38 protein-coding genes are annotated in these 49,119 nt (G+C 39.8%); 11 read left to right on the top strand and 27 right to left on the bottom strand.

Translation table 11 applies throughout. The features are described 5' to 3' along the window. Positions 1–564: 564 nt before the first annotated feature. The 5 genes from BGP15_RS10885 to spt are packed head-to-tail and all read right to left on the bottom strand — an operon-like array spanning position 565 to position 4,989. Complete coding sequence (locus BGP15_RS10885; RefSeq protein ID WP_046672726.1) at positions 565–963, bottom strand: GtrA family protein; 399 nt, start codon at positions 961–963, stop codon at positions 565–567. 2 nt (positions 964–965) lie between these two features. Beyond that, a complete protein-coding gene (locus BGP15_RS10880; protein ID WP_070561220.1) occupies positions 966–1,658 on the bottom strand; it encodes a CDP-alcohol phosphatidyltransferase family protein in 693 nt (230 codons plus the stop codon). 9 nt (positions 1,659–1,667) lie between these two features. Beyond that, positions 1,668–2,660, bottom strand: a complete 993-nt coding sequence (locus tag BGP15_RS10875) for an NAD-dependent epimerase/dehydratase family protein (protein ID WP_070561221.1) — start codon at positions 2,658–2,660, stop codon at positions 1,668–1,670. Continuing rightward, positions 2,657–3,778 carry a GNAT family N-acetyltransferase gene (locus BGP15_RS10870; protein ID WP_286769505.1) on the bottom strand — a complete coding sequence of 374 codons (1,122 nt, stop codon included), beginning with the start codon at positions 3,776–3,778 and terminating at the stop codon, positions 2,657–2,659. The genes BGP15_RS10875 and BGP15_RS10870 overlap by 4 nt, the downstream gene beginning before the upstream one ends. 11 nt (positions 3,779–3,789) lie before the next feature. Then, positions 3,790–4,989, bottom strand: a complete 1,200-nt coding sequence (spt, locus tag BGP15_RS10865) for a serine palmitoyltransferase (protein WP_046672730.1) — start codon at positions 4,987–4,989, stop codon at positions 3,790–3,792. Positions 4,990–5,400: 411 nt separating this feature from the next. Here spt and smpB point away from each other — a divergent pair, with 411 nt between their 5' ends. Further along, on the top strand, positions 5,401–5,856 hold the full coding sequence (gene smpB, locus BGP15_RS10860) for an SsrA-binding protein SmpB (protein ID WP_046672731.1): 456 nt from the start codon (positions 5,401–5,403) through the stop codon (positions 5,854–5,856). Between the two features lies 1 nt (position 5,857). Here the strand turns inward: smpB and BGP15_RS10855 are convergent, their stop codons facing one another. Further along, positions 5,858–6,760 carry an AraC family transcriptional regulator gene (locus tag BGP15_RS10855; protein ID WP_046672732.1) on the bottom strand — a complete coding sequence of 301 codons (903 nt, stop codon included), beginning with the start codon at positions 6,758–6,760 and terminating at the stop codon, positions 5,858–5,860. A 175-nt stretch (positions 6,761–6,935) separates the two neighbouring features. Here BGP15_RS10855 and BGP15_RS10850 point away from each other — a divergent pair, with 175 nt between their 5' ends. Both BGP15_RS10850 and BGP15_RS10845 read left to right on the top strand, forming a co-directional pair. Then, a complete protein-coding gene (locus BGP15_RS10850; protein ID WP_070561223.1) occupies positions 6,936–8,438 on the top strand; it encodes an aldehyde dehydrogenase family protein in 1,503 nt (500 codons plus the stop codon). A gap of 120 nt (positions 8,439–8,558) precedes the next feature. Continuing rightward, the gene (locus BGP15_RS10845) at positions 8,559–8,933 is read left to right on the top strand and encodes a DUF779 domain-containing protein (protein WP_286769504.1); all 375 of its coding nucleotides are present in this window, start codon (positions 8,559–8,561) and stop codon (positions 8,931–8,933) included. A 90-nt stretch (positions 8,934–9,023) separates the two neighbouring features. Here BGP15_RS10845 and BGP15_RS10840 read toward each other — a convergent pair whose 3' ends face one another. The 5 genes from BGP15_RS10840 to BGP15_RS10820 all read right to left on the bottom strand — a co-directional run bounded on the left by BGP15_RS10840 (position 9,024) and on the right by BGP15_RS10820 (position 15,454). Continuing rightward, a complete protein-coding gene (locus BGP15_RS10840; RefSeq protein WP_070561224.1) occupies positions 9,024–9,425 on the bottom strand; it encodes an acyl-CoA thioesterase in 402 nt (133 codons plus the stop codon). A 68-nt stretch (positions 9,426–9,493) separates the two neighbouring features. Continuing rightward, positions 9,494–11,317: a MutS-related protein gene (locus BGP15_RS10835; protein ID WP_286769503.1), complete on the bottom strand. Its 1,824-nt coding sequence runs from the start codon at positions 11,315–11,317 to the stop codon at positions 9,494–9,496. A gap of 131 nt (positions 11,318–11,448) precedes the next feature. Then, positions 11,449–12,105, bottom strand: a complete 657-nt coding sequence (locus tag BGP15_RS10830) for a protein-L-isoaspartate(D-aspartate) O-methyltransferase (RefSeq protein WP_046672736.1) — start codon at positions 12,103–12,105, stop codon at positions 11,449–11,451. Between the two features lie 235 nt (positions 12,106–12,340). Next, positions 12,341–14,824, bottom strand: coding sequence for a replication restart helicase PriA (gene priA, locus BGP15_RS10825; RefSeq protein WP_286769502.1), 2,484 nt, complete (start codon positions 14,822–14,824; stop codon positions 12,341–12,343). Between the two features lie 240 nt (positions 14,825–15,064). Further along, positions 15,065–15,454 carry a DUF423 domain-containing protein gene (locus BGP15_RS10820; protein ID WP_046672738.1) on the bottom strand — a complete coding sequence of 130 codons (390 nt, stop codon included), beginning with the start codon at positions 15,452–15,454 and terminating at the stop codon, positions 15,065–15,067. Positions 15,455–15,866: 412 nt separating this feature from the next. Between BGP15_RS10820 and BGP15_RS10815 the strand changes: the two genes are divergently transcribed. The 3 genes from BGP15_RS10815 (at position 15,867) to BGP15_RS10805 (ending at position 20,681) form a co-directional block, all read left to right on the top strand. Beyond that, positions 15,867–18,506 (top strand): hypothetical protein, encoded by a 2,640-nt coding sequence (locus BGP15_RS10815; RefSeq protein ID WP_286769501.1) that lies wholly within the window; start codon positions 15,867–15,869, stop codon positions 18,504–18,506. A 118-nt stretch (positions 18,507–18,624) separates the two neighbouring features. Further along, entirely contained in the window at positions 18,625–19,635 is a 1,011-nt protein-coding gene (locus BGP15_RS10810; protein WP_286769500.1) for a DHH family phosphoesterase, read from the top strand. Positions 19,636–19,658: 23 nt separating this feature from the next. Beyond that, entirely contained in the window at positions 19,659–20,681 is a 1,023-nt protein-coding gene (locus BGP15_RS10805; RefSeq protein WP_046672741.1) for an FKBP-type peptidyl-prolyl cis-trans isomerase, read from the top strand. A 79-nt stretch (positions 20,682–20,760) separates the two neighbouring features. Here BGP15_RS10805 and BGP15_RS10800 read toward each other — a convergent pair whose 3' ends face one another. The 3 genes from BGP15_RS10800 to BGP15_RS10790 are packed head-to-tail and all read right to left on the bottom strand — an operon-like array spanning position 20,761 to position 24,297. Then, the gene (locus BGP15_RS10800) at positions 20,761–21,933 is read right to left on the bottom strand and encodes an ABC transporter permease (RefSeq protein ID WP_201640105.1); all 1,173 of its coding nucleotides are present in this window, start codon (positions 21,931–21,933) and stop codon (positions 20,761–20,763) included. 11 nt (positions 21,934–21,944) lie between these two features. Then, positions 21,945–22,901 (bottom strand): HlyD family secretion protein, encoded by a 957-nt coding sequence (locus BGP15_RS10795; protein ID WP_286769499.1) that lies wholly within the window; start codon positions 22,899–22,901, stop codon positions 21,945–21,947. A 1-nt stretch (position 22,902) separates the two neighbouring features. Further along, complete coding sequence (locus tag BGP15_RS10790; protein ID WP_231585215.1) at positions 22,903–24,297, bottom strand: TolC family protein; 1,395 nt, start codon at positions 24,295–24,297, stop codon at positions 22,903–22,905. Between the two features lie 363 nt (positions 24,298–24,660). Here BGP15_RS10790 and BGP15_RS10785 point away from each other — a divergent pair, with 363 nt between their 5' ends. Both BGP15_RS10785 and BGP15_RS10780 read left to right on the top strand, forming a co-directional pair. After that, entirely contained in the window at positions 24,661–25,428 is a 768-nt protein-coding gene (locus tag BGP15_RS10785; protein WP_286769498.1) for a TatD family hydrolase, read from the top strand. 12 nt (positions 25,429–25,440) lie between these two features. Further along, entirely contained in the window at positions 25,441–26,460 is a 1,020-nt protein-coding gene (locus tag BGP15_RS10780; protein WP_046672745.1) for an asparaginase, read from the top strand. Positions 26,461–26,573: 113 nt separating this feature from the next. Here BGP15_RS10780 and BGP15_RS10775 read toward each other — a convergent pair whose 3' ends face one another. The 11 genes from BGP15_RS10775 to BGP15_RS10725 all read right to left on the bottom strand — a co-directional run bounded on the left by BGP15_RS10775 (position 26,574) and on the right by BGP15_RS10725 (position 42,980). Beyond that, positions 26,574–27,878 carry a bifunctional folylpolyglutamate synthase/dihydrofolate synthase gene (locus tag BGP15_RS10775; protein ID WP_286769497.1) on the bottom strand — a complete coding sequence of 435 codons (1,305 nt, stop codon included), beginning with the start codon at positions 27,876–27,878 and terminating at the stop codon, positions 26,574–26,576. An 11-nt stretch (positions 27,879–27,889) separates the two neighbouring features. Further along, positions 27,890–28,717: an energy transducer TonB gene (locus BGP15_RS10770; protein WP_046672747.1), complete on the bottom strand. Its 828-nt coding sequence runs from the start codon at positions 28,715–28,717 to the stop codon at positions 27,890–27,892. Positions 28,718–28,775: 58 nt separating this feature from the next. Then, positions 28,776–29,186, bottom strand: coding sequence for an ExbD/TolR family protein (locus tag BGP15_RS10765; RefSeq protein ID WP_286769496.1), 411 nt, complete (start codon positions 29,184–29,186; stop codon positions 28,776–28,778). Further along, a complete protein-coding gene (locus BGP15_RS10760; RefSeq protein WP_046672749.1) occupies positions 29,186–29,893 on the bottom strand; it encodes a MotA/TolQ/ExbB proton channel family protein in 708 nt (235 codons plus the stop codon). The genes BGP15_RS10765 and BGP15_RS10760 overlap by 1 nt, the downstream gene beginning before the upstream one ends. A gap of 25 nt (positions 29,894–29,918) precedes the next feature. Further along, positions 29,919–31,358, bottom strand: coding sequence for an HU domain-containing protein (locus BGP15_RS10755; protein WP_286769495.1), 1,440 nt, complete (start codon positions 31,356–31,358; stop codon positions 29,919–29,921). A 41-nt stretch (positions 31,359–31,399) separates the two neighbouring features. Further along, positions 31,400–33,142 carry a TonB-dependent receptor gene (locus tag BGP15_RS10750; protein ID WP_286769494.1) on the bottom strand — a complete coding sequence of 581 codons (1,743 nt, stop codon included), beginning with the start codon at positions 33,140–33,142 and terminating at the stop codon, positions 31,400–31,402. A 6-nt stretch (positions 33,143–33,148) separates the two neighbouring features. Continuing rightward, complete coding sequence (locus tag BGP15_RS10745; protein WP_115046620.1) at positions 33,149–36,187, bottom strand: tetratricopeptide repeat protein; 3,039 nt, start codon at positions 36,185–36,187, stop codon at positions 33,149–33,151. Positions 36,188–36,568: 381 nt separating this feature from the next. Then, the gene (locus tag BGP15_RS10740) at positions 36,569–37,507 is read right to left on the bottom strand and encodes an aspartate carbamoyltransferase catalytic subunit (RefSeq protein ID WP_046672752.1); all 939 of its coding nucleotides are present in this window, start codon (positions 37,505–37,507) and stop codon (positions 36,569–36,571) included. 96 nt (positions 37,508–37,603) lie between these two features. Beyond that, a complete protein-coding gene (gene pyrR, locus BGP15_RS10735) occupies positions 37,604–38,170 on the bottom strand; it encodes a bifunctional pyr operon transcriptional regulator/uracil phosphoribosyltransferase PyrR (RefSeq protein ID WP_115046618.1) in 567 nt (188 codons plus the stop codon). Between the two features lie 245 nt (positions 38,171–38,415). After that, on the bottom strand, positions 38,416–39,816 hold the full coding sequence (locus BGP15_RS10730; protein WP_353681984.1) for an APC family permease: 1,401 nt from the start codon (positions 39,814–39,816) through the stop codon (positions 38,416–38,418). Positions 39,817–39,965: 149 nt separating this feature from the next. Next, entirely contained in the window at positions 39,966–42,980 is a 3,015-nt protein-coding gene (locus BGP15_RS10725; RefSeq protein ID WP_286769493.1) for a glycosyltransferase family 117 protein, read from the bottom strand. A gap of 810 nt (positions 42,981–43,790) precedes the next feature. Here BGP15_RS10725 and BGP15_RS10720 point away from each other — a divergent pair. From BGP15_RS10720 to pth, 3 genes are all read left to right on the top strand, one after another. Next, positions 43,791–44,747: a ribose-phosphate pyrophosphokinase gene (locus BGP15_RS10720; RefSeq protein WP_046672755.1), complete on the top strand. Its 957-nt coding sequence runs from the start codon at positions 43,791–43,793 to the stop codon at positions 44,745–44,747. A gap of 379 nt (positions 44,748–45,126) precedes the next feature. After that, complete coding sequence (locus BGP15_RS10715) at positions 45,127–45,723, top strand: 50S ribosomal protein L25/general stress protein Ctc (protein WP_286769492.1); 597 nt, start codon at positions 45,127–45,129, stop codon at positions 45,721–45,723. Positions 45,724–45,804: 81 nt separating this feature from the next. Continuing rightward, entirely contained in the window at positions 45,805–46,368 is a 564-nt protein-coding gene (gene pth / locus BGP15_RS10710) for an aminoacyl-tRNA hydrolase (protein WP_286769491.1), read from the top strand. 110 nt (positions 46,369–46,478) lie between these two features. Here the strand turns inward: pth and BGP15_RS10705 are convergent, their stop codons facing one another. Continuing rightward, positions 46,479–48,752: a M56 family metallopeptidase gene (locus BGP15_RS10705; RefSeq protein ID WP_286769490.1), complete on the bottom strand. Its 2,274-nt coding sequence runs from the start codon at positions 48,750–48,752 to the stop codon at positions 46,479–46,481. Positions 48,753–48,756: 4 nt separating this feature from the next. Next, on the bottom strand, positions 48,757–49,119 hold the full coding sequence (locus BGP15_RS10700) for a BlaI/MecI/CopY family transcriptional regulator (protein ID WP_075994224.1): 363 nt from the start codon (positions 49,117–49,119) through the stop codon (positions 48,757–48,759).

Raw genomic sequence — 49,119 nt, 5'->3', positions numbered from 1 at the left:
GAGAAACGGCATCGTGAATAGTAAAGGTGGTATTGTTAGGCCTGAAAGATGCACAGAGCATGCTTCGCTCTGCTTTTGCCCAATTGAAGACGGCGTGCCGGTTATTGATAAGGCCAGAACAATGGCAGAACACAGGCTGCCGGAATACCTTCTTCTGTAGCTATACTTTTCTACCTGTTTACTTAGGTTTAGTTTAGGGTTTAGTTAGGGTTTGTTTAGGTATAGTATAGGTTCTGGCTAACCAAAAGCTAACTTTATACTAGGTAAAATCTAGAGTAAACAAAAGCGAAATAAACACGACAGCTATACAATGAGCAATATATTGCAGCTCGTCATGCAACCTAGCGTCAAAGTTGAATTACCCTTACAGATCGGTCACTAACAGCAACTTGCAGGATTAGCGCAACTATAGGCTGTTAAAAAGCTCTTTTAACCTAAACCAACAGCTCGACTAACATCCTATCAAAACAAATCTTGGTAACATAAGAGCACGAGAAATCGAAAGAAACAGAAAAAGAAATGGAACTGAAAACAGCTAAAGCTGATTCGTAAAAAATAAGGAAATTACGATTTCTCTTCAGCTTTAAAAACCCAAAAACGCTGAAGCGTATAGTTGAAACCCAAAGAAACAAGCAACTCAACAACTAGTTTCGAAAACAAAAAGTTTACATGATATACATCGACCAGAAAATGAATTCCCGTAGACTTCAATGTAATACTACCACAGACGACGATCACAAATTTCCATAACTGACTACCCACGGACTTTTGCGTACTACCGAAGGACCAGTATCGATTGATCAAAAAATTAACAACAGCACCAAGGCTACCACTAATTGCATTGGAAAAAGGAGCACTGATATGAAGTAGCTTATAGCAAGCAGAGTATACTCCAAAATCAAACAATCCGCCTAAAAAGGCGGAGAGTTGAGCTTTTAAAAAAGTAATAACTTTTGAAGACATCGCTAAATAGCCTCCTCCTGTTGTTTTTTCAGTTTATCCGCTTTATCTTTTTCATCGCCTAATTTAAGAAGTAGGCGTGTATCATTTGTATTAATTATAAAAAGTGCGATACAAATTAACAGTACACACCAATTAATAGACCCAGGCATTAAAACTTCAAATAACATAACCAATGAAATAATCACCCGGATTTCAGTAGGCCCCAAAATTCCGGCGTCTATCGTATACTTATCGGTAATTCTATACCTGAGCTGAGAAATAATCATTGCCCAGCCATACAATGCGACCAATGTAAATCCCAGATACTTAAAATCACCCACGGTATACAGCACATACCCCAATCCTATAAAAACCGTACTAATCCAATCCATTACAATATCCAACGCGAAACCGTACCAGCGACGGGATTTATTACGGTAGAATGCGATACGACCATCTAATGAATCACCAAACCACTGCACAAAGAAACCAGGGATCCCTAGAAGCAAATAGCGAATATCAACATATTCAGCCAAGATAAAACTCCCCAATATCATTAAGGAGCCTAAAAATCCAATTGCCGTAAGTCCATCCGAGGTAATCCAATTTGGAATTCGAGGTACGAGGTACGAAATAAGTTTTTGTTCGGGTTCACTTAAGATATTTGTTCTCTTTCTATCCTGAAAAAGTTTTTTATTTATTTTTAACTCACTCATTATCTGCGATTATAGCCATTTATTTTCTTTATACCAAGCCAATGCCTCCATTAAGCCTTTCTTCAAATCATATTTAGGTTGGTATTGTAGCTGACGTTGAGCCGCCGAGATATCACAGCCCCAGTTTTCAGCTGTAAGTTCATTCAGTCGCTCCGGATATAGCACAGGTATTGCTTTAGATTTTTTATACAATCGTTCAAAAATAACCGCGATAGTCTTCACGACACCAAAAGGAATATGCATACGAATCATTTTCTTTTGGCTAAACTCTTTGAAAAATCTAGCCAACTCATAACGGCCATACACCTGCCCATCACTGAGGTTATACACCTGCTTTCCTCCTTGATCAAAACGACAGGCATGAATGATCGCCTGCACCAGGTCAGCAACATAAATAAAGCTAAGCTTTTGAGGAGAGCGGCCAACATAGGCATCCAGGCCGCCATTCATTGTTTTAAAAACAATAAAAATATCTTTTTCACGAGGGCCGTATACTGCAGTGGGGCGCAAAATCGTTAGTGGCTGATCTCTAAAATCATCCAAGGCGAGCTCCGCTTTCCGTTTACTACGACCATAGGCCGTAACAGGGCGATAGGGATTGCTCTCATCGATAAGGTTAGCATCGTAGCTAACAGGACCGATTGCCGCAAGACTACTAACGAAAACAAATCTTTTGATGGGAGTTTTTAAATAAAAACAAGCAGATGCCAAGTTTTTTGTATAACCAACGTTGACCTTTTCGAGATCTTCTTCGTGCTTGGCACGAGTCATTGCCGCAGCATGAACAACATAGGTATAGTTTTCCGCTTCCAGTAATTCGCTGATAGACTCTTCATCAGAGAAATCCGGATAAACAAATTTATCTACAACGGAGCGAATTTCTGAAACATCACTTGACTTCCTCACCGCGGCATGAACTTCCATCCCCGCCTCTTTCGCTGCTCTTGTCAAATGATAGCCTACAAAACCACTCGCTCCGGTGATTAATACTTTTTCTATCATAATGATTTTTGATACAAACGATAACGTTTGTACAATTCTCCATTCATTTGTTCTATAGCGTGGTTCATCATGTAATTATGCTCCAACATCCACGAACATTCGGCCCCTTTGATATTAGAATCTTTTGATTCTTTTATAATTCGGCCATACAGACATGCTTCAATACCAAGTTTACGGTAGTCTTCCAATACCCCTAACATGAGTACACGAAGCAAGTTGATTTTTTTCTTTCCAAATAACAATTTAAAAATACCCGTAGGAAGTAGACGTCCTCGCTTCACTTTGATAAGGATTTGATTGATATCAGGTATCCCTAGACCAAAGCCAACAAGCTCACCATCTTTCTCCGCAACGATAGCAAAACGTGGATCGAGAATCATTTTTAGATCTTTGGCCGTATAATTAAATTCGTCCTCTGTCATCGGAACAAAACCCGAATTTTTATCCCATGCTCTATTATAAATGTCACGAACTTTTGCTGCTTCGTTTTTAAAATCCTTCACATTAAATTGACGCAATGTAATGCCAGATCTTTTCAAACGCTCTTCCAACCTATCTAAAAGCAATACAGAACGTTTATCCGCAGACTTTTCCATGACCAAATAAGCTCTCAAATCCACTTTATGTCCATAACCTGAATTGGTAATCAAGTCAATGTAATAAGGTGAATTGTAGGGCATCATGGCTACTGGGGGCTTATCAAAACCGTCAACCAACAAACCAACGGTATCATTGGTTGATAAATTGATCGGCCCAACGATCGTATCCCCTCCTTTAGCTTTAACCCATTTTTCTGCAGTCTCAAATAACGCGTTTGCGACTTCTTGATCATCTATACAATCGAAAAAACCCCACTGCCCTTCATTCACACGATTGAAAGCATTATGGTTATTGTTCCAGATGGCACATATACGACCGACAATCTTATCGTTACGATAAGCTAGAAAAGGTTGTGCTTGGGAATGTTTATAAAAGGGATGCTTGTCAGGGGAAAGCAAATCGTTTTGTTCAAGAAATAAGGCAGGTACATAATTAGGATTTCCCTCATAGAGACTATGAGGGAAATCTATAAACAGCCGTCTTTGTTTCTTTGTTTCAACGGGTATAATCTGAATCATACGATTAGATTTTATATTAATGTTTCAACTTCAGCTTGTTTGAATACTTTAACCATCTTCTCAATAGCCTCGTCGATTTGGTCATAAGTATGTGTCGCCATCAATGAAAAACGAATCAAAGACTCTTCCGCAGGAACTGCTGGAGAAACAACTGGATTAACAAATACCCCATCATCTTGGAGCATTTTAGTTACCCAGAACGTTTTTTCATTGCTACGAATAAAGATTGGCAAAATAGGACTTTCCGTAGCACCTAGATCAAACCCATGATCCAGTAATTGTGCTTTGGCATAATCTGTGTTTTTCCATAATTTTTCAATATGCTCAGGCTCATTTTGAATAATTTCCAAAGCTTTCAATGTTGAAGCAACCGAAGCTGGAGTCATTGAAGCACTGAACATCACAGAGCGGGCATTATGTTTTAAGAAATCGATCACATCTGCATCACCTGCGACAAATCCACCTAAAGATGCTAACGATTTACTAAATGTACCCATAATCAAGTCTACATCATCATTAAGCCCAAAATGAGAAGCTGTACCAGCTCCTTTGTGCCCAATAACACCTAAACTGTGTGCATCGTCGACCATTACTGCAGCATCAAACTCATTGGCAATCGACGTAAGTTCAGGCAAATTAACAATATCCCCCTCCATACTAAAGATACCATCCGTACAAATTAACTTCGCACTATCCTCAGGTAGGCGTGATAACTTAGCACGTAAGTCCTCCATATTATTGTGTCCGTATTTGATTACTTTGGAAAAAGACAAACGGCTACCATCAATAATTGATGCGTGGTCACGCTCATCCAACAAAATATAATCATTACGTCCCATTAGACATGACAAAGGCCCTAGATTTGATTGGAATCCTGTACTAAACAGAATAGCGGCTTCTTTACCTACATAAGCAGATAATTTTTCTTCCAGTTCCACGTGAATATCCAACGTACCGTTTAAGAAACGAGATCCAGCACATCCAGTACCATACTTTTCCAAAGCATCTTGCGCTGCTTTTATAATACGTGTATCAGTCGTTAACCCTAAATAAGAGTTAGAACCAAACATCAACACACGTCTACCATCGATTTTTACTTCGGTATCTTGTTTTGATTGAATAGGTCTAAAATAGGCATATAAGCCCTTAGCTTTCAACTCCTCAACAATCTTAAATTGCGATATTTTCTCGCCTAACTTTCCTTTACTCATGCGATAAAAAGGTATTTCTAAAACTATTTCTAACTTTTAGATGTTATTGTAACAAACAAAATTATCGAATTGGACTTTTATATAAAAAACTCGGTCTCCGACTAAAAATCTGCTATATCCACAATGTAAGTTGAAATGCTACGTTGTATATATTCACAATAATTCCAAAAAACGTTGCAAACATACGAAAACATAATCTGACTTTCACTTAAATTTAGTCATATTTTTAACACATCGCCCAAAACAGTTAATTTTATTTTAATACTCCGCTAACATCCGCCCCACACAATTCTACTTTAAAATAAGACAATTTTAATAATTATATTTGCGAACTTTAAATTATCCTATAATTAGTTACATTTAGGTTCATTGCAATAGCAATGGTATAGACTTACTAATATACAACAATATATGGCTTTATCTTCAGATATCAATATAAAAAATAAAAAAGCTTCTTTTGAATACCACTTACTGGACAAGTACATTGCAGGAATTCGATTATTGGGTACAGAAATAAAATCCATACGCGAAGGAAAGGCAAATATTAACGATAGTTTCTGTAGTTTTTTTGAGGACGGATTATACATCCGTAACATGCACATTGCCGAATATTCCATGGGATCTTTCTATAACCATGAAGCAAAACGCGACCGTCAACTGCTATTGACAAAAAGAGAATTAAAAAAACTGAAAGAGAAAGGGGAAGAACGTGGTTTTACCATTGTACCCCTACGCATCTTTATCAGTGCCCGGGGGTTTGCCAAAGTTGAAATTGCCTTGGCACAGGGTAAAAAAGATTTTGACAAACGAGAAAACATCAAAGAAAGAGATGTTAAACGTGAGCTTGATCGCGTGATGAAATTTTAGGTTAACGCGCCAGGACAAATGCGCCTGGCGTCATGCCTACCCTGCTTTTAAAAAGCCGAACAAAGTAGTTGACATCATTAAATCCTGCCCCATAGCACGACTCCTTTACATTACGGGTGAGTAAAAGCATCTTTTTTGCCTTCTCGATACGCTGTTGGATCACATACTCCATTGGACTAAGTCCAAGTTCACGGTTAAACATCCGCGTAAGGCTCGCTTTGCTCATGTGAGCAGTCCGCTCCAATAGACCAATTGAAATTTTCTCGGTAATATGTTTCTGAATAAATTCCTGCACGTGTAACAGTACTTTGTTGGGCGACTTCCCAATTTTTAATGCCATCATCGACTGTGACTGAAGTAGCCGAATCGTAAGCTCTTTAAAGGTCAGATCTGCAAGCACATCTTTCAACGGATTTTCACTAATAATGATCTGAAACAACTTGTTCACCAGATCGGCAAGCTCAGTCGAATTGTACAGGTGAAAAAACTCCGGATCAAGCCGCCATTGATTGACATGTTCTTTTGGATAAAACTCATTTAGATAATCTAAGACTGCTGCTATCTTCTCTCTATGAATTGTTAAAGCGGTACACTGCGTGGGCTGGTCGAGGGTCGCTTCTGGAAAATCAATATGCATAGCCACCGATGCAGGTAACACCATCATCTGACCGGGCAGATAGTCAAAAGCCTTTACATTCTCCAAATGCATGATTTTTTTACCCTGGATCATATTAATCATAACCAAATCATCAAAACATAAAGGTACATGCTGCGATATCCGATATGTTTCGTAGATATTAAGCTCCAAGCTATCTAACGTAAATGCGCGTCGGTTCTCCACTAATGTGCTGAGCTCCCCCTTCCGCGAAAATGGCAATGTATGAATCAGCGTCCTATTTTCCATAGTGCAACAATTAAATATAATTGGCAGTCAATCAAATATAATAAATAAAATAAACTATGAGCGAAAGTTATGTGCCACAATTGTGCTATGTTTTGGATCAATTCTGCTACACCATTGAATAATTGCTGGCTAACTTTGATAAGAAGGGATTAAAAATAATTAATAAATAAACCATATGAGCGCAATCAAAAGACCATCGTTCAAAGAACGATATGACAACTACATTGGTGGTAAATTTGTCGCACCAATTCAAGGAAAATACTTCGATAATATTTCGCCGGTAGATGGAAAAGTGTTTACTCAAGTTGCCCATTCAACAAAAGAAGATCTGGATCTCGCTGTCGACACCGCCGCTAAAGCTTTTGAAACTTGGGGACAAACCTCGGCTACAGAACGAAGTATTATCCTCAATAAAATTGCTGACCGCATTGAAGCTAATTTAGAATATATCGCCGCCGTTGAAACGATAGACAACGGAAAAGCGGTACGTGAAACATTAAATGCCGATATCCCATTGGCAATCGACCATTTCAGGTATTTTGCTGGTGTAATCCGCGCTGAAGAGGGGTCCATAAGCGAATTGGACAGCAATACAGTGTCACTGATTGTACACGAACCAATCGGAGTTGTTGCACAGATTATTCCATGGAATTTCCCGATTCTAATGGCCGTATGGAAACTAGCTCCGGCCCTTGCCGCAGGGAACACCGTCGTATTAAAACCTGCTGAAAGTACACCCACATCCATTCTTGTCCTTATGGAGATTATCGGTGATCTGATTCCTGCCGGAGTAGTCAATATCGTTAACGGTTTCGGCGCAGAACTTGGTCGTTCTTTGGTCACAAACCCAAAGGTTTCCAAAGCAGCATTCACTGGTTCCACAGCAACTGGACGTTTGGTTATGCAATATGCGACTGAAAATATCATTCCGGTAACCCTAGAATTGGGTGGGAAATCGCCCAATATTTTCTTTAGTTCGGTTATGGATGCAGACGATGCATTTTTGGACAAAGCAGTGGAAGGAGCCGTATTATTCGCACTCAATCAGGGCGAAATTTGTACCTGTCCTTCTCGTTTACTGATCCAGGAGGACATTTATGAAAAATTTATCGCTAAAGTAGTCGATCGGGTTAATCAGATCAAAGTGGGCGATCCATTAGACCCAACAACAATGATGGGTGCTCAGGCATCGAAGATCCAAAAGGACAAAATTATGTCCTATATTAAACTTGGCAAAGAAGAAGGGGCCGAAGTATTGACCGGCGGTGATGAAAACAATGTCGGTGCTGGTTTTGAAGAAGGCTACTACATCAAACCTACCCTATTCAAAGGCGATAATAGCATGCGTATTTTCCAGGAAGAAATCTTCGGTCCCGTGCTTGCAGTCACCACGTTCAAGGATGAACAAGAAGCAATTGCTATCGCCAACGACACCATGTATGGTCTCGGAGCAGGTGTATGGACCCGAGATGCACATCAGCTTTATCAGATCCCGCGTGCCATACAAGCAGGACGTGTTTGGGTAAATCAGTATCACTCCTACCCAGCGGGTGCCCCATTTGGCGGATACAAACAATCAGGAATTGGACGGGAAAACCATAAAATGATGCTTGCCCATTACAGACAGGCTAAAAATATGTTGATTTCCTACAGTAAAGAAAAACTTGGTTTCTTTTAACTGAAGCGTACCGGGTATTCTTTTCGAACAGCTAGATACCCGAGTTTAGGGGGAGCAAATGCTGCCCCTTCAGCTGAATTTCCTATTCGTCAACGCTAAAACACATAAACGAATTTCACCATGATCAATAGACTAGACATCACTGAAAAAGCCAGGGAGCTCATTCATGAACTTGAAGCGAAGCATGGTAAATTAATGTTTTATCAGGCCGGAGGTTGCTGCGAGGGTACACAGCCACAGTGTTTTGAGGAAGGAGGTTATTTTCCTAGGAAAAATGACGCCATGATCGGATTAGCCGAAGGATATGAGTTTTGGGTGGATCGGGATCTCTTTGAATATTGGAAACATGCGCATTTCACACTCGATGTGCTGGATGGATTTGGTCCGGGGGGATTCTCATTGGAAACCCCACTGGGTAAAACTTTCAAAGTTCATTATCGTTTATTTACAGCCGAAGAACTTAACGACCTCAGCCCAATCAAGAGAAACGAATGACAAAAAGGGTCGCATTGCAATCTGCGACCCTTTTCCATGTTATAATTTTAAAAAATCTCTCTCGAGTTTCCGCATTCGGAAGCTAAAATTTTATTCAATATCCAAGCCTTCAAGGACTGGAATTGGCTGTCTGTTTTCATCAAGGGCAACAAATGTAAAAACACCCTCAATGGCCAATTCTCTTCCTTCCTTGTACATATGTTCCAAAAATATGTCGACCTTCACCTTCAAGCTGGTCCGGCCTACATTTTGAACCCGCGCGACCGCTTCAATAATACTTCCGGAAGGAATTGCCTTATTGAAGTCAATACGGTCTGTCGATACAGTCACCAACGTTTTGCGGCAAAATCGTGTCGCAGCCATAAACGATACTTCGTCCATAATGGACATCGCCTTGCCGCCGAACAAAGTATCGTGATGATTTGTCAAAAACGGAAACACGGTCGTGCAAACATGTGTTTCTGATAAATCAATACGTTCTTGTAAAGTCATTTATTGTTTTATTTAGTGGATTTAAGAGGAGACAAATGTAAACCAATCTAGCTCCAGTTCCGTCATTTTTATTCCATATTTTCGTCAATATCCACGCCTATACCTTTCAATAAAAGCGACGCATTGAATATCTTACATTCCCCTATCTTCAGCTTATAATCAAACAGCATCTGCCCCGCATCAACACGAATGTCAAAATGATAATTTTTGATATCTCCCGGGAATTCCTCTTGTAAACTGGACAGTTGTAAGTCGTGTGTAGCCACCATACCCTTACCGTCCAATCGAACCAGTTTCTTTATGATTGCACGGGAGCCAAGATATTTGTCGACTGAATTTGTTCCACGAAGCATCTCATCGATTAGAAAAAAGCTATCGCTATGTACTGAAACTGTATCCAATATAAATTTCATCCGATTCAGTTCTGCTTTAAATGTCGACGTACTTTCATTCAGGTTATCCTTGATGCGCATATAGGATATTAGTTTGTAAATCGGGAGCTGAAAAGAAGTCGCTGCAACCGCAGCTCCGGCATAAGCCAAAATTGCATTAATACCTACTGTCCGCAGAAATGTACTCTTTCCAGCCATGTTTGAACCTGTTACCAAAGCAACACGATGATCTATACTACTGTAATCATTGGCGACGACCTGACTGCTTGGGATCAGTGGATGATATAACCCTTGCGCGTCAATCTTATTTTCCAGCGGATTATCCAAAATTACTGGATAACTATAAGACGAATGGTTTCTCTTCCAAATAGCAAGACTAGTGACAGCCTCCACCTTAGCCAAGGTATCGAATGAATTCAGAATCTCGTTTTCGTATTTATTCTTCCAATCAACAATAGCCAATACTTGTCTAAAGTCCCAAAGGAGAAATAGGTTTAGAAATAGCCCAACAAAGACATTATTCCGTGCGTCCAAGTTGTTAATAAGACCAGCTAATTTTTTAAAGGCAAAGGAAATGGATGCTGTTCCCTGGTTTTGTTTTAGCTCTCCGGCGATCTCCTGCATAGCAATAGACTTCCATGCGTGGTCTTCGATCGATTGAATCGCATCTGCATATGATCCCAGCACGCCACCAATTTTGTCTATTCGCGACGAGAACATACTCACACTTCCTGCTTTGGCCAATGCCCAAAGAATATGAAATAGTCCTATCAAGGTTGCCACTCCAGCCAATTTTGGCACGAAAAAGCTGCCCGCTAAAACGACCAAAAATAAAACAGGGCCTGCTTTGATATAAAATCGCATAAAAGCATTTCCGAATTGAAAATTTCGGTCTTGAAAGTAATTTGTCAAAAATGCCTTGATATCCAATTTATGGTTCAGATTGGCCAAGAGCTTTGCCTGAAAATCCCATATCCATTCGGATTCATTTTCGAGTTCCTGTGATGCTTCTTGATTGCGTTGAATTTGATTGCTTTGGAGAGGCGCATCAAGCCAAGAAGCCAAAAGATCAATCCCCTGTTTGGTCGTTGCCCGATTTATCTGCGCGAATAAGGAGTATGTGCCAAAGATATCCATATCGGAGCTATAAGGATGAGCTCCGTTTTCGAAATGCTCACCATGGTCATACATGTTTAGTTTCCCTTCTGCTAGGGCCTGTTCATTTGCCAAAACTTTCAAATAAGCTTCAAAATAGTTCTTCTGAAGCTCTAACTGGCTCTGCTTCCGCACCAGATAGGCAAATAGGAACAATAGTCCAAAAAAGCAGAAAAAAACCAGCGGAAGGCTTTCCAGTTGAAAGGTATAAAATAACAACGCTCCGCCACCGAGTATCACAAATAGCCGCGACAAGCTGAGCGTGTTGACTTGTTTATTTAATTTGACCACAGTTGAAGCGGTTTCGCGATGCTTCTGGTCATATTGTATTGCAGTTGGCGTCATAAGGTGAATATTTATTCTTTCACGTTCATTTCAATTTAATCATGGCTATTTTGCATCTGCTCAAGAAACAAGGGCTCGATTGTCACTCGCAGACCTTGGGGGAGGCCATCGGAACTGGTTGAATGGATCTCCTACCAAGCTTGATCACCCACCAAAGGCACAAAACGAAACGTATCCAATTCGATACGGTCAAAATCATTTTCACCTACCCGAATGATCGTCATCATCTTTTGCGATTTTTCGTCTCCTACAGGGATCACAAAAATTCCGCCCATTTTCAACTGCTTCAACATAACCTCTGGCACGAAAGGCGCACCTGCAGTGACAATAATTTTGTCATAAGGGGCGTGCTCTTCGATTCCCTTGGAGCCATCACCTAAAAAGAAATTTGGTTTATAGCCCATGTAGGGCAACACTTGAATGGTTCGTTGATATAGGTTTTCCTGACGTTCGATAGTATACACCTCTGCGCCAAGTTCCAACAAGATACAGGTTTGGTACCCCGATCCCGTACCAATTTCCAGTACTTTATCTCCTTTTTTCACGTGGAGCAGTTCAGATTGATAGGCGACGGTATACGGCTGCGAAATTGTTTGTCCGTCACCTATTGGAAAAGCAATATCCCGATAGGCCTGATTCCAGAATGTTTCATCAAAAAAATAGTGACGTGGTACCTTGCCAATGGCATCTAATACTTTCTGGTCCGCAATGCCCCGGCTTTTTAGATGTTCAACCAATTTCTTACGAGCACCTTTCTCCCGATAATTATCAATAAACTTGTACGCCATGATGTTTCAAATTTACCTTTTAAAAGGCACATTAAACAGAATTAATCACAAATAATTCAATACCAACACTGTACGTATTTTCAAGTTAATTTGCTTTATTTTCCGAATCATCTTTCCCTTAGGCTCAACCTCCGTTGACCTCTTGAATTTGGCCGCGAAGAAAACGATAAGCGCATGTGATTTAAGTTTACCAAGAACGCTCGTTTTTACAAGTTAATGCGGGCAATAGCTGTCACTAATAGGGATCTACATCGACCTGAACGCGCACACCAGCATTGGTTTTATCGATTTCAAAATCGAGGAGCACCGAACGGATCAATTCCTTGACCTTTGCAATACTAATATTTGTTCGCTCAATCTTCAAGGTAATGGTCTGGATAAAATTATTCCGCACACGAGAAACTAAAGGCGGCTCCGGTCCCAATACCCTTGCACCCAACTGTTGCCGCAGCGCCGAGGCAAAACGATTGGCCGAATCATAGCATTTCTGAAAATCCGTATGTTTAATATCAATCCGAATAAGACGGTAGAAAGGAGGATAAAGATAGTTTTTACGTTCTGTAATTTCAGTCATAAACATCCCTTCATAATCGTTATTGACCACCTGTTCTAACACCCGATGATTCGTGGTGTAGCTCTGGATGATAACTTTTCCGCCGGCTTCACGTCGACCTGCGCGTCCTGCTACCTGGGAAAATAACGAAAATGATCGTTCATACGAACGGAAATCCGGAAAGTTAATGATCGTATCTGCATTGACAACACCAATAAGGCTTACTCTTCCGAAATCGAGCCCCTTAGCGACCATTTGTGTCCCTATAAGAACATCAAATTCATGCTCATCAAAAGCCGTGATAATTTTGTCGAAACCATATTTGCCTTTTGTGGAATCCAGATCCAAGCGACCGATGCGGATTTCGGGCATCAGGATTTCAAGTTCTTCCTCTACCCGTTCTGTACCGAAGCCTTTACTTTCGATATGGGGCATTCCACAGGCTGGACAAACACGAAGTGGAGGCTCCACATGACCACAGTAATGGCAATGCATCATATTAGAGCTCTTGTGATAGGTTAAGCTGACATCACAATTGACACATTTTGCAACAAATCCACAGGTATTACACTGGATCATTGTCGTGTGCCCACGTCTATTTTGAAATAATATAACCTGCTCTTTATTTTTTACAGCTTCTTCAATTGCCTTTAACAAGATACCCGAAAAATAGGAAAACATATTTTCCTTTCTTCCTTCTTCGGGAATATTCACCAACTCAATACTTGGCAATTGGGCATTGCCATAACGCTCAAGCAGCTGCACAAAGCCATACTTCTTAGCTTTGGCATTGTAATAACTTTCCAAAGAAGGCGTCGCGGATCCCAATAGTACTTTGGTCTGATGTAGAAATCCGAGGTAAATGGCCGTATCGCGGGCATGGTAACGTGGGGCTGGATCAAACTGCTTATAGGAGCTTTCGTGCTCTTCATCAACGATGATGATCCCTAAATCCTGAAATGGCAGAAAGACGGAAGAACGAGCCCCAATCACAACCTGAAATTCATTCTTCATGACTTTATGCCACACCTCGGCACGTTCATTATCATTAAACTTAGAGTGGTACACCCCCAGTTTATCGCCGAAATGCAACTTTAAGCGCGCTGTAATCTGCGCTGTCAGCGCAATCTCAGGCAGTAGATAGAGAGCTGATTTTCCCGCAGCGATTGCTTGTTCAATAAGCCGTATATAAATTTGTGTTTTTCCCGAAGCAGTCACACCATGCAACAGTGTAACGTCCTTCTCCTCAAACGACGCTTGTATTTCGGTATAAGCCCTTTGCTGATTTTCATTAAATTGAAAATTGGCATCCAGTTCGATATCTTCCCCCTGAAACCGGGATACAACCTTTTCCTTTATTTCAAAAACACCTTTGTCAATCAAAGCCGTAATTGCACCGTTACCACAGCCTGAGGCCTCCGTCAACATGGGTCGCGTAATTTCCTCCGTTTTTTTGACCAGCTGCATAAATGCCAATACCGCATCTTGTTGTTTTGGTGCACGATTTAAGCTGTCCAACAATTCTCTTTTTGCATCTTCATTTCGAAAGTCGGGCGCAAAACGCAAAAATGCTTTGGTCTTGGGTTTATATCGTTCTGTAATCTCTTCAGAAATCAAAACAATTCCTTTGTCAAATAATTGTTTTAATATAGGGAAGACTGTTTTTTGTCCCAGCAATTTCACAATATCATTGACTTTTAGTTCTCCCGCCACCTCCAAAGCTTCGATGATGAGATACTCCTTATCTGATAGTGTGGAACGGTCAAATTCTTCCCCAATCGATGAAACGACTTTGGTCTCACTGGCCAGCTTCAATGCCGAGGGCAGCGCAGCCTGCATGACTTCGCCCAAACTACACATGTAATAATCGGCTAGCCAGTCCCACAGTTTAAACTGAGCTAAATTGACAATGGGTTTTTCATCAATGATGTCCAAAATATACTTTGCTTCATAGTGCTTTGGTGCTTCCTGGCTAATGGACTTGACAACCGCAGAATAGATCTTATTCCGTCCAAATTGCACGATGACACGTACACCAACCTGCACACGATCGTTCCAGTCAACCGGAATACGATACGTATATGTTCTTGCTAATGCTAGTGGTAGGACCACATCAACAAACAGCGTATCTCTTTCACTAAAAATCGTAGATTGTGGATTGGACATAAATTCAAATTATGGTATAAAAGTACAAAAAAACCTTCAGGAATAGCGGTCAAACGACTCCGGCAATGCATAAAACCGTCTACAATCATACGGCGCCAACGCGACATCGGAGTGTGAAAGCCAAGCGATCACTGGTCAATCCATTGTAACCTAAAAAAGCCTTCCTGAATTTATTCAAGAAGGCTCTGTTATGATTAAATACGAATATGATTTCGTATCGACATAGGCAATTAAATAGGATTACGATTTATTTTTTAGCGCTGCTATAAATAGCGCAACCCAGCCAACGATCAAAGACAATCCTCCCAAAGGCGTGATAGGTCCTAAAATAGACGGATTGCCAAAGCCGGTTATTTCTCGCACACTTAAGACATACAACGATCCTGAGAAAAAAAGTATACCAATGAGGAAAGCAATAAATGATACTTTAATCGAGTACGTCTTTGCTCGCGAAAAAGTAGATAAAAATAACAGGGCGAAGGTATGATAGAAATGATACTGGTTTGCAGTTTTCCAAGTTTCAATATGATATGTACTTACCTTTCCTTCTAGACCATGAGCGCCAAAGGCACCTAATATTACAGCTAATGCTCCCAACAACGAAGCGGCTAAAATGATTTTCTTATTCATTATGTTAAAGTGAATGCTGAAAATGAGTTTCTAGCGATAAATGTATTAAAAACAGAGCAAAATAAGGAATTTTTTGTTAAATTTCTATTACAAAGGCGCATTATAGCAACGATTTTCTATCTCTTCCCATATATTTTTATTAGGTTTGTTTTACGTATGAATCATCATGAGCATCGTGCAGCTCACCAAGATCTTGAACGAGGTTCAAGATTTGTATATCCTTGATAAACATCTGCCGCATGATAACTTCATCACCATTTAAAAAACAAGTTTAGTGTACTTATCTGCTGAAAAGAAAATGAGTACCTCATAAATAGTTGTTCTGCTAAAAACTGCATTTTTAATCGTATCGACCAGCGGGTTAGTGACGATTTATTCGAGTTCTTATCAGGCATTGAAAAAAATAAAAAGGATGAAAAAAACAATCATCATCACTGTTATATTATTCATCGCGGTCATCGCGGCCACGATCTATCTTTTTGGAGACTTCAATAAAAACAATAAACAAGATTCTAAAGCTTTACAATATCTTCCTGAAAATACATTAGCCATTGCCTCCTTTGCCAATGATCAGACTGTAGATACGATCTTTAACGACTATGAGCTCTTTAAAGCCATTATTGGCCAACGCAATTTCAGTAATTTGGAACGTCTTAAAGACGAATTATTACGTAGCGAACAGGTAGCACCTCTTGTAGCGGGGCAGCAAATATTACTGTCCTTTCACCAGGAAAAAGATCAAATTACTCCGCTATATAGCGTCCAGGTTGGTCAAAGCATTGATAATAACGCGCTGGCAACATTGCTTGGAAACGTCGGTAAAAACTACAAGATACAACCCTTTGACACCTTAGGCCAACGATTTTATGGGCTTAATCAAGGTACTAAGGATAGTACACTTTATTGTGCCTATTCCCACGAAATCATTTTCGCCAGCTACTCTAAGCAGGTGCTTTCCCAGATCTTTGATAAACAGGTTAAGAAAATAAGTACCAAACAAATCGAGTTCTTCGTAAACCATAATAATAAAAACACACCACTTAGTCTCTATTTTTTCAATGAGCAACTGTCGCAAATTGCTCGAATATTAATGAAATCCAAATTTGGTACCTATCTCAACCTGATCGATTCGCTGAAGGGCCAAACGTCCTGGAACATGAATTTCAAAAAGGATGCTTTTATCTTTAAGGGTGAAACAGATCTCACGGCGAGCAAAAATAGCTACTTACAGTTATTTGCCACGCAGACGGCTCAAGTGCAAGCTCTGGGGAACTATCTCCCTAAAAATGCAGCATCTTATATAGACTTTAGTATCTCTGATCCCCATAGTTTTCGCAGCGGATTAAAAGCATTGTTAGTACAACAAAAAGAAGATGCTCGATTGACGAAAAGTATAAAAAACTTTGAAGAAGACAGCAAAGTATCATTTGACAGTATCATTGCGCCAATTTTCAACGATGAATTTGCACTCGCGGAACTGGACAATCAGGATGCGATTGGTTTGATTAGCATTTCGGATTCCACACAATTTGCCGATAATCTTAAGAAATTCAGTACTGCTGTAGGGGATTCGATCTATCAATTTAAATATTCGAATCTTTTACATGCATTATTTGGAGAACCTTTCAAGAGCTTTACCCGACCCTATTTCACCATTGTAGACAATATCATGGTTGTTGCTAGCCGAACAGGCATCTTGCGAGATTATCGTGAATCTTTCCGGGAAAAGCAATTTCTTTCGGGTACTGCAATTTTCAAAAATCATGCAGCATTGCAGAATAGCCGCAGTAACGTAACGTTCTATTTAGAACCTAAGGCTGGTAAAAGCAATATTCTGGATAACTTAAAAGCTGATTTCGCAAAGAACTTTAAAGATGAGGATGAATATGGCTTTCAAAATTTCTATTCATGGTCCTATCAGCTAAGTGGCAACCAAGGCACATTTTCGTCCAGTTTATATGCACTCTTTAAGAGTGATACGAGACTGGGGGGCAAACCAGAATGGACAGCTCAACTGGAGAACCGAATTATCAATAAACCTTGGATTTTAGATCAAGATGGGAAGAATAAGTTTATCCTGATTCAAGAACAAGATCACACGGTACATGCATTTTCGCCGGATGGAAAAGAGCTTTGGCAGAACCTCTTCCAAGGTGAAATTTTGGGCGAGCCAATTCAGTTACAGGATCTCAGTATTATCGCCGTTACAAAAAACCGCTTATATCGTTTTATGCCAGATGGTAAAAACCGAACCGGTTTTTCAGTTGAATTGCCATACTCGGCAACTTATGGGGCTACAATTGCCACCTTCAATAAAGAGCAACGTATTTACATTCCCGCAACAGACCGCATTCTTGCCTATACACTCGACGGCAAAAAAGTGGAGGGCTTTGAAAATAATAGCGTGGACGGGCGAATTTTATTCGATTTAAAAACAACCAGTTTAGGGCAGACCAATTATATTATTGCCGGTACAAGCACTGCTTCCGTCTATTTCTTTGATCAAAATGGTAAGGTCATCCATAAAAAAACATTGGATACCGATGGGGAAAGTGTTAAAAATCCAATTGGTTTAGTTGCAGCGTCGGATGAAAAGAACTCCTTCATCTACTTGGCAAACAATAAAGGTAGTGTCTTCAAAATTCCTTTCGAGGGCGAAACCAAAAAAATAAAACTGGGTGACTGGGGCAAAGATGCGTTCTTTAATTTTGAAGATATTAGCGGTGGTGCTGACAGAGACTTTGTTATTCTAGCCAACAACAAACTGAATGCCTACAGTGCAAGAGACTCTTCTTCCTACTTTGAATATAAATTCATCGAAGAGGCCAGTAACAGACCGTTGTTTTTTAAACGAATAGGTAAATCTGATATCATTGGCGTAGGAACCGACAATCGCATGATCTATGTCTTCGGATCTGATGGCCTGGTTCAGGAAGGATTCCCTGTAGAAGGTTTTTCAAAATTCTATTATGGACCGATTAACTATGGCGACAATGCCAATTATCTAATCTGCATGAAGCGGGATTTCAAGATCTATGTATATAAGTTTTAAAAACCTGAAAATCAATTTTTTAAAATCAACACCAAATGCTCTAAGATGCTAAAAGATCTTTATAAAAAATTTGTCTAATCTAATTTTTTTATAGTAGGTTTGCAGACTTAATATGACTATGCTGAAATCGGAAGAATTAAAAGAGTTATTGGCTGAACCAAAACGTATTGTAATTACAACGCACTACAAACCAGATGGGGACGCTTTGGGTTCATCTTTAGGATTGTACTTTTGGTTGACCTCGAAAGGACACCAGGTAAATCTCATTGTACCATCAGACTTTCCTGCTTTTTTGGATTGGCTACCTGGCTTGGAAAATGTACAAATTTATACACAGGGTATTGACCTGCACAATCAACAGATTGACGCAGCTGAATTAATTTTCTGCTTGGATTTCAATGGTCTTGCCCGTATTCACGAAATGGGTGAACCTATTCGTCAAGCGAAGGGAATCAAATGTATGATTGATCATCATTTGGATCCGGAAGGATTTGAAGACTACGCTTTTTGGGATTCATCTGCAGCGGCGACCGCACAATTGATCTATCGCTTCTTGATCCATGAGATGCAAGATCCAGACCATATCAGTGCAGACATGGCGACATGCCTATATACCGGTATTATGACCGATACGGGCTCTTTCCGCTTCCGTTCGACTACTGCTGAAATTCACCGCATCATTGCATCACTCATTGATTGCGGCGCACAAAACTGGGCTATTCACGAAGAGATTTATAATAGTTCGTCTGAAAGCCGCCTGAAATTCTTAGGATTCTGTCTACTGAATCGTCTAGAGGTTATCCACGAATATAACACCGCCATTATCCATGTAACCAAAGCGGATCTCACGCAGTTTGAAGTTATCACCGGCGATACCGAAGGACTGGTCAATTATGCACTTTCAATTAAAGGAATTCGATTGGCTGCTTTAATTATTGACAGAAATGAACAAATTAAACTATCTTTGCGTTCGATTGGAGAAGTTCCTTGCAATGAGATCTGTAAATTATATTTCAATGGGGGTGGGCATCTTAACGCTTCAGGCGGTAATTCGAAAGAAAGCCTCGAAGCAGTGATTGCTAAATTCAAATCGGTTTTACCAAATTATAAAGAAATATTAACAAAATAAGATATCGTAACATACATTAGAAAATGAAGAAAGCAATTCTATTTTTCGCGGCTGCCGGTCTTTTGATGACGTCATGCCAAAAATTCAAAAAGGCTGAAGGTGGTCTTGAGTATAAAATCGTAGATGATAATGCAAAAGAAAAAGCAGTATCAGGCGATTTATTAGCACTTGACATGGTTGTGAAAACGGACAGAGATTCTACAATGCAAAGTACATATGACATGGGAGTCCCTCAAATCGTTCAATTATATCCAGATAGTATCATCGCAAAAAATCCAGGTGACCCTACTGGTTTATTCAAATACGTAGGTGAAGGCGATAGCTTGGTATTCAAAATCAACTTGGATTCTATGGCTGCTAAAACACACCAACCAAAACCAGAGTTTGCAGATAAATTCATTGTTTATTCGATCAAAGTCAAAAAACACTTCAAAAAAGGAAAATTGACAGACCAACAATTGGGCGAACAAGTTCAGAAATATTTTGAAGAAGAATTGAACAAACACAAAGCTGCTGAACCAGCTAAACTTGAAAAATATATCAAGGATAAAAACTTGAAAACAACAAAAACAGCTTCAGGTCTTCAATACGTAATCACGAAACCTGGAACAGGAACAAATGCAAAAGTAGGTGATTCTATTCATGTGAACTATGTAGGTTCATTAACTACAGGAAAAGTATTTGATACAAATCTTCCAGATGTAGCTAAAAAAGAGAAAGTTTTCAACCCTCAACGTCCTTATGAGGCATTAAAGTTCCAATTAGGTGTTGATGGTGTGATCCCAGGATGGACTGAAGCTTTCCAATTGTTTAACAAAGGTACAAAAGCAACTTTAGTCATTCCTTCATCTTTGGCTTATGGCGATCGCCCTTCAGGTGTTATCCCTCCATATGCTCCTTTAGTATTTGAAGTAGAAGTATTGGATATTAAACCTGGAAAAGTTCCTGCTCCTACAGCAACAACTCCAGGCATGGTAGCGCCTACTGGAACTACTGCTCCAGCGGCAACAGCTCCTGCAACGAAAGCTCCAGCAGCAAAAAAATAATTTGACTGTAAATTTCAGTTAACAAAAAAGCGGTTTCACCAAAATGAAACCGCTTTTTTGTTATTCCTGTTTTTATTGGTTATGCGTTAACCTTCTTATCTTCTTTTTTGATCTTCCGTATTTTGAGCCACAGTATTACTACGGCCAATATAAAACTGATGATCATAATGATGGTTAATGCGATCAGGGCCTTATCGGTATGGTAATTTTCAGCATGCTGAATAAACATTAACCTAAAAATTCGTAGATAATGGGTTGATGGGATTACATTTGCTATTGCCTGTACCCATCCTGGCATTAGACTCGACGGCCAGGTAAAGCCACTCAAGATAAATGCTGGCGTTGCAATGACCATAAGGACTTCTGTCGATTTCAATTGCGAAGGTAGGACAATGCTGACGAGTACACCGATAAAACATACGGCGAGCAGAAAGACGAAAGTACACAGGACAAAGCGCCCAAACTCGGCCTGTAAAGGCATACGGTAATACTGACCAAAACCCCAATATAAAACCAGAATACCAATAGACATCAAAACATAAGGTAATATCTTAACAAGAATAAGCCCAATTGGATTACCGATTTTACGTACAAGCTCTGGAAATGTATTACCTTCAAATTCGGAGGAAAAAGACAAAGCCAAGCCTAAGAGCAAGACCTGCTGCAGCACGGTAATAAGCACTCCCGGCAGCATAAAATACAGGTAATTTCCACTTCGGATATTTTGCTTAACAAAAGTTGTCTTAAAAGGTTCGTACTGCTGTGCAGCAATCTTTGCGGGAACACCACGTTTCATTTGAGCCTGAATCTGTATGCCCGCTTTCAACGTCGAGGCACAAACATTAACAGCCATCATGGCTGTATTGGAGGTCAACGTATTGGCACCATCTACGAAAACAGTCATTTCGGGCAAACGTCCCTGTTGTACTCCAGATGCAAAACCCTTAGGAATATGCACAATCGTTGTTGCCTCATATTGCATGGCAATATCTTTTGAATCAAATAAGGACGGTAATACACGGGCAACGTCAATACTCTCATTATCGGAAAGCATATCAATAAATGAACTGCTTAAGGGGCTATTATCCTCATCAACCACAATGATCGGCATCTGCGTTACCTTACCTTGTTGATAGACGTGCCCCACCAAAACACCGTACAATACAGGTGCCCCCAGAAAAAGCATCAATAGCACTTTATTATTGAAGAAGAGCTTAAACTCTCGTTGGATCAATTCTAAAAATTTTTTCACAGTCAAGCTCTTTAATTCGCATGGAGAACCACAAGCGTTTTTGTTAACAAATCTTTGCTACCGGCAGCATCTTCAGGGATAACCTTCAATTCAAATACAGCCTGTTGCGGATCGAAATCAGGATAAGCTGAGGCGATGCTTGCATACGAATTTAAGGCTTTAATACTAATCACCTTCGCTTTAACCTTTTTATGATTCAAATAAGGAATTTCTACTTCCACGGCCCCTCCTTTTTGAAGTTTTCCCATTTTATTTTCGGGCAATGTGAATCTAAAATAGGTCGATCGATCGAGGAAACCATTTATAATGGGATAACCAGCCATCGCCAATTCACCGACTTTCAGATTAATCGTCTCCACACTCATGTCCTGTGGAGCAATGACATATTTCTCCTGCGCAGCAACATTGACTTCAGAGATCGCTCCAAGTGCACGTTCTTTTTGCCCCAAGGCCATAATCTGCTGTTCCTGTCTAGCCCCACCCCTTGCTTCAGCTAATTCAGCCTGTGCTGCAAGATATTGATTTTTGGCTCCCTGATATTTGGCGTAGGTCTCGTCGTACTTTTGTTGTGGAATAAGACTGTCCTGCAGAAGGGCATCCAAGCGACCTATAGATTTTTTCGCAAATTCATATTGTTCCTTAAGTCCATCAACCTTCGCTTGCAATTGCACGAGTTGTCCTTTCGTAGCGCCCCGGACTGCCATGTTATATTGTGCATCAGCAGACTGTAGTGCCCCTTTTGCCTGCTCTTCTTTAGCATCCACTTCGGGAATACTCAAAATAGCCAAGGTATCACCCGCATGCACAAAGTCACCTTCTTCAACCAGAAGCTTCGCAATTTTTCCCGGGACCTTTGTCACAACCGTCACTTGCTCACGCTCCACCTTACCTTCAATAGGCTTCTCCTTCACTTGATTTGTACAAGAAACAAAAATAAACAACGATAATATCCCATATAAATTCTTCATGTTACTCATGTATAGTTTGTAATAATTTTCCTGATGTATGTAGTAATTCGACCGCAGCAGTACGTTGCTGCAATACATTGTTAAAATAACCCAAATTAACTTTGTACCAATCGTTTTCAGCAGCCAATAACTCCGTAACATCTATTAAGCCGGCTTGATACTGTTTAACAGCCATAGAAAGGTTATTTTCGGCAACTTTCAACTGCTGTTCTCCCACTTTCAACTTTTGGTTGCCAGTCGTATAGGTGACTGTATTCTTGCTCAATAATAGATTTAACTTTTCCTGCGTATCTTCCCGCTTGGTTGTATTGATATGTTGATCGAGTTTGACTTGCTTAATCTTATTGTGATGTTCCCCGCCGGTATAGAGATCCCATTTAACCCCTACGCCGACCATGACATTGGGACTTCCCTTGATGGAATTAAGTGGCAAATTGACTGTACCAAACAGGGGTTGGTCTTTCACCGTGAGTTTAGAATTGAAAACATTCAGATAGTTTGCAGATCCAAAGGCAAAGACAGCAGGAAGAGCTCCCCCCTTCTCTTTTTTATACAGATATTCATACGCTTTTGAAGAAGCATCTAGCGCTTTCAATTCGGATCTTTGTTCGACATCACGTGGTAGCTCTGACAAAAATATAGGTTTAAGTCCATAATGAATTCCACCAACCTCCTGAAAAGACACGCCAGTTTCTTGTTCGATCTTTTGGCACAACAAATCCCGATTGCCAGAAAGTTCTACCTTTTTCTCTTCCAATTCCAGTAATGCCAATTTCAATTTATCTCGATCATAAGGTATTGCAAGTCCATTTTGAATCGCTTTATTCACCTTTTCCTGCTCTTTCTTTAATCGCTTTTCAGAATCTACAATTAATTTATCCACCTCATCCAACAACATTAACTGATCAAAAGATGCTATAATATCCTTTGAGAGTGTCTCTCGACTGGCCGATTCTAAATATTGTTGTGCCGCAGCTTTCTCCTGCAAGGCTTTTATTCCATTCGGAATCTGTAATCCGGAAAAGATAATCTGCTTTACAGACACTCCCGCATAAGCAGCTTGCCCATGCATACTAAATCCTGTTGCTCCTTCAAACAGGCCTAGGTTCAACAAAGGAATATTAACTGTAGGAATATCAATACTCCCATTGCTATGTACATAACCGTATAGCCCGAGTGCGGAGACGTGCGGCAACCGATTTGCTTTAACACCATCAGCTTCCAGACGTGCTTTATCGACTTCGTAAGCCTTCAATTTCAATTCTTTATTTGTCTGAAAGGCTTTTTGAATAATGTCTTTTACCGATGGGTCAATCAATGATTGCGCATGTAGTTTGTTTATAAACATAACCGACGCCAAAGTCAACAAACCCAGGCATAACCTCTTATTCATCATATGATTCATTTATTCTTATAAAAATAGGACAACAACCGCCTCTTTTATCTGTTTAACAGTAAATCTTACGGTATGTTTGACTTCTGACTCTTTTTATTACGACCTATCTTTCCAAGGGGCAATAATAATCGTTACTACTGTCCTCATGGCATGAAGGGGCGGTCCTCCTCCTAATGGCGTTTTCCAAGATACGAAAAAGGAATTCATCTCAATCGAAGGAATCCTGTATTAATTTTCATTTTTGCTAATTAATAAGTTATCTTTGGAGATCGAATTGAAATTTTGGTAATTAAGTCTACCACTTTATTCGATAATAATAAAAACAAGTTTTTACCCTAACCCACTGCTTCCACGCAGAAAACTATGTTGCTTACAGATACACATACACACATTTATTACCATGCAGGAACCGAAAAACTGCAAGAACATCTACAACGTTGCTTTGATAATGGCATACAACGCCTTTTTTTGCCGAATGTGAATAGCGCTTCCATAAAACCTGTATTTGATACCGTAGCAGCTTATCCAGAACATTGTTTTCCCATGCTTGGATTACATCCCTGCGACGTAAAGGAAAACTATGTGGAAGAGTTAGAAACCATCCGAAAGAGCTTGGAAACACACAAAGTCCATGCCATAGGTGAGATCGGGCTGGATCTTTATTGGGATAAAAGCACGCTTGAAATTCAAAAAGACGCCTTTCGAACTCAGGTTCAATGGGCTAAAGAATTAAATCTACCAATCGATATCCATTGCCGGGAAGCCTTTACTGAATTGTTCGAATTATTGGAAGAACTCCACGGCGACAGACTGTTTGGCGTTCTGCACTGCTTTACGGGCAGCCTGGAGCAGGCCCATCAGGCGATCGATTTAGGGTTCGCCCTTGGTATTGGCGGGGTCGTTACCTTTAAAAAAGCGGGCTTAGATCAAGTGGTTAAAGAAATCGACTTGAAGCATATCGTTCTTGAGACCGATGCACCCTATCTGGCACCTGTCCCTTTCCGCGGTAAAGAAAATGAGAGCAGCTATTTGGTTTACGTCGCTCAAAAAGTAGCCGATCTGCATCAGATTTCCGTCGAGAAGGTAGCCGAAATCACAACAGAAAATTCAAAACGTATATTTGGTATATAATTTCAAAACTCAATGCATAATATCTTTATTATCTACACAGGTGGGACCATTGGAATGGTTAAAGATGAAACAGGAACATTCGTTCCTTTCGACTTTGAATTGATCAAACGTAATCTCCCTGATTTAAGTCGCTTAGACTATAAGCTGACCGTGCACTCTTTCGAACCTATTATCGATTCATCAAACATGAAGCCTGAAATATGGATTGAAATGGCACAAATTATTAAGGATAACTATGCGAATTACGACGGTTTTGTTATTCTGCATGGTTCCGATACAATGGCTTTTACGGCCTCCGTACTGAGCTTTATGTTGGAAGGACTCCAAAAACCGGTCATTTTATCCGGCTCTCAGCTACCTATCGGTGAGATCCGAACGGACGCCAGGGAAAATATGATGACAGCGTTGGAAATCGCTTCGGCGAAGCAGGATGGCATCTCCATTATCCAAGAGGTATGTATTCTTTTCGACAATAAATTATTCCGCGGCAATCGCTCATTTAAATATAATTCGGCCAAATTTGAGGCCTTTAGATCGCCAAACTATCCTGTATTGGTCGAAGCTGGTATTCACCTCAAATACAATACAGATGCTTTATTAAATAATATTGATAAAGAATTTATCCTACATACCAAACTGGACAACAGGGTAGCTGTATTAAAATTATTTCCGGGAATCTCTGCGCAAACTATCAAAGCAGTCCTGGATTCCGATGTCCGCTCCATAGTTATGGAAACATTTGGATCGGGCAATACAACCACCGACACCTGGTTTCTGGATCTATTGAAGGAAGCCATTGAACAAGGTAAAAATATCCTCAACATTTCACAATGTAAAGTAGGGTCTGTTGAATTAGGTCGTTATGAGACTTCACAAGGACTTAAATCTATCGGCGTGCTCAATGGCTACGACCTTACATTTGAAGCGGCAGTAACTAAATTGATGTATCTTCAAGGTGAGTTAGAAGATCAAAAAGAAGTCGCCTATTGGATTGAAAAGGATATTCGTGGTGAATTGACAATCAATGACTAATGACCAACGGTACAAAAGTATAAAAAGGGAGCTGCACGTCATGCAGCTCCCTTTTTATGATCAATTTCTATGAATTCCTCCCGCAGATTTATTTTCGAGAAAAGGTGATATTCCTATTCGTGCGTCAAACTAGCCAGCACTTCCGCAACAACAAAATTGCTTCCGCCAACAAAAATTAGGTTACCTTGCTGATACGCCTCTTTTGCTGCATCAAACGCGGCTTCCACGGATGGATAATCGAGTCCAACTAGACCAAATTCCAAAGCTTCTTTTCGCAACACATCCGCTGGCATTGCACGCGGCATATCCGGAGCGGAGAAATAATAGATTGCATCCTTCGGCAGATAAGGCAACATATGGGATAAATCCTTATCACGCATTGCCCCTATCACAAAGTGCAATTTATCATAAACCGTTGTCGCCAAATTTTTGAGCACTTCATGAATTCCGTCCTCGTTATGCCCTGTATCGCAGATGATAAATGGATCCTTAGACAATTGTTGCCACCGCCCTTGAATTCCTGTACTTGTTTGCACGTTTTTCAGCGCGCGATGAATATGTTGATCACTGATCTCAAAGCCCAGTTGACGTAACTCATCCACAGCTAATAACACGCCGGCAAGATTTTTCACCTGATAAGAGCCTTTAAGATCGAGCTGATATGTTGCTTGATGACCGTTAGGATCAATAGCCTGTACTGTTAAATAATCTTGGTCGACTGCCAGCATCTTGGTCTCATACTTGTCAGAAGCGAATTGTATCGGCGCATGCTCCATCGCTGCTTTATCCACAAACACAGCAGCCGTTTCTTCGGCATATTCCGAAATAACGACAGGTGTATCTCTTTTGATAATTCCCGCCTTCTCCGCAGCAATTTCTGCCAGTGTATTACCGAGAAGATTCATGTGATCAAAACCGATATTGGTAATTACGGACAGCAAAGGCTGAATAATATTGGTGCTATCCAAACGCCCGCCAAGGCCGACTTCAATGACAGCGATATCAACCTTATTCTTCTCGAAATAATCAAAAGCCATGGCTACAGTAATTTCGAAAAAGGATGGACTGACTTCTTCTATAAGCTCGCGATGGGTATTGACAAAATCGACAACAAATTCTTGCTCACATAACTGTCCATTGACACGAATACGTTCTCTGAAATCCAGTAAATGTGGTGAAGTATAGAGACCGGTCTTATAGCCTGCTTCGGCCAAAATAGCGGCCAACATATGGGAGGTAGATCCCTTTCCGTTTGTGCCAGCAATATGTAAAGTTTTGAATTTTCGCTGTGGGTCGTCCAACGCAGCGCAAAGTTTGATGGTATTGTCAAGGTCTTTTTTGAAGGCAGAGGCGCCATCCCTTGTAAACATAGGCAATCGAGTATACAGATACTCAATTGCCTCATTATAAGCATTCATGTGAATGATTTTTATCTTAATCTAAAATTGAACACAATCCGTCCCGTCTGTGAGTCGGGAGCATTCGGCAATTGGTTTAGCCTAGCGCCACGTACAGCACGCTCACATTTCTCCAATAACGATGGATCGGTGATCGTCGTTCCTTTTACACCAGCACGCGCATAGGTGATAACTCCTTGCTTATTGACTCTAAACTCCACAGCAACCTTTCCTGCTTGCTGTCCATTGTCGTCGATACTTGGCCGTTGCGTAAAACTTCGGTTTTCAATAGACAACATCATGTTACCGTTTCCAGATCCTCCTTCGCCATAATTACTTGCTAAAGGATCACCTAGTTTGGAACCCTGATTTCCAGGTGTTGTTCCTGTACCATCACCAGCTCCTTTACCATTGTTTTTATTTCCTTTAAAAAGTGCTTTAGCGTTTGCCTGCGGAGCCACTTCCTTCACTTCTTTGGTGGTTTCAGGCGCCTTTGATACTACCTTTTTTTCGGTTTTTGTTACCGCAGGAGCATCTTCCAGATCTTGCGTAGCGACTGCCTTCTCCGCAACTTGCTGCGTTGGAGTTGGGGTAGGTGTTTCGACAGGATCGATACGGTCTGGGCGCTCATTATTCGCATTGGGATCTACAGAAGGTTCCTCAACGCTCATATAGTCATCCCCCATACCTTCGGGTGATGTCCCATAATTAACGATCATTCCCCCCATTCCATATTCATCCGGAGCCTGTGCCTTAAAAACAACAAAAAAACCAATCAAGAGCAACGATGCCATGACTAGAGTCGATATCCCCAGCGCTTTGGGGAAATTATTTTCTTCATGTTGAAGATGATATCTCATCGCATTAATCTCCTATATTAACATATGAACAATAAACTCTCAAAAAGTTTAATTATTCTTACTTATCTTTTTTGGGTTCTGTTGCCAATACCACTTTAATCTTCAATCGATTAGCTACATCCATAACAGAAATAACATTTTGAATAGGAACCGTATTATCGACATAGAGCATAATTGTCACTTCCTCGCCTGCAGCCATTTGGGATTGAATTGCAGCCTCCAATCCTTCAATTGGAACGGGGTTTTTATCAATAAAATAGCCCAAATCTTTTGTAATCGATACCGTGACGGTCTTTTTAGCAACAGATTGTTCTCCCGCACTTGACTTTGGCAACAATAGCTTCACCACTTGCGGATTAGAAACTGCAGAAGCCAACAGGAAGAATAACATCAGGAAAAACATGATATCATTCAGCGCTGAAGTATGTACTTCCGCAGATGGTTTATTTTTTCTACTTCGTAAGTTCATTATCTTCCGGGTTCATCCAATAAATCAATAAATTCTACTGCATCCGTTTCCATCCGTAAAATCAATCGTTCCACCATCATATTCAGGATATGGTAGCCCAAATAAGCTAAGATACCCACCGCAAGACCTGATGCAGACGATACCATTTTTACATATAGTCCCCCAGATACAGAAGCAATATCAATACCACCAGCTAATTCCACGTCGTGGAAAATCTTAATTACTCCAAAGATCGTACCTACGAAACCAAGCATAGGGGCAATACCAGCAATAATACCCAAAATATTGATGTTCTTTTCTAACTTGGCAACTTCCAATTTACCCACGTTTTCGATCGCTCCTTCAATATCTTTGATCGGTCTGCCGACACGCAATAAGCCTTTTTGCAACATGCGTCCCAAAGCTGAGTTACTTGAACGAACTACAGCTAACGCTGAATCCAAGTTCCCCGACAACACATTTGCCTTTACTTGCGACATTAAGCTGTTGTCATATTTTGCAGCACGACGAATCGTCAAATAACGCTCAAAAAAGATAACCAATCCAATAAAGAACAACAGTAAGATTGGAACCATAATCCATCCCCCTTTGATCATCATATCGATCAAACTCATGTTTTCTGTAGGCGCAGCAGCAGGTAATGGTTGTTGTGCAGCTTGATTAAACGAATCCACAGCAGCCCGTGCTGTATCTTGTACTAATGACATAATTATTAATAGTTTTATATAGTTTCTATAATGTTTCTACCCATGCACCTTCAATCTTTTTCTCAACAGATTTCTTAGCGAGGTCTGCCTCGGATTTTGTCATGTAGGTATTTAAGATAATTTTCTTTCTATTTCTTTTAAATTTTCCCTCTACTGCGCGTGCCGTTTTGTAGCCCATTTCGCGAAGACGCTTAGCTTCCTGCTCGGCTTGTGCCATTGTCTTTGCAGAACCTATTACCAATTGATATTTGGGCTGCGCTACAGGAATGGACTCTTTAATCACAGGATTTGCTTCCAGAACCGGAGGTTTTGCTGCAGCATTGGTCACTGGTACAGCTGCTGTCTTTTTAACAGAATCGGCTACATTACGCTTAGCCAATGAATCGACTTGCTTTAAACTATCGGCTTGCGTATTGGACAAGGTATCAGCAGGCATGATCGGCTTTTGTTGAACAAGGGTATCTGCCGTCTTTACGACAGGTTTGGTCGACCCGAATAACGAATCCTTTAATGCAGGATTGGTGTAAACGACCGCAACAGCAACCATTGCCAGCACAATAATTCCAGTCATCCAATACCAGATCGCATTTGAATTACGCGGCTCTTCCTCATAGATATTTGGTGCATATGCCGAATTGGCGTTAGCCGACGCAATAGCACCGATTTCTTTTTTTGAAGCGATTTCTTCCTCTAGAGTAACCGATTGATTACTACCAGCTATCAAAGCTGCCTCCACAGGTTCAAGCTCCTCCGTTTCCTCTTTTGTTAATGGAGATTCTTCGGTTTCATCATCATTAAGATCATTTGCCAATTCAGTTTCCTGTACAGTCTCATTCAATACAGGATCCTTTACAACGGCCGGCTCGTGTGCTGTTTCAGTTTCCTCTTCAACCTCGATCGTTTCGTCTTGATCATCTGCCGTATCCGAAATAGACTCCCCGACAGGCTCTATGTTATGATCAGCTTCCACTACAGGATCTTCTTCAACAACAGGGGCATCTTCAACAGCTAAGTTCGTAAGTTCTTCTTCTTTCGCTTCTTCCAAAGAAGAAACGACTGTTTCAATCTCTGGTGCAACAAGATTTGTAACGGGCTGGAAATCGAATCCAGATAGATCCAAGGGTTTGAAGACTAAACTTGCGCCATAACTAATCAATAAGCCAAGATCATCCAATTTGACCTGTCCAAATTGCCCCAAATCAGCCCGCAGGTTCTCAACAGTTTCCGACAAGATCTGTTGTGCCTGATTTAGGCCCAAGTTTTCCTGCTGTTGGATATAATGAACAATATTAAACCCATGTTGAGCAGAGTAGTCCAGCTCAACATAAGAAATTGGTGGCAAAAACACATTATTTTGTTTATCGAACTGAGCCGGAGAATGAATTCGTTTGAACACACCTATTCCGGGCACGTATACTTCCGCATAACGTTTTAATAAACTATTGATGTTTTTGCCTAGATTCATCGCGCACTATGTTTAAGATGCAAATTTATAATCTTAATTCGTTAAAACGAATAATTAAGACCACCAATTACATTAAAGCCCAATCTTGGGTAATACATATAACGTTCGTATTCTTTTCCAAAAATGTTATTTGCTTTGACGAAAATACCAAATTGTTTTTTGATTCGGTATTCTGCGCCTGCATTAAGATCAGCAAATGAACCTATTGTTGCCTTATGCCCACTGTTGGAAATACGACTGCCATCTGTGTTATAATCATAAATATATGCATAGGTATTGCCTTGTGTAGAAAGTTCAGCATCTACGAAAAATTTATCGGAGATATTGAAGCGTGCATTAGCCTGCATGCGGAATTTGGGCAAGCCCCATGCTTCTTCCTCATCACTCAATTTATAATCGTCTATATACACTTTTCCGCCTAGATTAACCAGCTGCGAAAGACGTACATTGATTTCCCCTTCCAATCCCATATGTTTAGCCTTATTGATCACGCCATCATAAACAACATCAAAAGCCCAAGGAACATAACCATTTTGACTATCGCCAAATGCACTATTTTTAAATAAAGGCAGTCCCTCTATCTGCTTGTAGAAGACCTTCACTTTATACCCAAATGTTGCGCCAGCATTTCCTTTCAAACCCGCATAAACATTCATTTTCTCAATCGAGTTGATCATTTTAGCGTTAGGAGCCAAATACGGATTCTCTTTAGCGAAACTACGGAAAGAAGCTTGTTTTACGCCACCGTTAATTCCGGCAAACAAAGAGATATATTCAGGTGCCAAAGCAAAATCAGCCTCCACCGATGGGAAAATATTGAATCTTGAGCTATCGCCAAATTCAGAAGTTAAATTCGCCCCCAAGGTTACGTTATAGTTGTCGCCCTTAAAACGAATATATGGATTGATAACTGCTAAGTGATTTTTTACCTCGGCACTATCTTTCACGTTATTCATTGTCACGCTTAAATTTGCACCAACATTGAATGCACTTAAACGTTTGTTCAGATAACCGGATAATGCGATGGAATTTTCTTTGGCTTTGTAGGCATCTTTAAACAAATAGCCATCAACTTTTGCGGAATAGCTTAATGCCTGCTCATTTTTTGGATCCACATTACTTGACAGCTCTCCATTCAAATAGATATCTGTAAAGGTCTGTTTATCCGGAGTCGTATTCAACAAAGTTGTTCCCGATTGGTCAAAAGTCTGACCATAGAAATTCGTTCCATAACGATTGTATCCGATGGTACCTTTAACGGTTACGGCATCCAATACACGGCGACCAAAGATACCGATATCCTGTGTACTGAACTTCTGTCCATCAATATTACCCTTTTGGCTCAAATGCTTTGCAAATAAGCCAAATCGTGTGTTTTCAAACTGCTCAGAAGCTAAATAAGCCTCTCCCAATATACTGTTATAGTTACCGATACCAAATTTGACATAGTTGCTACTATGCTCAAAAGGTTGCGCAAAAGGAATCTCCTGTACATTCAATTGTTTCAACCCCGTATTGATATCCAATTTCTTGTCCAAAATATTGTTGTAGGACAATTTGGGTTGGTATTCCCGTTTGTTGGTCATATCCGGACTGCGGCGGATTTTTACAGCATCCGCAAGAATTGGTTTATAATCACGAACAACATCAAAAGAATCGATAGTGACCGGTTTTTCAGGATCATTCTTCTTGCCTGTTTCCTGTGCAAAAGAATTCAATCCCACGCCCATCAAAAGCGCTGCTAAAGTATATTTCTTCACGTTTCTATTTTGCAACTTCTTCATTGTATCCTATTTCTTTTTGTTGTTCAATTTATTTAGACGTTCTTTTGCTGCTGGCAAAATATCATCTTTCGCATCATAGTTATCCACAATCGATTCAAGTGTAGCTTTTGCTTGGAAAGTATCCCCCTTACCTGCATAAGCATCTGCCATAGTGATAAAACTTTTCGCTACCCAATATTCGTACGAAGAGAAATTATCAGATAGATCCATAGCTGTCTTAATACAAGCATCGTATTGTTTATTTTCCAATTGCAGAACTGCAACATTGTATTTTGCTTCTGCACCGAAGACGGTACGGCTCTTCAATGCTGCTAAACTGAATTCTTTCATGGCTTCAGTTTTCTTATTCTGCTTCACATAACATTTGCCGGCATACAAGAAAGCATTTGCGATCTCCTCTTCCGAAGACTTCTCGTAATTCTTGACAGCATTGGTATAATTTAAGGCTTCTTTATAATCCCCAATCTGAAAATAAGAGACCATGAGGTTATTTATAGCGAAACCATAGTTAGCCTTATACTCAGAAGTAAGCTCCAGTTTTTTCAACAACTGTGTCGCTTCGTTATATTTCTTTTGTTTCAAATATAAATTGGAAACCGAAATCAACGTGCGTTCTGTATAAGGAGACGTCCAGTCATTCAAGATAATATTGTAATCATGTAATGCATCTTCTGTATTACCCAGAGCTGCGTTACTTTCAGCACGAACAAAACGTGCATATTTCTCTTGATTTGGTTTCGGGAATTTGTCGAAATATGCATTTACAGCTTCCACCGCCCCTTGATAATTACCTCTGGAGAATAAAGTCGTCGCAGTCGAGAATGAGCGTGAATCTTGTTCAGATTTCGAAACGTCACCTAAATTTGTTCCCGTTGCATATTTGATATATCCTGTTGCATCGCCTTTGTCCAAATAGATGTTCTCAATGGAACGCATGGCCTGTCTCGCTTCATCTGTTGATGCATATTGGTCAACTACACGTTGGAAAGTTGCCAATGCAGCATCATTGTTATCTTGATTATATTGAACCAGACCAATCGTCACCAAAGCACGTGGCACATAACTACTGCGCGGATATTTTTCAACCATTGTTTGAAGGCCTGCAATTGCCTGATCACTTTCTCCCATCAAGAAACGTGTATAAGGAATCTCAAAAGCAATATCGTCGGCATAATTCGAACTCGGGAATTGCGCAATAACAGCATTCAATGTTGAAATTTTACCATTGTTATCCCCTTGTAATCCTTGAATAATACCACGTTGGAATAAAGCGTAATCCTGACTAGGAGCTTTAGAAGAGATTAACTTATTGTATTCTGTTAATGCTCTACCGTAGTTTTTCGAAGAGAAATAAGAATCACCTAAGCGTGCAATTGCATCATTACGTGTATTCATTTCAATTCCTTTCGAACCACCAGACGCTAAGAAACGCTCGAAGTAATTTGCCGCCGTGCTGTAGTTACCATTACGGAAAGCCGCATAGGCTAACGCATAATTGGCATAGCCATACACATCCGTTTTGCTAGCTCCCGGCAAGCGTAAGAATTTATTGAAATTTGTAACCGCTTCACCATATTTACGAACTTCGTACATGGCTTCCGCTTTCCAATAGGTGGCTAAAGCGTAAATTTCCTCGTCATAACGGAACTCTTCGGAGCGCATGAATAGGGAAATTGCATTTTCAAAAGCACGCTCGTTATAATATTCCAAACCTCTGTAGTAGGTTACCTTTTGATAAGCTGCGTTTGCTTCTTTTCCACGTTTAGGGATAGATTCCAAAATATCAACTGCTTCGCGGTAGTTTTTTGTACTCAACAATACTTCAGCAAGTAAAGTTTTCGCTTCCTCCAAACGTTTCGATTTTGGATACGTTTTCAAGTATTCTTGTGTAGAAGCCAAAGCCACTTGGTGGAATTCCAACTCATACGAAAGCTTAGCATAGTTGAATAAGCCCTCTTCTTGCATTGCCGGATCAAAATCCAATTTCGAAGCCCGGAAAAATGCATTACGCGCAGATTGCTTATTGCCTTTCTTCAAGAAAGCATCACCTAGGGTAATCATCGCAGACTGATAATAAGCGTCAGGCTCGGTCATTTTTTCCAATTCCGTGATCGCTTTATCGTAATCCTTCAATTTGTAAGCGATGTAACCGATTTGGTAGCTATCCTGATTATTCTGCGTCTTACCTTGATCTTGTGCCTGGAATTTATCGTAATACTCTTTTGATGTTTTTAAATCACCTTTGATAAAGTATGTTGCCGCTATAATACGGAACATCTCTGTTTCATTTTCTTGTTTTGTCCGCGACAAAATTGGCAATGCATAATCCAATACATCGTCGTAGCGTTTATCCAAGAAATACAAAGCAGTGATATAATAGGGGTAACTATTTTCGAATTGTTTGGATCCATTCAAACGCTCAAATTCATTCAACGCCGTTTTATACTCGGCGTCTAAGTAAGAAAGATACGCGTAATAATAGATGGAAGCTTCCTGAAATTCAGTTTTTTGATCTTTCAATCCTTCAAATAATGGTTTCGCCGTTTTATAGTCTTTAGTCATAAAGGAAGCGTATCCATATTTAAAGCGATATTCTACATTTTCTTTACCTGCTAAATTTTTGCTATCGATCTTATTAAACCACTCTAAGGCCTTAACATAATCTTTTTTAGCATAATAGGATTTACCGATTTGAAAATAAGCTGCTTTAGCATTTGCACTGACAGGGAAATCTTTAATGTATTTCAGAAAACGGTTTTCGGCATCGGATTCGCCCAATTCCAGTGCGCAAACTGCTTGATAATACCGTACATTCTCTTTCAACAAAGAAAGTTCCTCTGTTTCGTCCAATTGCAAGTTGGATTTTGTCCGCAAAGCTTCAACACGGTCAAATTGGGCTGAAGCAGAACTAAATTTTCCGCGTTCATACAATTCCATTCCTGTTTTGTACGCCTTGTTGATTTGTTGCCATTCTGTCTGTTGCGCTAATGCTGGCGTCGCCATAACGGTTAATGCAACTCCCACCTGGTAAATCTTCTTATACATAATATGTGAAACCTTAATATGTTATTTATCTGCAAATGTAAATGAATCTCCCTCCAACCCGAGATAAATTTGCTTTTACGGGCGAATTTATCAAAAGCTTCTCAGCCATGAAAGGCTTTAAGATAGCCCCAAATTTATTGAAAATCAATTCAAATCTCCACTTCTTAGGGAGATAGTTTTATTCATTTTACTAAATTATACTTTAATTGAGCTATTTTACACAAAAGTTATTAACATCTGTGAATAATCCTGTATTATAACGGAAATTTTGCACAAAAAATATGCCCGACAAAAAATAAAGTCAGGCATACTATTGTTGCATTAGAAAACAGTGTTATTTAGTCTCACACGTGCATTAACGCAGGGCGAAACCAATTTCAACTATCCGCGTTGCCCTGCTAGTAGATACAAGACAGCCATGCGCACAGCAACACCATTTTCAACCTGATCCAAAATAATTGAATGTTCGCTGTCCGCGACATCCGATGTGATTTCGACCCCTCGATTGATTGGTCCGGGGTGCATAATTGTAATTGGCTTCTCTAAAGAATCCAAAATCTCTTTATTCAATCCATATAGCATGGAATATTCTCTTAAGGAAGGGAAATAGGCAATATCCTGACGCTCCAATTGAATCCGTAACATATTTGCAACATCGCACCAGTTCAGCGCTTTTCTCAAATCATGCTCTACCTTTACACCCAATGAGGTAATATGTTTAGGAATTAATGTGGTCGGACCACAAACCATCACTTCAGCACCTTGCTTTTGAAGACATAAGATATTCGACAAGGCAACACGTGAGTGTGTGATATCCCCAACAATAGCTACTTTACGACCAGCTACATCGCCATAGCGTTCACGAATTGAAAATGAATCAAGTAAAGCTTGTGTAGGGTGTTCATGTGCTCCGTCACCTGCATTGACAATCTGTGCATCAACATGTTTACTTAGAAATACCCCAGCCCCGGCATAGGGATGCCGCATTACAATCATATCAACCTTCATGGCCAGAATATTGTTCACCGTATCGATGAGTGTCTCCCCCTTACTTACGGAAGAGGAGGATGCTGCAAAATTCACGATATCCGCAGAAAGCCTCTTTTCAGCTAGCTCAAAAGACAAGCGTGTACGTGTAGAATTTTCAAAAAACACGTTGGCAATCGTAATATCCCGTAATGACGGAACCTTTTTAATTGGCCTATTTAATACCTCTTTGAAATTACTTGCTGTATCCAGGATCAATTGGATATCGTTCTCATTTAGATCTTTGATCCCCAATAAATGGCGGGTACTTAATTGTTCTGCTACAGATGACATTTTATAGTATATTCAAATATTTACTAATCATTTTTTATTGAAAGTGCCTGTTTCCAAAGGTCACCAATAACCTTCAGCTATATCGTTAGGACACCGCTATGAATCGCTAGCTGACGTTTTCTTTTCCGTAATCAAGATAATACTATCCTGATCCTCTGACTCTTTCCAGTTAACAATTACCTTTTGTGAATCAATAGAATCTACCTGTATTCCGATATAATCAGGCTGAATAGGAATCTGTCTAGAGAAGCGGCGATCGACCAAAACAAGCAATTCTATTCTTCTTGCACGGCCAAATGCCTGTACAGCATCCATTGCCGCACGAATAGTACGTCCCGTCCATAAGACATCATCTATAAAGATGACCTCTTTACCTTCTACAATAAAATTGATATTTGTGCTATTTGCTAAGATTGGACCAGTATTCCCTTTCGTACGGAAGTCATCACGATAAAAGGTAATATCCAAATCGCCAACTAAAATCTCTTTTCCGATCATTTGTTCAAGCTCTTTGACGATACGTCTCGCTAAGAAAGTTCCTCGGGGTTGAATACCTATGACGACAGCATTTGAAAAATCACCGTGATTCTCAATCAATTGACGACATAGTCTTTGAATTGTGATTTGAAATTTTGGTCCGTCTAATAAAATCGACTGTTTCATTATGGGAATGTTTGAGCAAAGCTACACTTTTTTTAACAAAAACGAAGCCATGAACGGCAATTAATTTCAATATTTGCATCCAACTTGCACAATAACAAAAAGCGTTTTAAACAAAGTGTAGCGTACTTTCAAGGAAATTTATAAAGCTATTATCCGAGTATATTAACAGGTTTTGCAATCCCATAAAACACACTTTTTCAACCGTTTACAGCAAATTCCATAGCATCTTAAGTTATACTGGGAGATTATTCGTCGAGCTGGGTAGGTTTATTATTGCGTGCGAAAAAATATACCGGTACACCGATTAATACAAGGATAAAGCCGGGCCAGGTATATTGTGGCTTATAGATAATTAATAATACACAAAATACAGTACCGATCAGCAGGTACAAGATCGGAGTGACAGGAAATAGAAATGTCTTATAGGAACGTTCCAAATCAGGTCTCCGGACACGTTGAATAATAACACCCAACACTGTAATCATATAAAATATAACAATAACAAAAGATATCATATCCAGCAAGTTGCCATATTGTCCGCTTAGACAAAGTAATGAAGCCCAGATCCCCTGAAGCCATAATGATCGTGCAGGCACATCATATTTGTTATTGGGAATCGCCTGTTTCAGAAACAGTCCATCTTTTGCCATGGTCTGAAAAACACGCGCTCCTGAAAGCGCAAGTCCGTTCACACAACCAAAGGTCGAGATCATGACCAAAATTGCCATCGCTACCGTGCCACTATGTCCCAATATTTTTTCAGCGGCTGCAATAGCTACCCGATCATTGGCTGCAAAAGCAATTTCCTCTCGATTTAATGCCGCCAGGTAAATGTAATTACAACTTATATAGAGCAACATCACCAGGCTCGTCCCGATAACCAATGCCCGAACGACATTACGCTGTGGATTGACAATTTCCCCGGAAACAAACGTTACATTTTCCCAGGCTACACTGCTAAATACAGAACCTACCATGGCAGCAGCTAATGCACCCATCAGTACGCCGCCCGAGATCTGCGACCAGCCTGTACCTTTCAAATTTTGAAAAGAGTCCCAGCCATAAGCCATATTTTCTGAAAAATGATTTTCTTTAATCAAAAACAGACCACCTAAAATCAGTAAAATCAAGGCAATAATTTTTGCTGAGGTAAAGAAAGATTGAACAGCTTTTCCACTCTTGATCCCTCTTGTATTGATATAAGTAAGGAGAATAATAACACCCATAGCAACAATCTGTATCCAGGTAATCTTAAACTCTCCACGCTGAAATAACGGTGCTGCATCATTTAGCTGAGGAATGAGATAGGCCGTAAACTTACCAAAGGCAACAGCTACAGCTGCTATAGTCCCCGTTTGAATAACTGTAAATAAGCTCCAGCCATATAAAAAGCCGATTGGCTTCCCAAATATTTCTGTCAGATAAGTATATTGTCCACCAGCCTTCGGATACATCGACGACAATTCGCCATAGGAGATTGCCGCCGCAACAGTGGCCAATGCGGTCAATAACCAAACTATCGCCAACCAATATCCGGATCCCAGCTGCCGCATCATATCACTCGATACAATAAAAATACCGCTTCCGATCATTGACCCCATGACCAGCATTACTGCATCCCACAATTTTAATTGACGTTTCATCATAACTTAAGCTTGGTTTTATATGGCGTTAAGCTAAGAAAAAATAATCAAAAAAAAGCTGCCCTTTCCTACATCGCATCAAAAAGTATTTCTCCTTTTCGAATGCCTGTAGTAAAGGGCAGCTCCTTTGGGTAAGATGATGTCTCTAATTGTTACTCAACACCATACTGTTGTTTATACGATTTTTCTAAATCGGTCACTTGCTGTAGCAATTGTTTTTCCGAAGTAGAGGCTAAAATACTCTTATAGGCTCCCAAAGCACGTAAAGCCGTTCCAATATTGGAATATTCAAGCTCAGGTTTCGTTTGGGCAATATCTTGGTACCAACGCATATTTTGGGTCATAAACTTCAAATTGCGGTTTACGATCTCATTCGCACGCTTCGTTTCACCAGTTTCATACAGCACATTGACAATTGGAATATAGCCTAAAATATCGCGCATTAAATAAACACGTTTTGGCATTTTCTCGTACGTTTCAACAGCGACTTTGCGCGCCTCATCCTTATGACCTTCCATCATCAACTGTGTCGCTGTACCACCCATTACGGTATTTGTAATCATGGTAATCATGCGGTAAGATTCAGGATCCAGGTACGAAGCATGTGCCATATTACCCCATTGGTATTTCGTTGTAATGTCTTTATAAGCAGACTGTGTATCAACCAATGTACCTTCCGCCCCGGCAGGAGTTGCAATCGGCATTAAACGCAGTGCAAAGCCCTCTTGGACCAGATATTTATCTAAACCAAGGTAGTTATCATTTGGAACTGTTGCCGCAAAATAAATTGGACGTTTCCAATCGTTATTCAACAATACGTTTAAGATTGATAATTCTGCCCTAGAGATATAATTTCTATTGTAGGTCCAGCTCATGGTATCGACAATAGATTCTTGCCAAGCTTTAGGAACGACATTATTTTTCAGAACAGATTCTTTATTCACCGGAAGGCTAAAGTTTTTGGTTGGCAAGAAGTTTTCAAACTTACCACCTCTCAATTCCAATTTGTTCTTCTGGTCGTCAGACAATAAAATCTGCATGATCAAATCCAGATCCACATGTCCGGGAACCTTCATATCCTGATAATAAAGCACTTCGCGAACGCCTTTTTTGAATTTTTCGTCATCGATATTGATCGGTAAACCTTCGGCCTGATTCACTTTTTGCTTCATCTGGCGCATATACCAGTCCGAACTCAATAAACTTAAGTTCACCACGCGTACATCTGGACGATAATTTTCAACTTCCTGTACATACCACAAAGGATAGGTATCATTATCGCCGTAAGTAAATAAAATCGCATTCGGTGCACAAGATGCTAAATAGTTTTTCGCTAAATCACGTGCAGTTGTTTTCTCCGAACGATCGTGATCATCCCAGTTTTGGAAGCCCAGCAATACCGGAGCACCCAATAAACAAGCAACTGTAGCAGCACCGGCCGCTACTTTACCATCCACTTTTTTGCTTAAATAATCCGCGATAGCGAAAACTCCAAGCCCGATCCAGATGGCAAAGGCATAAAAAGAACCTGCATACGCATAGTCACGTTCCCGCGGTTGAAGCGGGCTTTGATTTAAATATAAAACAATTGCTAATCCTGTAAAGAAAAACAACAGCCCTACAATTCCCGCATCACGTTGTCTCTTTCCAAAATGCCAAAAGGCACCGATTAGACCGATGATCAAAGGCAAGAAATAATATTTGTTATTCGAAGGATCAGTCTTCAATGAATCTGGAATGGCATTTTGTCCACCGACATGCATTTGGTCTACAGGTTTAGCACCTGAAATCCAATTACCTTCTGTGAATGATCCTTGACCTTGTTGGTCATTCTGACGGCCTGCAAAATTCCATAAGAAATAACGTCCGTACATGTGTCCAATCTGATAACTGAAAAAGAATTTCAGGTTATCGCCAAAAGTCGGCGACTGTCCTTCCGGGATTTTTAAGTAATCACGATAATATTCAATATGTCCCTGATCTCGTGAACTGTAGACACGCGGAAAAAACATGGTTTTATCGTATTTATAATCCATGCCGTTCTCCACTTTTGTATACTTGTCCTTGTCTTTTCTGTACGTATACGTCGGCTCGGCATCAACTACCTGCGCATCAAATGTAGGTCCGTTTAAAAGAGGCTCACTTGCATATTGCTCACGACCAAGATAGCTTACAAAAGAAAATGCATTATCTGGATCACTGTTATTTAACGTCGGATTTGCTTTTGCACGTACCATAATCATGGCAAAAGAGCTATAACCAAAAATGATAAATGCTGCACTGATCAAGATCAGATTTAGCATCGGTTTGACCTTTTTGATTGAATACCAGATACCATATACGAAAAGAGCCACCGCTAAAATCATGAATAAGTTAAATCCAGTACCGAAGCCCATTCCCAGACTATTCACAAAGAACAGGTCAAAATAGGCTGCCGCTTTAACGGTGTATTGAATGATACCCCATAAAATGAGCGCCAAAACAACGACACCGATCAAGAAAGCTTTGATGGCTCCTGATGACGTGACTGTTTTCGAACGTTTAAAATAGATCACCAAAGCTATTGCCGGGATCACCAAAAGGTTCAATAAGTGAACACCTATAGAAAGCCCCATCACGTAAGCGATAAAGATCAACCAACGATCTGAACCAGCTTCATCGGCGTGGTTTTCCCATTTTAGAATTCCCCAAAATACAACCGCCGTACATAAAGAAGACATGGCATATACTTCGGACTCTACCGCTGAGAACCAAAAGGTATCCGTAAATGCATAAGCCAATGCACCAACAGCGCCCGAGCCGAATATTTTGATTAAATCGGTTGATGTATATGATCCATCAACACCCTTTACAACGATTTTCTTTGCTAAAGCTGTAATTGTCCAAAATAAAAACAAAATGGTCAGACCACTACATACCGCCGATCCTACATTCATCCAGAACGCAATTCGTGTAACATCTCCACCGGCAAGGTTTGAGAATATATTTTGAATCATTAAGAATAAAGGTGCTCCTGGCTGGTGCACAATTTGAAGTTTAAAGGCTGAAGCGATAAACTCGCCACAGTCCCACCAGCTCGTCGATCGTTCGGCAGTCATGACATACGCTAATGTTGCTATTAGCGCACATATCCATCCTAAAAGATTGTTGATTTTAGTATAGTTCATAAAATGATAACTGTAAAAAGTATTATAATACGGCTCGAAAATAAGGATAAGTTAATAAGAAATGAACTTTATTCTGATTTTTTAACACATATTAATTGAAAAAATTTCATTACGCGATCTAATATTGGCGACAAAGAAAGCACGTCCAAGTATACTTGTACACTTTACAACGTGTTGATGGGATCTCCTTACCGAAAAAAAAGGTTAGCACACTGAATTTTCAGGAGCAAACAAAAATTATTTCTTTGAAAATCAGCCCTAATACACTTTTGAGTTCATTTTTATTTGCAGAAATAAGAATAGTCCGTATATTTGCATCATCAAATGTGAACGACATCATCACGATAGCAATCACTTTTGAATTGTTTGTCCGATAGTATAAGGGTAGTACAACAGTTTTTGGTTCTGTTTGTCTTGGTTCGAATCCAGGTCGGACAACAAACAATAGAAAAGGCTTGCAAATGCAAGCCTTTTCTGCGTTATATGCAAGGCTTATTATTTATAAAAGGGTTTAGATTTTTTTAAATTTACATTTTGATTTTTAAAACAAATCTCTATCTTTGCGTCGTCAAAAAGAGAAAAGCGGAAACGTTGACTTTTTAGAGACATTGTCCGATAGTATAAGGGTAGTACGACAGTTTTTGGTTCTGTTTGTCTTGGTTCGAATCCAGGTCGGACAACTTTTAAAGTTAAGGTATATGGATTGTGAAAACAATCCATTTTTTTTAATGTTTAACTTTAAAAAACAGTAAGGGAATAAAAATATTGAATAAACGACAATACAATAACCCAACATAAATATACAAAACCATGCCTTTGCAATTCAACACGGTTAAACTATTTGCAGGTTCTGGCACTACAGAACTAGCCGAAAAAATCGCACAATCTTACGGGAAACCACTAGGAGACAAAACATTATCGCGTTTTAGCGACGGTGAGATTCAACCATTCTACAATGAATCAGTTCGCGGAAGTGATGTATTTATCATCCAATCTACCAACCAACCTACCGACAATCTTTTTGAATTATTATTGATGACAGATGCAGCGAAGAGAGCTTCAGCGCATTATATCACAGCGGTAGTCCCTTACTTTGGTTTCGCAAGACAAGATCGAAAAGACAAACCAAGAGTTGCTATTGGCGCAAAAATGATCGCCAATCTGTTGACTGCGGCTGGTATCCACCGTATCATGACAATGGACCTACACGCAGCACAAATCCAAGGTTTTTTCGATATCCCTGTTGACCATTTGGATGGTTCTATCATTTTTGTCCCTTACATCAAATCGTTAAAACTTCCGAACCTAACGATTGCTTCCCCAGATATGGGTGGCTCATACAGAGCGCGTACCTTTGCTAAATTTTTCAATGCAGAAGTTATTATCTGTGACAAACGTCGTAAACGTGCAAACGAAATCGAATCGATGTCTATCATCGGTGACGTAACAGGTCAGGACGTTGTTTTGATCGATGACATCTGTGATACTGCTGGTACACTTTCAAAAGCAGCAGCACTTATCATGGAAAATGGTGCAAAATCCGTAAGAGCCGTTTGTACACATGCAGTGTTATCCGGAAAGGCATATGAAACAATTGAAAACTCGGTATTGTCAGAAATGATCGTAACAGATACCATTCAATTGGATCCAGAAAAAGCAAAACAATCGACTAAAATTAAAGTATTATCAACGGCTGATTTATTTGCAAAAGCAATCACCAGTGTAAATCAACACTCTTCAATCTCTGATTTATTTGAAGTAGAATAATCTTTGCGTTTTAGATCCTAGATATTGGACCTTGGTACAGAAAGCATTCAGCTCAATGGCCAAGGTCTTTTTTTTATAGCTTTTTTATCTCGTACACAAGTTAACAATTGATTTATCTCAATTCCTATATTAGCAGGGGATTTACAGGGGGATTACAAGGGGATAACAGGGAAATAACAGGGGTTGATATTAATTTGGTCATACATTAGGGTAAACAAGTAGCCATGAACAGGCTTAGTCATGAACAGGCTTAGTCATGAACATGGAAAATCGAAAACATGGAATAAGTGCCTGTTCCCGAACGAATAGCGGTGGTATTTTTTTGATAATATCAGAAATTAGATTATCTTTGCACCTCAAATTTATAAAAAATTAAAAGATGAAATCAATTGCTATTAGCGGTTCTGTAAGACAGAACGTAGGGAAAAGAGATGCAAAAGAATTGCGTTACCAAGGTTTAGTACCAGCAGTACTTTACGGTGGTGCAGAGCAAACCGCTCTTTCTGTATCCGCAGCTGATTTGAAACCAGTTCTTTACACTGCTGACGTAATCATTGTAGAATTAAACATTGATGGTCAAACTAAAAGAGCTATCGTTCAAGATGCACAATTCCACCCATTAACTGACTTAGTTACTCACATTGACTTTTTAGAATTATTTGATGACAAAGAAGTATCATTAAATATTCCTATCAAATTAACGGGAACTTCTCCAGGTGTTAAAATGGGGGGTAAATTAGTTCAAAAATTACGTAATTTACGCGTAAAAGCATTACCTGCAAACTTACCACAAGAAATTGCTGTACCAATGGAATCTTTAGAAGTTGGTAAATCAGTTCGTGTAGGTCAAATTCAATTGGAAAACGCAAAAGTATTGAACAATGCTGATGATACAATCGTATCAGTAATCATGTCTCGTGCATTGCGTCAAGCTGAACAAGAAGCAGCGAAAGCAACTAAAGGTGGTAAAAAATAATCTGAACAAGATTTTTAAAATACTACAGAAAGCACCGAAATTCGGTGCTTTTTTGTTTATTAAAATTTCTATTTTTGCAGCATGAATTATCTTATCGTTGGATTGGGCAACATTGGCAATGAATATGCCGATACACGACATAATATAGGTTTTATGGTTGCCGACGAGCTTGTTAAACAGGCTGGCGCCAGTTTCTCCTTGCTCAAGTTGGCCTACTATAGCGAATTTAAGCAAAGGGGCCACAATGTCACTGTGATTAAACCTACGACTTACATGAACTTAAGTGGCAAGGCCGTCAACTACTACATGCAACAATGCAAAGTTCCGATTCAGAATGTATTGGTAATTGTGGACGATCTGGCCATTCCATTTGGCTCGTTACGCATGAAACCCAAAGGAAGCAGCGCCGGTCATAACGGACTCAAATCCATTGAGCAGCTTTGCGGCAGACAGGTTTATCCGCGCTTACGTTTCGGTATTGGCGATAATTACCCGAAAGGTAGACAAGTCGATTATGTACTAGGCCCTTTTGACAAAGAGGAACAAGCTCAACTACCGGCTTTAATTGACCATTCCGTTAAAATGATCCAGAGTTTTGTCAATATCGGCATCGAGCTGACGATGACAAATCTGAATACAAAATAGTAAACGTTTCTGAAGCTCATTAATGTAATACCCTATATTGGTATTGATTTATAACAAAAAAAGACCGATTTAAATCGGTCTTTTTTATCTTTTACGAAGAGAGCCTTATATTAGTTACTACTTTCTGCGCGGGCCTTTTCTTTTCCAATCTCCATTTTAATGATGCCGCTTATCCTCTCTTTTAATTTTCCATTAGTATCCTCACTACCTTTAAACTCATTCGCCTTCTTGCGGGTCGTAACGATAATAACCCCATCTTTGCCGGCATTTCCATATAATGCAGTCGCACTGCTATTTTTCAGGATCTCCATGGATTCAATGTTCTTCGGGTCAAGTTTATCCATAACACCCTCAGCCTTTATCTCCCCATCAACCACAATTAATGGATTGACTTTTCCATTATAACCACGAATACGAACAGACGGAAAATCAGTACCAATAGACTCATTCGCTGAATTATTCCCCAACAATCCCAATACTGTGTTAGAACTTATCCTTTTTGATTTATCCGAAAAAACACCAAGTTTCGCGTCATCTGATTTCTCACTTTTCTTATAACCAACAACAGTAACAACCTTTTCATCCTGTCCTTCGTTTTTCTTATGTCCAACAACAGAGACTACTTTATCTCCCTTTTTATCTTCCTGCCCAATGAAACGAAACTTATTATTCACCTTATCCGGATTTTCACGGGCCCATTTTTTTGTCGTCATAACTAAAACACCATTCTTCGCATCCTCACCATATTTCTTAAGCGCTTCAGCACCATTCCAAACCGATAAAGTCGCTATGTCTTCCGGTGTCAACGCCAATTCCTTCATCATTTTTTGATCTGCTCTCTTGCCATCAATAACATATACCACATCAGTTGACTTTTCATTCGTTAGCTGATCATCAAGATACGTCACCCCTATCGTAAGACCTTTGAGTTTGGTCATATCTTTACCAATATGAGCTCCTTCCTTCAATTTCACTTCAAGGATACCATCTTTTCCCACATCTTCACCATACTTATCAATAGCAGCCTTACCCTGTAATACGGAGACTGACGCTATATCATTTGGATCGATATCATCCACAGTAAACGTTTTTTCCTGCACAATACCATTCATAACACAGCGCAATTTCTTTTGCGCTATATCCGAATGTTGTTGCATCTCGACAGTATTGGCCAAAATTGCTCCGCCAGCAATATCAATTGAAGACTTCGTCCGATACTTGATCAGATCACTATCATTCGAAAACCAGTACTTTGCCAGTTTTCCTTCAGGAATAGCCAAAAAATCTGCTTTAGAGACCAATTTATTATCCACAAAATACTTTTGATCTTTGGAGAAATCAATAGCGGATCTCTTGATTTCCTTAAAATCTCTTGTCTCCACTTGATTTGCTTTAGCCAAAGTATCCGTTAACGAAGTAGCCTTCATATTTGATTGGTCTGTCTGAGATTTTAAATCAACTGTTGGCAACGGAATAGGTAATACAGTTTCATTTGCCTTCTCAACTACACCCTCAATACTACCCTCCGCTTTACTTACTGTAAACGCTGCTCCTGTCAACAAAAATATGGGTAAAAGAAAGGCGTATTTACTAAGCTCTATTTTCGATGATCGCTTCTTGTTCATCATCATAATACGACGTTTTAAAAGTTTAAAATTAAATTGATTGCTCAATCCTACTGAAGTGCCCTTTTTGGACACATTCAATAGGCTGTATTGGTACGTCTGCTTGTCAATTCCTTTATCGAGAACCTGTTGATCAGTCAGGAACTCCAAATTTTGGCGAACGGCCCTGCGCATGAGCCAGACGAAAGGATTGTACCAACAACACACCAATATCGTTTCAAACAATAAAATATCCAAACTGTGAAGGCCTTTCACATGAATATCCTCATGCTTAAAAATATCTTTTAGCTCAGCATCCAGATGCTGGTCTTTGTTGACATAGATTTTATTCAAAAACGAAAACGGAACAATAGGAATCAGTACATTCCGAAATAGATACGTCCGCCATTGATCGGACCTCGAATTCAGATGAATTCGCAATAAACTCAATAATTGAAATACAAATTTTAATAACAATAAAACAGCACCGGCCATAAATACGATTTCCACCAACCTCCCTAATGTCAGCTGCTGTTGAACCTCCGGTTCCATCATATAAAGCGAAATTTGCTCGCCTACGACCCCCATATTCAATCCGCGCTGTACAAACAAAGACTTTAAATCCAAAAATGGATACAGGAAAGCAAATAGCCCCCCTACTAAGAAGTAGGCTCTATTTAAAAAATAGAACGTCAAGCCTTTCAACAGTCCGATATATCCCAGATAGATAATACCCAACAACAGGTTGACTTGTATAACATAGGTTAGTAGACTTTCCATGCCATTAAGATTTATTATGCTTAATCATGTCCATGATCTCCTTTAACTCATCGGCGGTCAGTTTTTCTTCCTGTACAAAAAAGGAAACCATTTCCTTATAGGAATTTTTGAAATAATCGCCCACAAAGGAATTCATAAACTTAGCCTTATAATCTTCCTCACTCACCATCGGCTCATAGCGTTTGGCATTGGCGTAGCGTACTGCCTTCACAAAATCCTTGCGCTCCAGATTTTTTACTGTCGAAGCCAAAGTCGTATAAGGCATCTTCTCTCCTTTTACATTATCCAAGATCTCTTTTATAAAACCTCCATTGAGGCTCCAAATCGATTGCATTGCCTGCTCTTCCTGTGCTGTTAATTTTTCCAT

This window comes from Sphingobacterium sp. 40-24 (assembly GCF_001899705.1).
Taxonomy (GTDB): Bacteria; Bacteroidota; Bacteroidia; order Sphingobacteriales; family Sphingobacteriaceae; genus Sphingobacterium; species Sphingobacterium multivorum.
This window is presented reverse-complemented; position numbering and strand designations above follow the sequence as displayed.

Bases quoted from the DNA above. Each gene is read 5' to 3' on its own strand.
- BGP15_RS10885 (WP_046672726.1), bottom strand. From the start codon at position 963: ATGTCTTCAAAAGTTATTACTTTTTTAAAAGCTCAACTCTCCGCCTTT.
- BGP15_RS10880 (WP_070561220.1), bottom strand. From the start codon at position 1,658: ATGAGTGAGTTAAAAATAAATAAAAAACTTTTTCAGGATAGAAAGAGA.
- BGP15_RS10875 (WP_070561221.1), bottom strand. From the start codon at position 2,660: ATGATAGAAAAAGTATTAATCACCGGAGCGAGTGGTTTTGTAGGCTAT.
- BGP15_RS10870 (WP_286769505.1), bottom strand. From the start codon at position 3,778: ATGATTCAGATTATACCCGTTGAAACAAAGAAACAAAGACGGCTGTTT.
- spt (WP_046672730.1), bottom strand. From the start codon at position 4,989: ATGAGTAAAGGAAAGTTAGGCGAGAAAATATCGCAATTTAAGATTGTT.
- smpB (WP_046672731.1), top strand. From the start codon at position 5,401: ATGGCTTTATCTTCAGATATCAATATAAAAAATAAAAAAGCTTCTTTT.
- BGP15_RS10855 (WP_046672732.1), bottom strand. From the start codon at position 6,760: ATGGAAAATAGGACGCTGATTCATACATTGCCATTTTCGCGGAAGGGG.
- BGP15_RS10850 (WP_070561223.1), top strand. From the start codon at position 6,936: ATGAGCGCAATCAAAAGACCATCGTTCAAAGAACGATATGACAACTAC.
- BGP15_RS10845 (WP_286769504.1), top strand. From the start codon at position 8,559: ATGATCAATAGACTAGACATCACTGAAAAAGCCAGGGAGCTCATTCAT.
- BGP15_RS10840 (WP_070561224.1), bottom strand. From the start codon at position 9,425: ATGACTTTACAAGAACGTATTGATTTATCAGAAACACATGTTTGCACG.
- BGP15_RS10835 (WP_286769503.1), bottom strand. From the start codon at position 11,317: ATGACGCCAACTGCAATACAATATGACCAGAAGCATCGCGAAACCGCT.
- BGP15_RS10830 (WP_046672736.1), bottom strand. From the start codon at position 12,105: ATGGCGTACAAGTTTATTGATAATTATCGGGAGAAAGGTGCTCGTAAG.
- priA (WP_286769502.1), bottom strand. From the start codon at position 14,824: ATGTCCAATCCACAATCTACGATTTTTAGTGAAAGAGATACGCTGTTT.
- BGP15_RS10820 (WP_046672738.1), bottom strand. From the start codon at position 15,454: ATGAATAAGAAAATCATTTTAGCCGCTTCGTTGTTGGGAGCATTAGCT.
- BGP15_RS10815 (WP_286769501.1), top strand. From the start codon at position 15,867: ATGAAAAAAACAATCATCATCACTGTTATATTATTCATCGCGGTCATC.
- BGP15_RS10810 (WP_286769500.1), top strand. From the start codon at position 18,625: ATGCTGAAATCGGAAGAATTAAAAGAGTTATTGGCTGAACCAAAACGT.
- BGP15_RS10805 (WP_046672741.1), top strand. From the start codon at position 19,659: ATGAAGAAAGCAATTCTATTTTTCGCGGCTGCCGGTCTTTTGATGACG.
- BGP15_RS10795 (WP_286769499.1), bottom strand. From the start codon at position 22,901: ATGAAGAATTTATATGGGATATTATCGTTGTTTATTTTTGTTTCTTGT.
- BGP15_RS10790 (WP_231585215.1), bottom strand. From the start codon at position 24,297: ATGATGAATAAGAGGTTATGCCTGGGTTTGTTGACTTTGGCGTCGGTT.
- BGP15_RS10785 (WP_286769498.1), top strand. From the start codon at position 24,661: ATGTTGCTTACAGATACACATACACACATTTATTACCATGCAGGAACC.
- BGP15_RS10780 (WP_046672745.1), top strand. From the start codon at position 25,441: ATGCATAATATCTTTATTATCTACACAGGTGGGACCATTGGAATGGTT.
- BGP15_RS10775 (WP_286769497.1), bottom strand. From the start codon at position 27,878: ATGAATGCTTATAATGAGGCAATTGAGTATCTGTATACTCGATTGCCT.
- BGP15_RS10770 (WP_046672747.1), bottom strand. From the start codon at position 28,717: ATGAGATATCATCTTCAACATGAAGAAAATAATTTCCCCAAAGCGCTG.
- BGP15_RS10765 (WP_286769496.1), bottom strand. From the start codon at position 29,186: ATGAACTTACGAAGTAGAAAAAATAAACCATCTGCGGAAGTACATACT.
- BGP15_RS10760 (WP_046672749.1), bottom strand. From the start codon at position 29,893: ATGTCATTAGTACAAGATACAGCACGGGCTGCTGTGGATTCGTTTAAT.
- BGP15_RS10755 (WP_286769495.1), bottom strand. From the start codon at position 31,358: ATGAATCTAGGCAAAAACATCAATAGTTTATTAAAACGTTATGCGGAA.
- BGP15_RS10750 (WP_286769494.1), bottom strand. From the start codon at position 33,142: ATGAAGAAGTTGCAAAATAGAAACGTGAAGAAATATACTTTAGCAGCG.
- BGP15_RS10745 (WP_115046620.1), bottom strand. From the start codon at position 36,187: ATGTATAAGAAGATTTACCAGGTGGGAGTTGCATTAACCGTTATGGCG.
- BGP15_RS10740 (WP_046672752.1), bottom strand. From the start codon at position 37,507: ATGTCATCTGTAGCAGAACAATTAAGTACCCGCCATTTATTGGGGATC.
- pyrR (WP_115046618.1), bottom strand. From the start codon at position 38,170: ATGAAACAGTCGATTTTATTAGACGGACCAAAATTTCAAATCACAATT.
- BGP15_RS10730 (WP_353681984.1), bottom strand. From the start codon at position 39,816: ATGATGAAACGTCAATTAAAATTGTGGGATGCAGTAATGCTGGTCATG.
- BGP15_RS10725 (WP_286769493.1), bottom strand. From the start codon at position 42,980: ATGAACTATACTAAAATCAACAATCTTTTAGGATGGATATGTGCGCTA.
- BGP15_RS10720 (WP_046672755.1), top strand. From the start codon at position 43,791: ATGCCTTTGCAATTCAACACGGTTAAACTATTTGCAGGTTCTGGCACT.
- BGP15_RS10715 (WP_286769492.1), top strand. From the start codon at position 45,127: ATGAAATCAATTGCTATTAGCGGTTCTGTAAGACAGAACGTAGGGAAA.
- pth (WP_286769491.1), top strand. From the start codon at position 45,805: ATGAATTATCTTATCGTTGGATTGGGCAACATTGGCAATGAATATGCC.
- BGP15_RS10705 (WP_286769490.1), bottom strand. From the start codon at position 48,752: ATGGAAAGTCTACTAACCTATGTTATACAAGTCAACCTGTTGTTGGGT.
- BGP15_RS10700 (WP_075994224.1), bottom strand. From the start codon at position 49,119: ATGGAAAAATTAACAGCACAGGAAGAGCAGGCAATGCAATCGATTTGG.